This is a genomic window from Chitinophaga costaii, from assembly GCF_900094705.1.
Classification (GTDB): Bacteria; Bacteroidota; Bacteroidia; order Chitinophagales; family Chitinophagaceae; genus Chitinophaga; species Chitinophaga costaii.
Map to the genome: position 1 here is coordinate 1 of NZ_FMAR01000013.1, position 57671 is coordinate 57671.

At 48.6% G+C, this 57671-nt stretch carries 44 protein-coding genes and 1 tRNA gene (1 of these 45 running past the window's edge); 28 read left to right on the top strand and 17 right to left on the bottom strand.

Translation table 11 applies throughout. The annotated features are described in order from the left end of the window. Nucleotides 1-431: 431 nt before the first annotated feature. From GA0116948_RS15955 to GA0116948_RS15975, 5 genes are all read right to left on the bottom strand, one after another. Nucleotides 432-1553: a glycoside hydrolase family 76 protein gene (locus GA0116948_RS15955; protein ID WP_240619248.1), complete on the bottom strand. Its 1122-nt coding sequence runs from the start codon at nucleotides 1551-1553 to the stop codon at nucleotides 432-434. A gap of 79 nt (nucleotides 1554-1632) precedes the next feature. Then, nucleotides 1633-3441 carry a RagB/SusD family nutrient uptake outer membrane protein gene (locus GA0116948_RS15960; protein WP_089714038.1) on the bottom strand — a complete coding sequence of 603 codons (1809 nt, stop codon included), beginning with the start codon at nucleotides 3439-3441 and terminating at the stop codon, nucleotides 1633-1635. A 17-nt stretch (nucleotides 3442-3458) separates the two neighbouring features. After that, nucleotides 3459-6836 (bottom strand): SusC/RagA family TonB-linked outer membrane protein, encoded by a 3378-nt coding sequence (locus GA0116948_RS15965; protein ID WP_240619247.1) that lies wholly within the window; start codon nucleotides 6834-6836, stop codon nucleotides 3459-3461. Between the two features lie 97 nt (nucleotides 6837-6933). Beyond that, nucleotides 6934-7878 (bottom strand): FecR family protein, encoded by a 945-nt coding sequence (locus GA0116948_RS15970; protein WP_089714042.1) that lies wholly within the window; start codon nucleotides 7876-7878, stop codon nucleotides 6934-6936. A 171-nt stretch (nucleotides 7879-8049) separates the two neighbouring features. Further along, nucleotides 8050-8646 carry an RNA polymerase sigma factor gene (locus tag GA0116948_RS15975; RefSeq protein WP_089714044.1) on the bottom strand — a complete coding sequence of 199 codons (597 nt, stop codon included), beginning with the start codon at nucleotides 8644-8646 and terminating at the stop codon, nucleotides 8050-8052. 603 nt (nucleotides 8647-9249) lie between these two features. Here GA0116948_RS15975 and GA0116948_RS21730 point away from each other — a divergent pair. The 3 genes from GA0116948_RS21730 (at nucleotide 9250) to GA0116948_RS15990 (ending at nucleotide 11184) form a co-directional block, all read left to right on the top strand. Continuing rightward, a complete protein-coding gene (locus GA0116948_RS21730) occupies nucleotides 9250-9411 on the top strand; it encodes an aldehyde dehydrogenase family protein (protein ID WP_108675058.1) in 162 nt (53 codons plus the stop codon). A 254-nt stretch (nucleotides 9412-9665) separates the two neighbouring features. Next, nucleotides 9666-10415 carry a glucose 1-dehydrogenase gene (locus GA0116948_RS15985; protein WP_089714045.1) on the top strand — a complete coding sequence of 250 codons (750 nt, stop codon included), beginning with the start codon at nucleotides 9666-9668 and terminating at the stop codon, nucleotides 10413-10415. Between the two features lie 442 nt (nucleotides 10416-10857). Next, entirely contained in the window at nucleotides 10858-11184 is a 327-nt protein-coding gene (locus GA0116948_RS15990; RefSeq protein ID WP_089714047.1) for a hypothetical protein, read from the top strand. Nucleotides 11185-11258: 74 nt separating this feature from the next. Here GA0116948_RS15990 and GA0116948_RS15995 read toward each other — a convergent pair. Together GA0116948_RS15995 and GA0116948_RS16000 are read right to left on the bottom strand one after the other, a co-directional pair. After that, nucleotides 11259-11332, bottom strand: a tRNA-Pro gene (locus tag GA0116948_RS15995). A gap of 150 nt (nucleotides 11333-11482) precedes the next feature. Next, a complete protein-coding gene (locus GA0116948_RS16000) occupies nucleotides 11483-14851 on the bottom strand; it encodes a DEAD/DEAH box helicase (protein WP_089714049.1) in 3369 nt (1122 codons plus the stop codon). Nucleotides 14852-14972: 121 nt separating this feature from the next. On the opposite strand from GA0116948_RS16000, the gene GA0116948_RS16005 reads away from it, so the two are divergent. Beyond that, nucleotides 14973-15584: a hypothetical protein gene (locus GA0116948_RS16005; protein ID WP_089714050.1), complete on the top strand. Its 612-nt coding sequence runs from the start codon at nucleotides 14973-14975 to the stop codon at nucleotides 15582-15584. 102 nt (nucleotides 15585-15686) lie between these two features. On the opposite strand, the gene GA0116948_RS16010 is transcribed toward GA0116948_RS16005, so the two are convergent. From GA0116948_RS16010 to GA0116948_RS16020, 3 genes are all read right to left on the bottom strand, one after another. Then, nucleotides 15687-15896, bottom strand: a complete 210-nt coding sequence (locus tag GA0116948_RS16010) for a heavy-metal-associated domain-containing protein (RefSeq protein ID WP_089714052.1) — start codon at nucleotides 15894-15896, stop codon at nucleotides 15687-15689. A gap of 75 nt (nucleotides 15897-15971) precedes the next feature. Beyond that, nucleotides 15972-18140 (bottom strand): heavy metal translocating P-type ATPase, encoded by a 2169-nt coding sequence (locus GA0116948_RS16015; RefSeq protein WP_249260576.1) that lies wholly within the window; start codon nucleotides 18138-18140, stop codon nucleotides 15972-15974. 152 nt (nucleotides 18141-18292) lie between these two features. Further along, nucleotides 18293-18811 (bottom strand): helix-turn-helix domain-containing protein, encoded by a 519-nt coding sequence (locus GA0116948_RS16020; RefSeq protein WP_249260577.1) that lies wholly within the window; start codon nucleotides 18809-18811, stop codon nucleotides 18293-18295. 535 nt (nucleotides 18812-19346) lie between these two features. Between GA0116948_RS16020 and GA0116948_RS16025 the strand changes: the two genes are divergently transcribed. The 3 genes from GA0116948_RS16025 to GA0116948_RS16035 all read left to right on the top strand — a co-directional run bounded on the left by GA0116948_RS16025 (nucleotide 19347) and on the right by GA0116948_RS16035 (nucleotide 21758). Next, entirely contained in the window at nucleotides 19347-20225 is an 879-nt protein-coding gene (locus tag GA0116948_RS16025) for a phosphatase PAP2 family protein (protein ID WP_240619246.1), read from the top strand. Nucleotides 20226-20290: 65 nt separating this feature from the next. Then, a complete protein-coding gene (locus GA0116948_RS16030; protein WP_089714057.1) occupies nucleotides 20291-20809 on the top strand; it encodes a GNAT family N-acetyltransferase in 519 nt (172 codons plus the stop codon). A gap of 214 nt (nucleotides 20810-21023) precedes the next feature. After that, complete coding sequence (locus GA0116948_RS16035) at nucleotides 21024-21758, top strand: hypothetical protein (protein WP_089714059.1); 735 nt, start codon at nucleotides 21024-21026, stop codon at nucleotides 21756-21758. Nucleotides 21759-21819: 61 nt separating this feature from the next. Here the strand turns inward: GA0116948_RS16035 and GA0116948_RS16040 are convergent, their stop codons facing one another. Next, a complete protein-coding gene (locus GA0116948_RS16040; RefSeq protein ID WP_089714060.1) occupies nucleotides 21820-23094 on the bottom strand; it encodes an MFS transporter in 1275 nt (424 codons plus the stop codon). 163 nt (nucleotides 23095-23257) lie between these two features. Between GA0116948_RS16040 and uxaC the strand changes: the two genes are divergently transcribed. Further along, complete coding sequence (gene uxaC, locus GA0116948_RS16045) at nucleotides 23258-24652, top strand: glucuronate isomerase (RefSeq protein ID WP_089714062.1); 1395 nt, start codon at nucleotides 23258-23260, stop codon at nucleotides 24650-24652. 73 nt (nucleotides 24653-24725) lie between these two features. On the opposite strand, the gene GA0116948_RS16050 is transcribed toward uxaC, so the two are convergent. After that, nucleotides 24726-25403 (bottom strand): bifunctional 4-hydroxy-2-oxoglutarate aldolase/2-dehydro-3-deoxy-phosphogluconate aldolase, encoded by a 678-nt coding sequence (locus tag GA0116948_RS16050; RefSeq protein ID WP_089714063.1) that lies wholly within the window; start codon nucleotides 25401-25403, stop codon nucleotides 24726-24728. Further along, a complete protein-coding gene (locus tag GA0116948_RS16055; RefSeq protein ID WP_089714225.1) occupies nucleotides 25393-26421 on the bottom strand; it encodes a sugar kinase in 1029 nt (342 codons plus the stop codon). The genes GA0116948_RS16050 and GA0116948_RS16055 overlap by 11 nt, the downstream gene beginning before the upstream one ends. A gap of 702 nt (nucleotides 26422-27123) precedes the next feature. On the opposite strand from GA0116948_RS16055, the gene GA0116948_RS16060 reads away from it, so the two are divergent. The 5 genes from GA0116948_RS16060 (at nucleotide 27124) to GA0116948_RS16080 (ending at nucleotide 34791) form a co-directional block, all read left to right on the top strand. Beyond that, complete coding sequence (locus tag GA0116948_RS16060; protein WP_089714065.1) at nucleotides 27124-30222, top strand: SusC/RagA family TonB-linked outer membrane protein; 3099 nt, start codon at nucleotides 27124-27126, stop codon at nucleotides 30220-30222. 25 nt (nucleotides 30223-30247) lie between these two features. After that, nucleotides 30248-31876, top strand: a complete 1629-nt coding sequence (locus GA0116948_RS16065) for a RagB/SusD family nutrient uptake outer membrane protein (RefSeq protein WP_165798520.1) — start codon at nucleotides 30248-30250, stop codon at nucleotides 31874-31876. A gap of 317 nt (nucleotides 31877-32193) precedes the next feature. Further along, entirely contained in the window at nucleotides 32194-33063 is an 870-nt protein-coding gene (locus GA0116948_RS16070; protein WP_089714068.1) for an aldose 1-epimerase family protein, read from the top strand. 104 nt (nucleotides 33064-33167) lie between these two features. Next, complete coding sequence (locus GA0116948_RS16075; protein ID WP_089714069.1) at nucleotides 33168-34250, top strand: AAA family ATPase; 1083 nt, start codon at nucleotides 33168-33170, stop codon at nucleotides 34248-34250. A gap of 289 nt (nucleotides 34251-34539) precedes the next feature. Further along, nucleotides 34540-34791, top strand: coding sequence for a hypothetical protein (locus GA0116948_RS16080; RefSeq protein ID WP_089714071.1), 252 nt, complete (start codon nucleotides 34540-34542; stop codon nucleotides 34789-34791). Nucleotides 34792-34873: 82 nt separating this feature from the next. Here the strand turns inward: GA0116948_RS16080 and GA0116948_RS16085 are convergent, their stop codons facing one another. The 3 genes from GA0116948_RS16085 to GA0116948_RS16095 form a co-directional block, all read right to left on the bottom strand. Continuing rightward, nucleotides 34874-35203: a hypothetical protein gene (locus tag GA0116948_RS16085; RefSeq protein ID WP_089714072.1), complete on the bottom strand. Its 330-nt coding sequence runs from the start codon at nucleotides 35201-35203 to the stop codon at nucleotides 34874-34876. A gap of 40 nt (nucleotides 35204-35243) precedes the next feature. Further along, complete coding sequence (locus GA0116948_RS16090; protein WP_089714074.1) at nucleotides 35244-35882, bottom strand: SatD family protein; 639 nt, start codon at nucleotides 35880-35882, stop codon at nucleotides 35244-35246. A 545-nt stretch (nucleotides 35883-36427) separates the two neighbouring features. Beyond that, entirely contained in the window at nucleotides 36428-37072 is a 645-nt protein-coding gene (locus tag GA0116948_RS16095; protein WP_089714076.1) for a DUF4159 domain-containing protein, read from the bottom strand. 124 nt (nucleotides 37073-37196) lie between these two features. On the opposite strand from GA0116948_RS16095, the gene GA0116948_RS16100 reads away from it, so the two are divergent. From GA0116948_RS16100 to GA0116948_RS16145, 10 genes are all read left to right on the top strand, one after another. After that, nucleotides 37197-38195, top strand: coding sequence for an AAA family ATPase (locus GA0116948_RS16100; RefSeq protein ID WP_089714078.1), 999 nt, complete (start codon nucleotides 37197-37199; stop codon nucleotides 38193-38195). Nucleotides 38196-38206: 11 nt separating this feature from the next. Beyond that, nucleotides 38207-39088: a DUF58 domain-containing protein gene (locus GA0116948_RS16105; RefSeq protein ID WP_205686171.1), complete on the top strand. Its 882-nt coding sequence runs from the start codon at nucleotides 38207-38209 to the stop codon at nucleotides 39086-39088. A 15-nt stretch (nucleotides 39089-39103) separates the two neighbouring features. Further along, nucleotides 39104-40345 carry a BatA domain-containing protein gene (locus tag GA0116948_RS16110; RefSeq protein WP_123891854.1) on the top strand — a complete coding sequence of 414 codons (1242 nt, stop codon included), beginning with the start codon at nucleotides 39104-39106 and terminating at the stop codon, nucleotides 40343-40345. Then, on the top strand, nucleotides 40338-42422 hold the full coding sequence (locus GA0116948_RS16115; protein ID WP_089714084.1) for a DUF4175 family protein: 2085 nt from the start codon (nucleotides 40338-40340) through the stop codon (nucleotides 42420-42422). The genes GA0116948_RS16110 and GA0116948_RS16115 overlap by 8 nt, the downstream gene beginning before the upstream one ends. 38 nt (nucleotides 42423-42460) lie before the next feature. Beyond that, the gene (locus GA0116948_RS16120; protein WP_089714086.1) at nucleotides 42461-44212 is read left to right on the top strand and encodes a hypothetical protein; all 1752 of its coding nucleotides are present in this window, start codon (nucleotides 42461-42463) and stop codon (nucleotides 44210-44212) included. A 99-nt stretch (nucleotides 44213-44311) separates the two neighbouring features. Then, on the top strand, nucleotides 44312-45952 hold the full coding sequence (locus GA0116948_RS16125; protein ID WP_205686170.1) for a TldD/PmbA family protein: 1641 nt from the start codon (nucleotides 44312-44314) through the stop codon (nucleotides 45950-45952). 27 nt (nucleotides 45953-45979) lie between these two features. Further along, complete coding sequence (locus GA0116948_RS16130; protein ID WP_089714087.1) at nucleotides 45980-47314, top strand: TldD/PmbA family protein; 1335 nt, start codon at nucleotides 45980-45982, stop codon at nucleotides 47312-47314. A gap of 203 nt (nucleotides 47315-47517) precedes the next feature. Further along, nucleotides 47518-49155, top strand: a complete 1638-nt coding sequence (locus GA0116948_RS16135) for a TldD/PmbA family protein (RefSeq protein ID WP_205686169.1) — start codon at nucleotides 47518-47520, stop codon at nucleotides 49153-49155. Nucleotides 49156-49205: 50 nt separating this feature from the next. Continuing rightward, nucleotides 49206-50540, top strand: coding sequence for a TldD/PmbA family protein (locus tag GA0116948_RS16140; RefSeq protein WP_089714089.1), 1335 nt, complete (start codon nucleotides 49206-49208; stop codon nucleotides 50538-50540). A gap of 330 nt (nucleotides 50541-50870) precedes the next feature. Beyond that, nucleotides 50871-52238 carry an NAD(P)/FAD-dependent oxidoreductase gene (locus GA0116948_RS16145; protein WP_240619245.1) on the top strand — a complete coding sequence of 456 codons (1368 nt, stop codon included), beginning with the start codon at nucleotides 50871-50873 and terminating at the stop codon, nucleotides 52236-52238. Between the two features lie 58 nt (nucleotides 52239-52296). Here GA0116948_RS16145 and GA0116948_RS16150 read toward each other — a convergent pair whose 3' ends face one another. After that, a complete protein-coding gene (locus tag GA0116948_RS16150) occupies nucleotides 52297-52674 on the bottom strand; it encodes a winged helix-turn-helix transcriptional regulator (protein WP_089714092.1) in 378 nt (125 codons plus the stop codon). A gap of 194 nt (nucleotides 52675-52868) precedes the next feature. On the opposite strand from GA0116948_RS16150, the gene GA0116948_RS16155 reads away from it, so the two are divergent. The 5 genes from GA0116948_RS16155 to GA0116948_RS16175 form a co-directional block, all read left to right on the top strand. Then, entirely contained in the window at nucleotides 52869-53912 is a 1044-nt protein-coding gene (locus tag GA0116948_RS16155; protein WP_089714094.1) for an NAD(P)-dependent alcohol dehydrogenase, read from the top strand. 93 nt (nucleotides 53913-54005) lie between these two features. Next, the gene (locus tag GA0116948_RS16160) at nucleotides 54006-55304 is read left to right on the top strand and encodes a PQQ-dependent sugar dehydrogenase (RefSeq protein ID WP_089714096.1); all 1299 of its coding nucleotides are present in this window, start codon (nucleotides 54006-54008) and stop codon (nucleotides 55302-55304) included. Nucleotides 55305-55307: 3 nt separating this feature from the next. Further along, a complete protein-coding gene (locus GA0116948_RS16165) occupies nucleotides 55308-55799 on the top strand; it encodes a c-type cytochrome (protein ID WP_089714097.1) in 492 nt (163 codons plus the stop codon). A gap of 75 nt (nucleotides 55800-55874) precedes the next feature. Then, a complete protein-coding gene (locus GA0116948_RS16170) occupies nucleotides 55875-56654 on the top strand; it encodes an NIPSNAP family protein (RefSeq protein ID WP_089714099.1) in 780 nt (259 codons plus the stop codon). 23 nt (nucleotides 56655-56677) lie between these two features. Continuing rightward, nucleotides 56678-57671: the 5' portion of a TonB-dependent receptor family protein gene (locus GA0116948_RS16175; RefSeq protein WP_123891853.1), read on the top strand. It continues 1079 nt past the right edge of the window; 994 of the gene's 2073 nt are visible here — the first part of the coding sequence; it begins with the start codon at nucleotides 56678-56680; its stop codon lies off the right edge, out of view.

A 57671-nucleotide genomic window follows, 5' to 3' on the forward strand; every position in this document is an offset into this window, starting at 1 on the left:
ACCCCCTGATTTTGTGACAATCGATTTTTAAGCGGTAACCCTTATTGACAAAGGGATCCCTCTGTTTTTTACCCAATTTTAGTCGGACAATAATGCTAAAATATAAATTATTTTTGACATATAAGTGTTTTTAGGGGTCTATATTCCTGTTGGTTGGAAATAAGTTAATTGGTGCAGGCTTTTGATTCTGGCAAAGCGTTTTGAAGGATAAATGGTAACCCAAAAATATAAACTATTAGTCGCTGATAGTTTTTTTGTTTGCTTCTTTATTACACGACATATGGTTTCCCGAATCCTTATGGCGCATGACTCAGCCTGTAGGTGTATGGATGTCGAAATATCTCCATTCCAACAAGCCGCTGTTCTGGCCATAAAATGCGAAAGGAGCATCCACGACGGATGCTCCTTTTTTATCTGGATGGATGAAAGGGTTATTGTGCGGGTGGGCACACTTGCATAAATTCCACCGCGCTGCTGGCTTCGTACGATTGGATATTGCCGGATGGACACACCACGTTATAGTTGCGATAGGTAAGCCCCCGACTGGGATCACGGTTGCCCCAGGCGGTGTTGATGTTGTTGCGGATCCAAGGCAGGTATTGCGTTTGTCCACCATCGTTCACCAAATTCATGAGGTAGTGTGCGAAAATGGCTTTCAATACGCCCTGCTCGTTCCAGTCGCCCTCTGCAGGCAGTATGCCGGCCGTGTCGCTTACATTATGCCAGGTGTAGTCGGCTGCTTTTTTTGCATCGGTAAGGTAGCCTTGGTCTTGGGACTGCTGGTACAACATGGTGGCTGCGCCAATGAAGGTGCCGTAGTTGTACGTGTAGTTGGTCCAGTCTATGCTACCGTTGATATTGTTATCTGCCACGCGGCCGGTGCTGTTGTTGAACAGGTTGTTACGGCCGTAGTTGAAGATTGTTTTAGCCTTGTCGAGGTAGGCCGGGTCTTTGGTGATATTGTATAAGGTCATTGCGGCAATTACCGTAGGGAAGGTGATGCAGGAATTTTTACCACTATGCTGAAAGTCCCAGAACATGCCACCATCACCGGGATCGAAGGAGCCATCGATAACATGCTGGAAACCTGCCTGCGCGGTCGAGAGGTAAGTTGCATTGCCCGTAAGCTGGTGTGCGCGCGCTAGCGATACAATCCACCACATCATGTCGTCGTAGATGAACCATACGGTTTTATTGTTCCAGTTATATTGATCGTATTTTTTGAGACCACCGGTATAAATATCGTTTACCAGTTGCAGGTAAGCCGGGTCTTTAGTACGCTTATAAGCATCCTGCGCCAGGTCCCAGTACACGGCCTGCGTCCAGATGGCACCAATGTCTTTCTTCTCGGTAGTGGCGTAATAAAGCTTATCGTTCGGACTATAAAAATAAGTGTTGAAGGTATTGTAAGCCTGTGTAGCATCTTTGTCGGTGAAGGCTACTTTCACGGGCGTTACGGGGTTGGTGGGCGATGGTTTCGGATCGTCTTTTTGCTGGCTGCAACCTACGTGTACACTTACCAGCAATGGCAATAAAAAAGCAAGTTTCTGCATAATATTTTTCATCTAGTAATGGTAAATAGGGTTTCCACATGAAAAGCCGGCAGTATGTGGAACTGCCGGCTTCCAGCAGCTACCAGCCCGGATTCTGGACCAGTTGTTTGTCGTTATTGATGTCGTTCGATGGAATTGGGAAGAGATAGTGACGTTTGTTGAACACGCGGTTTTCAAATGCCACCCGGTTCAAAAAGTCCGGCAGGTCGGCGTTGATGTTCAGGCCATATATCGGGCCATTCTCCGTTTGCTCGGCGATCTTCCAGCGACGCACATCGAAGAAGCGATTGTTTTCAAACGCGAGTTCCACACGGCGTTCCTTACGGATAGCCTGGCGCAGCTCGTCCTGCGATTTTGGAAGGGGTAAACTGGCGCTGCCGTATTGCGGTATGCCAGCACGTTCGCGAATACGGTTTAGGTATTTAACGGCATCGGCACTGTTTGGATTGGCTTCGTTCTCACACTCTGCATAGCTCAGGTAAATTTCTGCCAGGCGGATCAGGATCACACCGCGATCGTTGAGGTCCCATTTGCCCAGACCCATGCCTTTGCGTACGATGTAACCGGTAGTGGAGTGGTCGCCACCACCTGCTTTCAGGCCGGAGTTGCCGGAGTAAAACAGTTCGGTGCTGATGGTGCCAAAATCCTTATCCAGCCAGGTGCTGTTGTTGTACGTAATATTTACATAAAATCGCGGCTCGCGGTTTACCCATTGGTTGTAAACGGTTTTTACCACGGCATCTGAAGGGGCCTGAAAGCTGCTGTAGCCTGTGGCCACATAGTTCGATTGCGGATCGTCGATACTGCGACCATTGGCGGTGAAGAAAGCATCCACCATATTTTGTGTAGCTGCGAGACCGCCACTGGCGCGCACATCGCCCGATGGGGCTCCTGCATGGTAGGGGCACAACTCGTACTGGCGGGGACCAATGGAAGACTGGCGGCGTTCGAAAATTACTTCTTTGTTCCAGTCTTTCAGGATTACGTTGCGGCATGAGAGATAAGGATCAATACTGCCATCGCTCTTTTTCTCGGTATATAGTTCATAGGTGCTGCCATCGAATTGCGTGAGGAAATCTCTGTAAGCCTCGGCAGCCACCTGCCAGCGCGATGCGTCTACACCCTGGTTAATGAGCTGCTTGCCATCTTTGTTTTGGAGGGTGGCCAGATCGCTGTTGCCATTGAATAAAGGACTGGCATTGTACATCAGTGCATTAGCACGGAAGGCCAGGGCAATGTCTTTAGTGATGTGCCCCAACGAAGAAGTGTTACCGCTTTGCTGTGTTTTCATATCGGGGAGGTCGGCAGCAGCGGCTTGTAGCTCGCCGGCTACATATTGTACGCATTCATCAAATGAGCTGCGCGGTATCTGGAGCGAGGTATCTACCGGTGTGGGCGTTTCTCCAAGCAGTACCACCGGCCCGTAGAGGCGCATAAGGTAGAAGTAATACATGGCACGCAGCGCGCGAGCTTCGGCTTTGTATTTTTTCTTGCTATCGGTATCCAGGTCAGAGATCTTGTCGGCGTTTTGGATAAATACACTCGCTGCGCGAATGCCTTTGTAAAAATTGGTCCAGTAATCATTTACAAAACCGGAAGTGGCATCCCAGTTACCAATGTTTACGTCGTTCGATTGTACGAAGCCCCAGCAATAATCGGCTTCGTCGCTGCCGCCGGTCCAGAGGCCACGGTTGGTAACGTCGCCGGGGTTGCGCTGGCCGTATTCATCGGGTATGCGTTCGTACACGTTGGCGAGAAACTGTTCTGCATTACGCCAGTTGTGAAAGGTTTGGTCGGTTGTAAGCCGGTCGTCTGGCACTTGGTCCAGGTATTTTTTACAGCTGATAGTGGTTAAAAGTAACAGCCCTATAGCAAATATTTTCTTCATAACGTGTTGCTTAAAAATTAGAATTTGATGTTTACGCCGGCGGCCACGGTACGCACGTTAGGGTAGCTGGCGCCATTGGCCTTACCGCCCTGGGTATTGATTTCCGGGTCCCACAGTTTGAAATCGCTGAACGTTAGCAGGTTAATCCCCTGAAGGTAAATGGAGGCCGCCCGCAAGCGCGTACGCTTCAGGAAAGAAGAAGGTAGGTTATACGCCAGTTGCGCATTTTTCAGGCGCAGGAAGCTGATGTCTTTTACCCACCAGGAACTGGTTTGCGTATTGTTTTTATTCTCCGCTTCACCATATGCCAGGCGGGGATAAAACGCCTGCTGGTTTGGATTATCTACCGTCCAGCGGTTAGTGGCAATGGCGTAGGCATTCGTTAGTCCACCACCACCATTGAAGGGAATGATGGCAGAACCGCCCAGGTACACATCGGCATTTTGTACGCCTTCGAACAAGGTACCAAAGCTGAAGCCTTTATAGTCGATGTTAAAACCGAAACCATAAGTTAGTGAAGGCACATCTCCATGGCCTATCTTTGTTACATCGTAGTTGTTGATCAGCCCATCGCCATTTAGGTCTTTGTACTTGATGTCACCTGCTTTTACTGCCGATTTATCGCCCGGTACTGCGCTTTTTTCGATTTCATCATCGCTCGTGAAAAGGCCGTCAGCGATATAGCCGTAACGCGCATTTACGTTGTTGCCGCGATGGTTCATCCAGGGGTAGTTTTGTGGTGGGGTATCGTCTTCAATCAGTTTGTCCTGGTTCCAGGTAAGGTTGCCCCGTATCGATAGGCCTACTTCACCGAAGCGCGTGTTGTATTCCAATGATGCATCAAGGCCTTTATTGTCTACGATGCCTAAGTTACCATACTGCTGGTTTTGCAATCCCATGAAAGCCACGTTAGATTGTCGTTGCAGGAAAATGCCGGTACGATGTTCCTTGAAGAGGTCTACGTTTAACGTCAGTTGGTCATGGAGTGTTTTTAATTCCATGCCAAGGTCTTGTTTGTTAGAGATCGACCATTTTACATTCGTGGCGTAACGATCTATATATATGCCACCAATGGTGTTTTTGCTATCGCCGAATGTGTAACCTTGGTTAGCGTCGGTATTAAGTTTGGTAATATAAAGGAAACGCTCGCCGGTACTGCCCAAACCACTGTTGCCATTGGAGTAACGGAATTTCAGGAAGTTAATGATTGGCTGTAAGGACTTAAAGAATTTTTCGTTAGACACTACCCAGCCAATACCACCAGCAGGGAAGAAGCCATAACGGTTTTGCGGGGCAAATAATTCAGAACCGTTGTAGCCAAAGTTGAATTCCACAAAATAACGATCGTCATAACCGTAGGTGCCTTTGCCTGCATAACCGAGATAGCGCTCCGGGATGGAGGTGATGAAATCGTTGGCGAGTGCATTGCTACGGTCGCTGGAGTAAAACAAGCCCAGTCCCGACACGGTATGTTTGCCAAAGGTACGGTTGTAGTTCAATGCCGCCTCGGTGTAGAACTGGCGGGTGGTCTGGCGGTCGTTATCATCCCGATTGAAACCCAGGTACTGGTCGCCGCTGAATGTTTTGATGAGGTTCAGCGTACCATCGTCATTATACGGTTTGTTCTGGTCAGGGAAATAAGTGTCTTCGCGGCGTGAACGGGTAATGAAGTTCTGGTTATAGGTGTCGAAAGAGAACATGGCGGTAGCCGAAAGTCCTTTCACTAGTGCATCGAGATCTTGGGTAACGCGTAAGTTGGAAAACAACTGTGTTTTAAACTCGTTGCGGTACCCCCTGCGGGTAAGGTCTGCATACGGGTTGCGGAAGCCACCATTAGAGTTCTGACCAGGTACGAAACCACCGGGATACATAATGGGATAGGCCACCGGCGCGACATCCATAGCACTCTGGAAAATATCGCCGGTGTTGATGCCAGGATAGTTACCATTGGAAAAATATCCCTGCAGGCCTACATCCAGTTTCGTTGTCTTCGTAATCTTCAGGTTCAGGTTACTGGTGAAATTATAACGGTTATAGGCTAGCGAGGAATTATATTTCTGGAGGTCGTCCGTTTTCAGGAAACCGGTTTCGTTGGCATAACTCAGCGACACATAGTACTGCGCATTTTCTACGCCGCCGCTGGCATTCAGGTTGGCCAGTCGGGTATGGCCATGTTTGTTGAACACAGCATTCATCCAGTCTACATCGGGGTAGAGCAGGGGATCGGCTTTGGTTTGCGTTTTGGTAATGTAATCCTGAGAGTATAGCGGGTTGTGGTTGCGGGTGGTAAGGGCCTCGTTGGCGAGGTTCATATACGTAACGCCATCGAGCATTTTAGGCCGTCGTGTAAAGGTGTTTTGGCCTTCTTGGTAGTCGAGGTAGATCTGCGGCTTACCTACTTTGCCGGTTTTCGTTTTCACGATAATCACCCCGTTTGCACCGCGCACGCCATACACGGCGGTGCCGGCGGCATCTTTCAGCACGGTAAACGATTCGATATCTTCTGGCGAAATGGCATTAATGGGTCGTTCCACACCATCCACGAGGATTAGCGGGTGCGAGTTGTTACCAGCGCCAAACGTTGAAATACCCCGTATCCAGATATCGGCACTGCCGCGGCCGGGCTCACCGGAACGCTGCACACCCACGACACCGGAAATACGACCGGCCAGCATCGATGTGATATCAGTGGCAGGCTGTTTCAGTTCGTCCGGACGCACGGAAGATTGTGCGCCCACCAGGCTTATTCTGCGTTGCGTGGCAAAGCCCACTACGGCTACTTCGCTGAGCGACTGGCTGCCGCGCTGCAACTTTACGGTAATGTTGGTTTGGCCGCCGACTGTTACTTCGGCAGTTTCATAACCTATATAACTAAAAGCCAGTACAGCGGCAGGCGAGTTGACGATAATTTTAAATTTACCAGCGGCATCTGTAGATGTCATAGTAGGTACGCCTCTAACGGCTACGGATACACCGGGAATAGCTTCTCCCTTTTCGTCGGTTACAGTTCCGGATACGACGATTTCCTGCTTAGGACCGCTGGTGGCGGTTGCGGGTGGCACAGTTTGTTTGCTGATCACGAGGATATGATTTACCTCGTTGCATTCCAGTGCTGTGTTGCGTAATAAGCGGGTGAGTACGGCTTCGAGTGCTTCATTGTTAAAAGCACATTTTCCTACGGCGTAAGAACGCAGTAATTGTTTGTCATAAGCAAACGGGATGCGCGTGGTTTGTTGCAGCGTTTTTACCGCCATTTCGAGGGTGCCGGGTTTAATGGTAACGGTTACTTTGGTGTCTTTGAGCAACTGTCCCCGGCCCGCATAGGCAGGCAGGATGAGTACAAAGAATACGACAGCAAATGCCAGCCGGACATAGAGGGTAGGTTTTCTTTTCATACGTGGTAAATTGAAATTTTTTGGGCGTGGTAGCCGGTACATGGAATATTAAGATGTTACAGTTTTCGATCAGCTTTTGTGTAAAAGAGGTATTGTTTTATTCGTGTAGCAGCACCTGGTCCCTGATGCCACTGATTTTGAGATGGTGAATGGCTGCCAGTACTTCCGCGGCCTGCGCGGGGTCCATATGGGTATCTAGTTCCGTGGTATAGCGGGTGGCTTTCACCGCAGGCGATGTAGCCGTGATGCGAAGCCCGAAATTCTTTTCCATCAGCACCACCATTTCATCGAAGGAGGCATCGTTGAGTACCAGTTTGCCTTGCTGCCAGCTGAGCGATTCCGCATCCAGCGTGGTAATGCGGCTGGTAGCGTCGATACGGTTGTAATGGAGGGCCAGGCCTTCTTCCAAAACGTTGTTACTGGTTTTGGAATCGATTCTTACTTTGCCGCTGGCTACGCCAATGCTTAACAGGTGCAGTTTCGCATAGGCCGACACATTGAAGGAAGTGCCCATTACGGTGGTTTTCAGCGGACCGCTTTCTACGATGAATGGCTTGCTGGTTTGCCGACGTACGTCGAAAAACACTTCCCCGTCTATCACCTGCACGCGCCGGTTCTCGGCAAAGTCGCTTGCAATGCGAACGTTGGAACCGGCATTGATCGTCAGCCAGGTACTGTCGGGCAATTGCAGTTTGCGTTGTTCACCATTGTGCGTTTGTATTTCGCGGAACACGATACAATTATGGCAGTGCATTTGCTGCCAGTACAACCAGCTACCGCCGCCAATGCCGGTAAACAGCAGCAGGCCTGCCGCAATGCGTACCCACGGCCGCTTTATATAAACGGATTTAGTGGGTGCCAATGTGGGCTGAATGTTGCGCCACATTTCTTGTCCTAGCCGCTGTTCTTCTTCGGGCGGGAGGTGGAGGGGTGTTTCAGCGTCGAAGGCATTATACCATTGTTCTACGGCATTGTTTGCTGCGCTGCCGGATTGGCCCAGCAGGTATTGTTGCAGTAATTGCCGGATTTTTTTTATTTCCAAAACGTGGTTTTTAAATTGAGTGGCGCTACCAATTGGCAGGCAAAATGTACCCTGCTTATAGACTTATATAAGAAGTGGACAATTGGTACTAGTCGTGTTTGAGTTTTTTTTATAAATTTTTCTAACTGTAGGCATGGGGCGGAAGACTGGTATTATGGCAAGTATGAATGATCAGAAGTGGATATGGCAAAACAAATAGAACAATATAAGCCCCCACTCACCAGGCGTCTGTGGCGATAAAGCCGTACGCAGGCGCTTGAGTGCTTCGGTGAGTTGGTTTTTAACGGTTTGCTCAGACACGGCCAGTTGCAGGGCGATGTCTTTAATAGCAATATCATCTTCGCGGCTCATGCGGAATACCTGCTGCATACGAGATGGCAATTGGCTTACGGCATATTCAATGCGGGCTTCCAGTTCCTTGGTTTCGGCAAACTGGCTGGCAGCTGGTGTTTCGAGCAGGTCGAAGAAAGCGGCCTTTTTTATTTCGCTGGCGTGAAAGGCAAAGTGGCTGATGACCCTGTACTTGATAGCAGTATATAAATAACGCGCCAGGTCGCCGTCTGCCGGTACGGTGATTTCGCGGCGGCGGCGCCATAACGTGATCATAACATCCTGCACCAGATCCTTAGCCTCCTCGGTATCCACCCGCTGGCAGGCCTTGGTATAAAGAGCTTTCCAGTAACGCTCGTACAGCAGTTGAAAAGCGGCCTTATCGTCCGCCTGCACAGCCTTCAATAATTCGGCGTCACTGAGCAGATTTTCGTACATGTGGTATTAGAAAATGGAGTGATTCTTCTTTGCAGGGGCGAAAAATACTAAAACCCGGAGAATTTGAAGTTTTTTTTTGTAGGGGCGAGGGCAGGTCTTAAGGGTCTTTCTCAGGGGAAAAGCTCGTTTTTGCTAGTAGGTTTGTGACTGATCCGAAAGGCGTATTAAATAGAGGAGAGCAGGTAATAAAAAATTAGCCTAATTGATAATAAGCATTGTCTGTGCTGTTTGCTGCCCCTATATTTCCACTCAACAGGGAAGGAACCCCTGCCTAGATTCGATCCCTGAAGACAGGTTATTCCTAAATGTTCAATTATTACTGGTGTTCATAAAGCCGGCCATATCTCGTTTGCTTTAAAACTCAGCATACGGAGCCATAAAAGATATGGAATATACCATCTCCCCCGATGTAAGTTAGCAGTTGATAGAAACTGTTGAGTAGTTAACGCTTTATACCGGTTTGCCTGCGCACAACATCTCTATGTTATTACTTTTTTACACTTTATTATAAAAAAAGCTTTACCTATTTATTTAAATCATTGTTTGATTTGTGTCGTTTTTCATTTGAATTGTCTTGGTGTATGATAACTTCTAAAAAAACATTTGAAGCACCAACTTGGTCAGGAATTAACCCACACGACTAGATGCGTACAAATTACTCCTTGGGATGCGCCTTTTAATATGGTTATTTGGAAAATTGCGCCGGCATTGGCCTGCGGCAATACGGAAGTTTTAAAACCTGCTGAGAACACTTCGCTTCAGTAATTAAAATTGCGGTTTGCAAGCAATCAAGCTTTATGGGTATGGGACGTAAAGCGATAAAACTTTCTGGGATCTGATGTTTGAGAAGAATGTTAAATTTAACTGGATGGTAGATGGAATGATTTTTGCTTAAAATCCTGCTATAATTATTGCCAAATCAAGAAATAAAGTAAATGCCCATACTGTGCATTTTTTTGAACAGGCAATATGCCCAAAAATAAATGTTCTTTATTAAATAAATATAAAAACGAAATTTTATGTCAAATTTTGAAAAAAAAGTTGCACTGGTTACGGGTGCTGCATCCGGTATAGGAAAAGCAGCCGCAATTGAATTTGCCCGAAGAGGTGCAAAAGTAATTGTATGTGATATCGCCGACGGAACAAGTACAATTGATGAAATTAAAGCTATAGGTGGAGAGGCTACTTTTGTAAAAACGGATGTTACCAATCCTAGTGATGTAGAAAATGCTGTAAATATTGCTGTAAAAAAATACGGAAGTTTAGATTGTGCATTTAATAATGCCGGTATGGAACTTACAGGTAAAGACGTGCATGAATTATCAGATGAGGAATTTAATAAGGTAATTAATGTGAATTTAATAGGTGTATGGCATTGTATAAAATACGAAGCTATTCAAATGCTCAAGCAAGGAAAGGGTGCAATAGTAAATACTTCTTCCACAGCAGGACTTGTTGCCCTTGCTCAGCTATCTTCTTATGCTTCATCAAAACATGGAGTTATAGGACTAACAAAAGCCGCTGCTGTTGATTATGCACGTAAAGGTATTCGTGTAAATGCGGTTTGTCCGGGTGCTATTAAAACTCCCATGCTTCAAAAATCGCTTGAAAGTGAAGAGACGAGACATAGTATTGAAAATGCACAAGTAATGGGCCGCTTGGGTGAACCGGAAGAACTTGCTAAAGCAGCAGTATTCCTTTGTTCGGATGATGCCTCCTACATTACGGGGGTAGCATTACCTGTTGACGGTGGCTGGACTGCCGTTTAAAAACAGGATGGAGTTAATAAAAAGCTATATCATTTTTTTTAAAATAATTGAAAATGATTCATTATTGTCCGACTAAAATCATGTAAGAAACAGCGGGATCCCTTTGTCAATAAGGGTTGCCGTTTAAAAATTGATTGTCACAAAATCAGGGGGAGTACACCTTTAGCATTAAGTTGAAAAAGTCAAATAATGCATTGTGTGTCTTTCGCCCTGCCTTACAGGTATTTTTTATAAATTCCGGCACAATTTCAAAAACTGTGTAAAATAAAAAAATCGAGGTTCCGCCTCGATTTTTTTATTTTACACATACACAGCAAAATGTGACCAGAAAACATTATTTCAGACGATTTTCTGAAACAATCAAAACAGGTAAGGAAATGAATAATTTCCTTGCCCAGCTACAGAAAGGCGGCTTTGAAAAAATGCCGGCCTCAAATCTCCAATGGGTTATGAATCGGTGATTAAAAACGGAGAGCGTAAAATAGTCATCCATAAAATTGGTGAGCATTTAAGCAATGCCTTCCATTGGAAATTGGAAGGGAGAAAGAACGAGGAGATATCAGAACGGCTCAGGGCATTAAAGGTCATCATCTACAAACAAAAACTAAGTATGATATTTTCTAACCCGTATTATTGCGATGTTCCCTTACACAAAAATATTAAGACCATTTACGACGAACGGGCAAAGAATATTACCGATGAGAAAAATGATCTGGAAGTAAACTTAAAGGAGATACAAAAGCACCTGGATAAATTAGGAGAGAAATAGTACATACCAGACGTGCGTTTCAGGCGAAAATGAAAAAGGGGAAGGTGGCACATTTGCTACCTTCCCCTTTCAAGTCGGGATGACAGGATTCGAACCTGCGACCTCGTCGTCCCGAACGACGCGCGCTACCGGGCTGCGCTACATCCCGAGGGAGAAAAACAGGGCTGCAATATAGAGATTTTTAACAATTGCAAACATAAAAATTTCGTTTTGAAGGAGCTTAATGTGCTGTAACATAATACCAGTGCAATTTTATACAATGCAATTGCCTGCCGGTAAAAGTGGCGAAACAAAAGTCTTAGCTTACAAGCGACAACAAGTCGGCTTTGCTCAGGGTATTAAATATATCACTATCGGATTTAATCAGGGTATTGGCCAGTGAACGCTTACTTTCCTGCAAACGCAATAATTTTTCTTCAATGGTGCCGGGGCAGATTAGCCGTACGGCTACTACATTTTTTTGCTGGCCGATGCGGTACACCCGGTCAATGGCCTGGTTTTCCACGGCTGGATTCCACCATGGGTCCACGATATACACATAATCTGCTGCAGTAAGGTTCAGGCCCAGGCCTCCTGCTTTAAGGCTCACCAGGAACACGCGCACGGCTGTATTTTCCTGAAATTCCTGTACGGCCCGTTCCCGATGTCGGGTGCTGCCGGTTAATTTTTCAAAGGGAATACCACGTTTTTCCAGGGCGGCGCGTATGAGTTCCAGCATGCCTACAAACTGTGAGAACACCAGTATTTTGTGGTTCGCCGATTTATGCTCGATTTGTTTCATCAGCATTTCTATCTTGGCAGCCCCGTCGCCAAATAGTTTTTCTTCCTTTAATAAAATTGGTGAATTACAGATCAGCCGCAGTTTGGTGAGGTTACTCAAGACATGCAGCGTGTTTTGCGCGAGGTCTTCTGTTTTTACCCCTTCCAGGTAATCCCGGAATAGCTGTTCGTACTGCTGGTATACCTTCCATTGCTCATCGCCCATGGGGCAGTGCAGTACCATTTCCGTTTTCTGCGGTAGTTCTGCGGCTACCTGCTCCTTTGTTCTGCGCAGGATGAAGGGTTGTATTTTTCGTTGCAGGATAGCGGCATGTTCGCTGTCTTTAAACTTGTCTATCGGAAACGCATATACGTCTTTAAAGAATTGCTTACTACCTAGTAGACCAGGGCAGGCAAAAGACAATTGCCCATAGAGGTCAAAGGTATTGTTCTCCACTGGCGTACCGGTAATCACTATGCGGTTGCGGGCCTGCAACAATCTTACGGCTTTGTACCGTTGGGAGGTAGGATTTTTTATGAGCTGTGATTCATCCAGGAAAATGTAGTTGAAAACATATTTCCGCAAATAGGTGATGTCCGACAGCAAGGTACCATAAGTGGTAATGACCACCTCATAAGGGCTGAAATCCTGTTCCTTCCGCACCCTTGCTGTACCGTACAGGGTGAGTACTTTGATAGACGGCGCAAATTTATGAAGTTCGGCTTCCCAGTTAAACACCAGGGAAGTAGGCACCACCAGCAAGTTGGTTTGCTGGGATACCTTTTCGCGCTGCGAAAGTATGAAGGCAATTATTTGAAGGGATTTACCCAATCCCATATCGTCCGCCAGGCAGCCGCCGAAATTCAGATCGTCGAGAAAATTCAGCCAGTTCAGGCCCTGCCGCTGGTATTCGCGCAGGGTACCCTGTAAGGCGGCTGGTATGGGTACTTCGGTAATACGGGCGGGGTCGCTGAGGTATTGTCTATACTTATCCAGTTCCGACTGCACATTTTCGTCCAGGTTGGCGGCGTCATATAGATCGGATATGGCGGAGAAATTGACTTTAGGAGTCAGCAGGTGTTCGTCGATGACGGTGCCGGCGTCGAAATACCGGGCAAAGCGGGCTATCCATTCTTCGGGTAAGATGCCCTGTGTGCCATCGTCCAGTTGCACAAAACGGCTTTTGTTACGCACCGCCTTGAGCAGCTGTGGCAGCGAAGCTTTTTTGCGGGCAAAGCTAACGTTGATGTCTGTATTAAACCAGTTGATACCACTGGTTACTGTGATAGCTATTGCGGCTTTATTGGGATTGAGTTTAATATTTTTTAACTGGTTAAATCCAAGTACGGTAATACCGGCATCTTTCCAGTTTTCGAAGGCTTGCAAAAACCAGTCGTTTTCCAGGAATTCCAGCCTGGTTACATAAAAGTAAGACAGATCATTTTCCAGTTGTTCGGCAAAATCGTTGTGCTGTAGCAGGAGCAGCGCAGTGAAATCTGTTTCTGCCGCAGCATTGCGGTACACGATGGTAGCCTGCCCGTTTTCATCTGGCATGTATAAAGTGCGTTTGGTGCGGATGGGTACTTCCACTGGTCCGTACTTCATTACGGGAGTTATCATGATGTAGTTATCCAGGTCCGAGAGGAAGAGGATGCGCTCCGGCATGGGCATAGGGGGAGGCGGTGCTGCTGTAATAGCGGCTGTTTCGGGGTATAGCACGGTTACAAAGTCTTCCAATTTCGACAATACTTCCTGCTGAAACAGTACAAACTTTGAAGCATGGATGGTAAGCTGGTATTGGTGCTTTTTAAAAAAGTCGATCACCTTCAGGAAAGGGTAGTGTCCTACCAGGTGAAGTGTATTTTCTAATTGTATGAAATAATCGAAACGCAGTTTGGTATTGCGTAACGGATAAACCAGGCCATCGATCAGCACCTGGGCGCTGATGTGGTAAAAGGGTTCCTGCCATTTTACTTCAATACGCAATTCTTTCAAGAATGTGCCGAATGTAACGGGTTCCAGTGCATTGGCCACTACGTTTTCGGATATACGCGCATTATGCGCATAAAACCTTAACCCCAGCGGGTTGCGGACTACGGCCTTTAAGCCTTCGAGGTCGGCGGCGCTGCTTTGAACCGAAATATTGTTTTGAAATTTAGCGATGCCCGTGTAGAATTTCAATTCCTCCGCTTGCTGCGTTTCCCAGGCCAGGGGCAGTGCGGCTTGTAGCTGCAAAGGATTTTTCAACTTGCCGGTCCCGGTGGTGGCTGCACTGTAGAGTTCTGTACAGATTTGTTTATAATATTTATGCTGGCGTAATACAACGAAGGTTTGTTTGCCCGGAGAGGCTTGTAATGTGGGTGGTAGCAAGGTGCCAGGATCTGGCAGCAGTAAAGCCTTCAAATCGTGCGTGATTTCTGGTGTCACTGCAAAAAGCCCGGCATTATGGGGTGTTACCTGCAGCTTTTGTTTTTCATATTGTACGTCAAAATGTTGGTCCAGTAAGGGTTCGTCCTGCATGCCATATGGGGCGGCATAAGGCCGCAATAGGCGCTGGCGCACCACGGGATCAAAAAATAGCCGCAGCTCGTCCCGGTATGCCAGGGTGTATAGGGCGTGGGCCTGGTGCGCGCAAAGTGCGTTGGGCAGGGCAGCAGGGCAGGGGCAATACAGGGCCAACTTGCCGCCACTTTCCTGCAATCTAATTTCCGGGTAAGTAACAATGTCAGACATTGTTTTAAAAACGGCTGCTCCCATTTTGATGCTTTCCGCCACCAGATCGCTGTGCGCCCATTCCTCCGGTGAAATGCCGGCCTGTACATGTTGGGCTATGAAGGCCATGTCCAGCAAAGCCGGATCGAATGGCGCGAAAATAAAGGCGGTTGACTCATCAAATAAATCGTTCATAGCATAAACGAAAGTAGGGAATTTCCAAAAGGTCTTATTTTAAAAAACTTTCAATATATTATAAAATTTTAATTTATATTTACTGCAACCTTATAAACCCATTTTTAAATTAATACCCCATATGACAATCTCCAAAGCTTTATGTTTTTGCCTTTTAGCAATAGGTTTCAGTACCCTCGCTGCTTGTAAAAAGGAAGAAAGTGCTTCCGGTACAGATGCCAGCGCCGCGCGCTTGGAAGGCACCTGGAAGTTTGCCTACATGACTGGCTCTACCCGCGCCACCATCACTGAAACCATCGATGGCCAAACGCAGACCTCTATTACGCTGGCCGATTTCGTTACCTCCAACAATGCAGGTACTATTACTATGGAGCAGGGAAAATTTACGAGCAACAATGTGGGCTATGATATGCTCTACAACATACTTTCTATATCATTGGATCCTGAACCAGATACTTTATCGGTACCTTATAATTATACGGTGCCACCCAGCAGCAATAGTGGTACCTATAAGGTTATAGGCGACTCGTTGTATACCGACGCTGCGCTGGTAGCGGTTTCTACTACCGGACTGGGAAGCACCGTTCCCACAACTACAGGCGGAAAATTTTCCTGGAGTGGCGATACATTGGTACTTACTAGCACCATAGCTATACAAAATTCCACTACGGAAAGCGGCATCACAGTGTCGACAAATGAAAGTGCAAAAGTGATTACCAAGCTGGTAAAATAAAGGTTTGGTTTCTTAAAAACGAAGCCCTGGCACTACAAACGTCCAGGGCTTTTTGTTTGGTTCTTTGCACCACAGATCAAGGAAGTGTACAGCTTGCATATTTTATTCTTGTATGCTGGCTTTAAATCCTATTGCTTGCAGCGCTGCTATAATGGCTTGGGCGGAAGTACTGGTGTTTACTGTTAATATTTTCTGTGGGTTGGCGGTATCTACCTGCCAATTATGCACCCCGGCTACCTGGTTCAGTGCCGGTGTAGCCTTAGCCACGCAACCGCTGCAATTAATGTTCGTTTTAAATTGTATCGTGCTCATATGATTACTTTTTACAAAGGTCTGTTTTACTGGAGCTGGCCAGTTACCGTATTTTCGGAAATATTTGCATAATTTTTAACGGAGGGTTTTCCATTGCAGCCGCAGGCTATTGGCCACCACACTCACAGAACTTAGCGCCATGGCGGCACCAGCTATCATGGGATTGAGCAGGAAACCATTTACCGGGAATAAAATGCCGGCAGCCAGGGGAATGCCGATAAGGTTATAAATAAACGCCCATCCCAGGTTTTGACGTATAGTCATTACCGTTAGTTTTGATAAGCGGATAGCCTTGGGTATTTGTTCCAGATCAGACGATACAAGGGTGATGCGGGCCACATCCATGGCAATTTCGCTGCCGTGGCCCATGGCAATGCTTACGTCTGCCTGTGCCAGCGCCTGGGCATCGTTAATGCCATCTCCGGCCATGGCTACGATATGGCCTTGGGCCTGTAGTTCGGCTACAAATGCGGCTTTGCGGCCAGGTAGCACGCCGGCTTCATAATGTTGGATGCCGGCTTGTTGCGCAATGGCGGCAGCCGTGGCGGGCTGATCGCCGGTAAGCATATATACAGTAATAGCTGCATCCTGCAGGGCACGTACGGCACGTACGGAGCTGGATTTTAACTGGTCTTCCAGGGCAATCACCGCCAGCGTTTGTGAGGCATTGGCAAAGTATACGACCGTTTTTGCTTCCATTTGCCAATTTTGGGCTATGGTGGCCAGTGCGGGATCTATCACGATATGATGCATTTCCAGCAAGCGAAGATTACCTACGAAGTAATCCGCCCCTGCAGAGGTGGCTTTTACCCCCGCGCCGGGAATATTTTCTATGTTGCTCACCCCAACGGGTAGCTGTGCAGGAAAGCAGGCTGCCACGGCGGCTGCCAGCGGGTGGGTGGATTGCTGTTCTATCGCGGCCAGCACCTGTTTGTAAGCATCATCCGGCTGATACCATTGTACCCCCGTTACCTTCGGCTTGCCTTCGGTGAGCGTGCCGGTTTTATCCAACACTACCGTATCTACTTGCTGGGCCAATTCCAGGCTTTCTGCGTCTTTAATAAGTATGCCCTGTTCTGCACCTTTTCCTACTCCCATCATGATGGCAGTAGGCGTGGCCAGTCCCAGGGCGCAGGGGCAGGCAATAATCAAAACGGTAACCAGCCCCACTAAGCCATGGGCCATGCTTTGGGGGCCCCCTGCTACTGTCCATACCAGGAGGGTAAGTAGGGCAATGCCTATTACCACCGGTACAAAAATACCTGCTATCTTATCCACGCGATTTTGCACCGGCGCTTTACTGCCTTGTGCTGCCTGTACCATTTCAATAATGTGCGCGAGCACCGTATCGGCGCCGGTTTTTTCTGCCATAAAATGAAAATTGCCTTGCTGATTAATGGTGCCGGCATACACCAGGTCCCCACGGTTTTTTTCCACGGGCAACGGCTCGCCACTGATCATACTTTCCACTACGAAACTATGTCCCTCTGTTACGCGTCCATCTACAGCAATGCGCTCCCCGGCCCTTGCCAGCAGTACGTTTCCGGGTTGCACATCGTTCACGGGTATTTCTAATAAAGTACCATTACCCTGGAGCATCAATACCGTTTTAGGTTGTAAGCCCATTAACTTTTTAATGGCGCTGGCAGTGCCGCTTTTTGCTTTTTCTTCCAGCCACCTGCCCAGCAGGATAAATGCAATTACTACAGCGGCAGCTTCAAAGTATACGGGTGCATGAATACCCTGTGCATGCCAGTACCCGGGCCATAAAGTGTTATACACGCTGAAAATGTAAGCCACGCTGGTACTCATGGCCACCAATGTATCCATATTGGCTTTCCGGTGACGGAGCTGCTTCCAGGCGTTTGCGTAAAAAGACTGGCCAAAGTAAAAGAGGAAAGGAGTAGCCATTGCCCACATGATATAGTTGGCATATGGTATATGCATAAAGAACATGCCGATGATCACCAAGGGAATAGCCAGCAGCAAGGCTGCCATGGTTTTGCGTTTTAAGGCATTCAAGTGTTCCTGTTGGTGCTCTTCAAAAGCCTGATCCGCATTGTCCTGGATGAGCAGGTCGTAACCAATATTTTGTAGCGCCTTTTTAAACAGAATGGGATTGGTTTGGGATGGATCATATGCTACCCGGGCGCTGGCATTGGCATAGTTTACAGTGGCGCTGATAACACCGGGTAAATATTGTAAGGTGCTTTCTGTACTCACTGCGCAGGCTGCACAATTCATATTCAGTACAGGGAAATTTTTTATGATGGCAGGCGTCGTATTGGTCATAATCTATTCACTTAATAGATTACAAAGATCCTGCAATGGGGTGGGGTAAGTGTTACACAATTATGGGTTTGGTTTATATAATTTCTGGCGAGGCTTTGTTTTGCCTACACTTTATCGAGCGGCTTCCTGGGCATATGCTGGCTTTTGAAGGCGGTGGGTGTCATACCAGTAACGTCTTTGAACTGCCGGCTCAGGTGAGCTATGCTGCTGTAGCCGGTTTTGAACGCGATGGTGGATATACTGGCCTCATCATATACGAGTAATTCTTTTACGCGTTCTACCTTCTGTCGAATGAAATATTTTTCGATGGTTACACCCTCTACCTGGGAAAATAGGGTGCTTAGTGTGTTGTAGTCATGATGCAGCTCGGCGGCAATGTAATCGGAGATATTTACCGTGCGGGTATCTTCCTGCTGGTGTACCAGCTTGCGGATGGCGTTTTTAACCTGTTCTATAAGCCGGCTTTTACGGTCGTCAATCAGTTCAAAGCCCAGTTGTTCCAGGGAGCGGGTCACGGGTTTCAGCTCGTCGCGGGAGAGGTTTTCCCGGATATCAGCTTCCCCTAGCTGTAGGGCCTCAATATGGAGAGCATGCGCTTCCAGCGTGGATCTCACTGCCATCATACAACGATCGCAAACCATATTCTTAATATAAAGCTTCATGACATCAAAGGTAAGTATTCATAAGGAATACCTGTATTGTTGATGGGCCGTTGCTATTTTCTTTAAGATGGGTTATAAATAGTCACTATTAAATATTTAGCTTATCCCGTAAACCCATAACTTTTACAAAAGGAAGTTTATGTAATATTCTACCAGGCGGTTAGGTAGGAAATACATTGTTCACCGTTGGTTACTGGGCTGCTCCTATGCACCCTTATATTGCTGCGCCAAAATACATGCAGGATTATTTTTTGACACCTCATGCCGGATATTTGTTGTCGTCATTGCCGTGTTGGGAGTACTTCTTTAACCATTTTTGGGAGATGATCCCATCCTTTTCTTGGAATAAATTCATGTATTCCATGTTTAATCTATCCCGGTAAAAAGCCTATACGAATAAATTCTGTAGAAATTCTAAATTAGCAGGGAATATCGGCTTTGAACTGGTGGCAATAGGCACATTAATGAATGGAAAGTTTGTACAAATAGAAACACATTGAAGTATATTGTATGTATTGTCTGGCTGCTTTCCAGCGCCAGTTATGGTTTTGCTCAGTCGGATACCTGCGCCCCCCAGGCGATTGATACGCTAACGCACGAAAAAACAACACCCTTCCAGGTTGCAGCGGTTGCAGATACCACCGGTAGCGTTACGGCTGCCGATACTACTAATTTATACTGCATTAATGAAGTATACCTGCGCAGCATCTGGCAGGACCTGAAATATACCGTGGCCAGGCCCGCGCATTGGCAGCAAAAGAACTGGCTACAATTTGGCGCAGTGGCCGCTGGCGCCGGTCTGCTGATCGGAGCAGATCATTCCGTAAAGCAGTTTTTTATACACAACCAAACCACTGCGGTAACTAGCATCACCAACCAGATAGAGCCCTGGGGCAATGCCTACTCACCCTACCTGGTGGGCGCCGCCTATATGGCCGGCATGATCTTGCATGATCGCAAGTTGGAAAGCGGTAGCCTCATGGCAGCCAAGTCTTTGCTTATTTCTACCGCCATTTACACCGCCATTAAAAGTGTGGTGCGTCGTGGCCGGCCTACTTATTTTAATGACAACCTTAATTTTAAGCCCCCTTTTACTAGGGATAAATATCACACCTCTTTCCCTTCCGGGCATAGCAATACTGTAATAACAGTAGCCACCGCCATCGTGGAGCTATATGGCAAAGACCATCCCTGGGTTCCCTGGGTGGCTTATAGTGTGGCGGGACTTACAGGTGTAACCCGTATGTATCAAAACCGGCACTGGAGCAGTGATGTACTGGTAGGTATGGCCCTGGGCCATTTTGTGACACAAAGCGTATTTCGCCACCAGCGCGCAAAGGAACACAAACTAGTCATGAAAAAGATGTTATACTAAACAGTAAACAAAAGCTGTTGCCCGCCAGATACACAGGTTTTCTGTCATTTTTTTAACTTTAACCTATGGCGAAAGCGTTGCACCTTGTTACACTCACACTCAGCGTACCCGTGATAGATCAGCTAGCGGCCCTCTTAATAGATACAGTGGCCCATGGCGGTTCCGTGAGTTTTATGCATCCTCTTTCCCTGGAGGATGCCAGGGCCTTTTGGCATGATTCCCTGGCTGCTGCTCACCGGGGCGAACGTGTGGTGCTGGGTGCTTACGACGGCGATATCTTAACAGGCACCCTGACCCTGTTGCTGGAATGCCCGCCCAATCAGCCTCACCGGGCGGAGCTGGCCAAAATGATGACAGCCTTAAACTACCGAGGGCAGGGCATCGCAAAGGCGCTTGTGGAAGCTGCGGAACGCATAGCGAAAGAAAAGGGTAAAACCCTCCTAAACCTTGACACCGCAGCAGAAGACGGCGCTGCCGGCCTGTATGAAAAACTCGGTTATATCCGGGTAGGCAAGATCCCTGGTTATGCCCTGAAACCATTGGGCGGACTCACCGGTACTATTATTTACTACAAGTACATTTAAAGGAAAAATAACTACCCCATCTCCATGCCGGCTTGCTTGCATATGCACTTCTAAGGCAGTAGCGGGGCTGCCAGTGATTGCCGGTACGCTGCCAGTACTATCCAGGAACACCTGCCAATTTTCTGAATATGTTTAGGGTAATAGTTGGCTGCTTTTTAAGAAACAGCACTGCAATGCAATAGCACCTGATTTTAAATTTGCTTATGTTTGAGCTATGCGTTTGGATCTGAAAGCACAATACCTGCGTTATACCCGTGACGAACTGTTACAGATCGCTCATCATCCTGATAACTATACGCCGGAAGAAGTAAGCACTGCATTCGAAGTGTTGGACGAAAAATATGCCGGCTGGAACAATCCTGAAAAGCCTGTACAAAATGGCGAAAATGTTCCATTGTCAGACCTTTTGCAAGACCTGGAAGAAGAGGAAGGTATCTACGATCCCTGGGCGGTGCGTGTGTTTTGGGGGGCGTTGTTGCTCATGTTTGTAGGGATGGCATTTTACTTGCTGGCAGCCGTACGATTTATCTTTTTTCACCAAGATGGAAATACAGTCGCCTTCCGGTTGGGGTTTTCTATTAGTAGCTATGCTTTGCCATTGGCGGGCATAGGGGTGCTGGCTTACTTTTGGTACCGGCGTAGCCGGCTGGCCTGGATGTGTTTTTATTTGTACATCCTGTTCGGCATTGTGAGCGCGGTGAACCACTTATGGATACTTGCCCACCTAGGCAATACTGTAATCCGGAGCCGTATGGGTATTTTAGGTTTAGGGTGGAATATGACGCTGATCATCATATACGCGGTGATGGCCTGGATGGTAGCGCGCGATAATTTTATCGGCTATTTTGGCGTGAGTATTAAAACGCGCCGTTATACCATGATCGTTGGTTTATTGCAGGTAGTATTTGGCCTGGCAAATACCGTACTTTCGCATATGCCCTCTTTCTGATCCACGCTTACTGCTGGTAATCTGATAGGCCTGTTCCGGTAAATATAAAATGCAACAGGCATCAGTCAAATTTTACCGTTTCCATTTTAGGTGCGCAGCAATGCACCAATACCCAGGCCAGCAGATACATGCTGGCGCAAATGATAAATAAAATCCTATAGCCCGCGCCAATATCGCCCAGTATTTTATAATGATTGAGCAGTAACCCAACTACTATTGGGAAGAGGATACCACCCACAGAGCCTGCCATGCCGCCTATGCCGGAAACAGAACTTACCGCCTGCTTAGGAAACATATCCGATGCCAGGGTATACACGTTGGCACTCCAGGCCTGGTGAGCGGCAGCGGCCAGGCTGATGATGCCCACCACTTGCCACAGGGAATGGTTATTGTTGACCAATACCACCGGCACCACACAGCAGGCGAAAATAAACAACGACAACTTCCGCGCAACAAACACCCGGGTACCCTTGCGGATCAGGTAAGACGATAAATATCCGCCCCCTATACTACCCACCATCGCCGCACTGTAAATGATGATCAAAGGCTTGCCCAGCGCATTGTCTGGCAGGTTAAAAATGGTGCTAAAATAGGAGGGAAGCCAAAACAGGAAAAACCACCAGATGGGGTCTGTCAACAACTTGCCAAAGATTACAGCCCAGGTTTGCCGGTGACGGAAAAGCGTTAGCCAGGGACTTTGCTGGCCTTTTATTTCGGGTTCCGTATCACTGTGGATGTGGGCGTATTCGGCTGCGGACAATTTGGATTGCGCAGCAGGCGTTTGGTAAAATCTCCACCAGCCAAGCAGCCATATAAAACCCAATATGCCCGTCCAAAAGAAAGCAGACTGCCATCCGTACCGCACAGCCAGATAGGGTACCACTGCAGGAGCTACGATAGCGCCAATGTTTGACCCGGAATTAAAAATACCGGTGGCCAATGCCCTTTCTTTTTTGGGGAACCACTCTGCCACGGTTTTAATGGCAGTGGGGAAATTGCCAGATTCTCCGATGCCCAATAGTGCCCTCGCTACCCCAAAACCTATCGTGTTTTGCACCAGTGCATGCAGCATGGCCGCAGCGCTCCACACGCTTACCGATAAAGCATACCCTTTGCGGGTGCCGATGGTATCGACCAATTTGCCGGCAAAAAAAATTCCAATGGCATAGGTAATGGAAAATGCCAGCACAATGCGACTGTAAGTGATTTCCGTCCAGTTAAATTCCTTGGAAAGCATAGGTTTCAGCAAGGCTACCACCTGCCGGTCCAGATAATTTATAGTAGTAGCGAAAAAGAGCAGGGCGCACACACCCCAACGATAATAGCCTGGTTTCATTCCGTGGAAAATTTAAAAATTTGACTACTTTTAAGACCGGTTTTTCGGGTCGACCGGACCTGCGATGCAGCATATTGCTTAAAGATAAGTAACCGCCCGCAGCAATCCATGCCCTGTTTTATATTTATACACCTACGGGTCCATGCTTTCCTAATGCACAGTTATGAAAAAATTTCTCGATGAAGATTTTTTGTTGCGCGGTGCCACCGCCCAAAAGCTCTATCATGAATATGCCGCCCTCATGCCGGTAATCGATTATCACAACCACCTGCCACCCGACCAGATTGCAACCAATAAGCAATTTGAAAACATAAGCCAGGCCTGGTTATATGGCGATCATTACAAGTGGCGCGCTATGCGCATTCATGGAATACCGGAGGCTTATTGTACTGGCGGCAAGGCCGATTGGGAAAAATTTGAACAATGGGCCGCTACGGTACCTTATACCATGCGCAATCCCCTGTACCACTGGACACACCTGGAACTGCGTCGCTATTTCGATATAGAAGAACTGCTTAGCCCTGCTACGGCCGCCAGCATATACCGTATATGTTCTGAAAAGCTGCAAACCCCCGACTACTCCGTACAAAACCTGCTGCGCAGGATGCAGGTAAAGACCCTGTGTACCACCGACGATCCGGCAGATACGCTGGAATACCATGCGCAATTGCAAGGGCTGGATATTAAAGTGCTGCCTGCATTCCGACCAGATAAGTCACTGGCCGTGGAAGACCCCGTAAGTTACAATGTTTACCTGGAACAGCTGGGAGCAGCCGCCAATATAGACATCCGGCAGTACAGCGACCTGCTCGCCGCCCTGAAGAACCGGCATGATTTCTTTGCAACGATGGGCGGTACTGTGGCCGATCACGGGCTGGATAAATTATATGTGGAAACATTCACCGAAAAAGAGATCGCAAACATTTTTTCCAAAGTGAGGGCTGGCCATCCGCTGGCTGCCGCAGAAGTAATGCAGTTTAAGTCGGCCCTGATGCTGCAACTGGCGGAATGGAATGCAGAGAAAGGATGGGTACAGCAATTTCACCTCGGTGCGCTGCGTAATACCAATTCCCGCATGTTGAAATTGCTGGGTCCCGATACCGGCTGGGATGCTATCGGCGATTATCCCCAAGGCATTGCCCTGGGCCGTTTCCTGGACCTGCTGGAAAACAAACGTGCACTGGCAAAGACCATTATTTACAATCTGAACCCGGCAGATAATATTATGTTTTCCACCATCGCTGCCAGCTTCAATGATGGCAGCACACCCGGCAAGGTGCAGTATGGGGCTGCCTGGTGGTTCCTGGATCAGCAACACGGCATTACCGACCAATTAAATGCTTTGTCGAATACAGGTTTGCTAAGCCGCTTCATCGGAATGCTCACCGACTCCCGCAGCTTTTTGTCTTACCCCCGCCACGAATATTTTCGCCGTATCCTATGCGATATGCTAGGGACGGAAATAGACAATGGAGAACTTCCCCGCGATATGGACTGGATCGGTAAAATGGTGCAGGACATCAGCTACAACAATGCTGCGGCTTATTTTGGTTTTTAAACATACAGACAATAAACACAAACACCGGTCATCATGTAGTGACCGGTGTTTTTATTTTTAGTATGTTGGCAGTCTAATGGGCTGCCACAGCAGCTTTAACTTCCTGTATGGTTTTTAATACAACCATAGTATTTTGTGCCAGTGTTTCGTAATCGCCGTTTTCCAGCACGTGGGCAGTGATTAGTTTGGAGCCAAGGCCTACCGCCGATACGCCGGCTTTGAACCAGGTGGTGAGGTTTTCTTTATTCCGTTCTACTCCCCCGGTAGGAATAAATCGCTGCCCGGGAAATAGTTCCCGCACGGAGCTAATGAAAGCCGGGCCTACAATGTTTGCCGGGAATATCTTGATCAGCGGTGCGCCCAGTTGCTGGGCCACTACGATCTCGGTGGGTGTCATCGCACCGGGTATCCAGATTTTACCCGCTGTTTTGGCCACTGCTGCCACCCCAGGAAGCACCACCGGGCTTACCAGAAAGTCGGCACCCGCATCCAAAAATGCCTCGGCTTCTTCCGGTGATTTAATGGTACCGGTACCCAGGAACAAACCGGGAAATTGTTGGTGGCTTTGTGCTTTCAAGTACCGGAAATTTTCCAGGGCCTTCTCGCCCCGGTTTGTAAATTCCACCACCCGTACACCGGCGTGGTATAATGCTTTTAATACCTGCAAACACACTTCAACATCGGGCCAGTAATAGAGAGGCAACAGGCTTTGATCGAGTATCTGCTGCAGGGGCGTGGAATTATGACTCATTTGATAAAAGGATTTGATGAATAGTTGCTACGTTACTGGTGGTAGCGTCGCTTTCGATAAAAAGTTTATTAAAGGCCGCTGCTGCGGCAAATTCCAACGTTTGTTTCCAGGGATGTCCTTGAGTATGCCCGTATAACAGGCCGGCCATGAAGCAATCTCCGCTACCTACTTTGTCTATAATAGCAGCGGCAGTATGTGTACGTGACACTTCGGTGATGTTGCTGGTGTTGAGTGTAGCATAATATGAAATGCCACCACCCGGCTGGTCAAAACGGAACGTATTGGCTACGGCCTTCACCGTAGGGTAAGCTTCCATCAGCGCGGTAGCAGAACGGGCGGCCTGCGCTATATATTGGTCTTGTGTATTGCCTTCATTCGCCAGGATATCCACGGGAATGCCCAGCATCTTTTCGGTGGCCCATACATTACCCATCACTAAAGTACAATGTTTTACCAGCGATGGCATTATTTGCTGCGGCGTCATCCCGTATTGCCATAGGCGCGCACGGTAATTCAGGTCTACAGACATTGGGATACCCAGTTCGCCGGCAGCAATTACCGCGGCCTCGCATACCGCGGCCAGGGAGGCACTCAGGGCGGGTGTAATGGCGCTGAAATGAAACCAGGCAACGTCTTCAAATATATTTTCCCAATTAATGTCTGCCGGCTGTAGTTGTGCAAAAGCAGAATGTGCGCGGTCGTAAATTACACTGGCATGTTGCAAGTCTTTGCCCTTCGGTAAATAATACAGCCCCAGCCTGCCATCCCGCAGGATAACTGCTGAAGTATCGATGCCTTGGTCCTGTAAATATTTCAATAAGTCTACAGACATTTCATTGTCTGGCAGGGCCGAAAAGTAGGCAGGCTGTAAGCCCCAGCGGGCAAGGGCCGTGGCTACATTGGCTTCCGCACCACCCACAAAAAATGGAAGCTGGTGCAGTTGCAACCAGTCGCCACTCAGGTCAGGGCTTATGCGCAATAATAATTCTCCAAAGCAAAGTATCTTTTTCTTAGACATGACGGTTTCCGTAAGGCAATAATTTACGTGGCTTAAAGATAAAGGTTGAATTTTATTAAAAGCAGTATTTCGTTTGTTGTTGGGCATCAAAAATTACTACAACGATGGCATACCACCTGTTTACAAGTGCTTTATAGGAAACAAAAGCATATTCATATTGGATTTAATTTAATATGTAAAATATGTTTACATAAGTATACCATTCTTTTATTTTTTATTTTTATTTTTTTATTTTAATATTGAAATATGATTGCTATCTTGTAGTACATTATCAAGCATTACATTATTAGTTGTAGCATGTATTCCCAAAACCAAAGTCAACGCCGCTAGATTTGTCATTTTTAGAAGTAATAACAAAATTTATTAGCAACCAAAATCGGATCTAAGTTATCTTTTACATAAAATTATAGTAATTGTGTAGTAGTGTTTAAACAGCATATGCATGAGCGCGTTTATTAGCGACATAGCATGAATTTTTTTACAACCAAGGTCTAAATCAATTTCCACAGGTTACGACGATTTCCGTTGCGTTCGTATGCCGTTTTATCAACAACATCAACACTTATGTATCACTGGCGTGTTAGGCTGGTTGATGCATGTCTTTTTGCAGTATCAATTAATTTTCTGGAAGCAGAAAGCGGGCTACGTTGTGCCTTGTGCTACCTCTTTTTTTTATATGCATCAACCAAAATCTGAATCATTATGCGAAAAATTCTACTGCTGCTTTCTTGCATGCTGTTAGTATTTGCGCCTGCACTTTATGCGCAGGTACACCCCGTGAACGGGAAGATCCTTGACGAAAATGGCAGCCCAGTTCCATTTGCCTCTGTAAAGATCAAAGGCACCAACTCAGGTACATTTGCAGATGCAAAAGGCATCTTTACCATTCCTTTGAAAGAAGGTGCCGTATTGGTGGTTTCTGGTATCGGCTACATTCCACTACAAGTTACAGTGAACAGCAATGAGCTGGCCATCACCCTGAAAACGGATGTGCAATCGTTGAATGAAGTGGTAGTAACGGGTTTGGGTGAAGCAACCTCCCGCAAAAGAGTGCCCCTGGATATCGGTACACTGAATGCGAAGAATATTGCCAAAACCGCTACCGTGTCCATAGAACAAGGTTTGCAGGGCCAGATTGCCGGTGCACAGATCACGCAGAATAACGGCCAGCCTGGTTCGGGCTATAATATTATCCTGCGGGGTATCAATAACCTGATCAGCAGCGATCCGATGGTTTTGGTAGATGGGGTAGAGAATAAAGACCTCTCCAGTATAGACCCCTCTATTGTAGACCATATTGAAGTGGCCAAAGGTGCAGCCGCTGGCATGTTGTATGGCGCACAAGGGGCCAACGGTGTTATCCAGATCTTCACCAAAAAAGGCTCTCGCAACCAGCGGCCTAACATCACCTTTGCCACCAAAATGAGCTCCGATAAAATATTGCGCGGTGACCGCTCTCTGGTGGCATCCAAGCATCACTGGAAAACAGATGAGCAAGGTAATATCCTAAATTCGGAAGGTGATATACTAAAGGCAGACGCCAATGGTTATTGGGAAGATCCCGTGGAAGATCTGGATGTAGATGCCAGTAACGATAAGCCCTACCTGCTGCCTACGTACGATCACCTGAAACAAGGCTATCGGGATGCGCTTACCTTTACCAATTCCCTCAGCATTACAGGTGGTGGTAATAATTTCGATTATGCCTTCACCGGGTCCCGTCTGGATCAGCAAGACGTATTTAGTAATAAGTTTAACCGCACCAGTTTGGGGGTAAACCTTGGCATTGAACTGGCCAAAGGCCTTACCATCCGTAGCAGCACCCAGGCTATCCTTGGTTTTGATGACCTGCTGGGAGGCAATCGCTTTAACCTGGTAAACTCTTATCCATTTATCGATTTTCTTCACAAGGATACCACGGGTATGATTGTGCGGAAAGCGAAAAATGAAAATCAGCTCAACTCTCTTTCAGAAAGACAGTGGCACGACCGTAATAATAAAAGCACCAAAATTTACCAGAACTTTAATGTGAATTACAAGTTCCCCAAATTTGTAGAGCTGGACTTTAAATACGGTTACAACGTCCGTAATGCCGATAACTACAGTTTTTATCATAACCAGGAATCGGCTGTGACCACAGAATTGTACTGGGGGCCTTCTATAGATGGGGCCATTACTGATTATTATACACGCAATACTTACCAAAATGCGTTGACCTCCTTGTTTTTTAGAACGGATTTTAAACAGGACTTTCACCTGAACGTTCCTATCCGCACCACCACACAGGCCGTTTACGACTGGCGGGCGGAAGATAACCGTTTCTTTTATGCGCAGGGCGTAGGGTTGCCTACTTTCCCGCCTTATAACCTCACAGTGGCCAATACTAAAACGGTGAGTGATAATAACTCTTCCGGGTATAATTACAGCACCCGCACTTTTGGCTTCCTGGTAAATCAGTCAATTGATTTCGCTGAATGGATCGGTATTTCAGGCGGCTTCCGCTCTGATTATTCTTCTGAATTTGGCGCTGGTTCCAAAGCCACCACTTTCCCCCGCGGTACCATTTATATCCGCCCGTCTGAGTTCATGAAATTGTCCTGGCTGAGCGACTGGAAACTGCGTGGCGCATTCGCCACCGCTGGTACCCCACCGGATGTGTATACCCGCCAGGTAACCCTGGATGCAGGTACACTGGGTGTGGGCGGCGTATCACTTTCTATCCCTTCTACAGCACACAACAATGATCTGAAAATACAGGTGTCTAAAGAATTGGAAGTGGGTACAGATATTTCTGTGTTGCCTACTACCGGCGATTGGCTGAGCCGGATAACCCTTGGCGCTACTTACTGGAAACGTAAATCTACCGATGCTATTCAGGTAGCCGATGTGGCCCAATCTACCGGAGCCTCCGGCCTGATCTCCAACCTCACTACTTTAAGTTCTCATGGGGTAGACCTTAGCCTGGATATCACCACCGCCAATAAAAAGAACTTCATTTGGAACACCGCCGTACGCTGGGGTTTTACCAAAACCATGGTAGACAAGGTATCCAATCACCAAACGGTGGTTTCCGGCGAGTTTGGCCTGAAAGAAGGCGAAGAGTTGGGCATCTTCTATGGCCAGTCGCCATTGCATAGCCTGGACCAACTGAAGGTTGATGGTAAAACACCTTATATTGACCCGGCAGACCGTTCCAACTATACGCTGGTGAATGGCAATGTGGTGGATACACGCACCAATGCCGCTAAGCTTACCGCTGCTGACGATCTCAAAAAGATTGGACAGGCCTATCCTGATTTCACCGCTTCCCTGATCAATACTTTCACCATCTTCCAGGCATTTACGGTATCCTTTCAGTTCGACTGGACCCATGGTAACAATACTTATAACCTTACCCGCCAGTGGATGTACCGCGATAAGATCTCCAGAGATTACGATGATGTGATCAACGTTAATGGTAAGTCTGGCGCTTACGCTGCTTATTATTCCAGCATGTACAACACCTTGCAGCCACAGTCGTGGTACGTAGAAGATGGTTCCTTCATCCGCCTGCGCGATGTATCGCTTACCTACGATGCCACCCGTTTAATCCATGCCAGGTGGTTGAAACGCCTGTCCGTAACCCTGGGTGGTCGCAACCTCCTGACGTTTACCAAGTACCATGGACTGGATCCTGAAACTACCACCAGCGTAGACTCTCAAGGTTCTTCACTGGATGGGGTAGGCGCGTTCAAAGGCGTTGATTATTTCACGGTGCCTAACCTGAAATCTTACCAGGTAGGGATTAATGTTGGTTTCTAAACAATGCGTTTAAATGGAAAAAAGTATGAAAAAGTTATTTATATATCTAACAATCTGCGCCACCGCCGGGTTATCGGCTTGTAACAAAGATACCTTGCAGCAGGTAGACCCGAATAGCCCCACGCCCTCCTCCCTCAATACAGAGTCGGGTATTAAGGATTTTGCACTGGGCGTATTCCAGAAATGGATAGCGGACGTACCGGGTGCAAGTGGTTCTAATATTATGTTCCTCGGTACCAATAACCACTCTATCCTGGGCGACGAAGTATTCTCCCCGTATGGAAACTATGGTATGCGTTATACCGGTCAGACCTACAGCATTACCCTGCCCGATGGTACCAAGGTGATAAATCCTATTGGCAATACCCAGCAGGAACAATTGAAATCTACCAATACCCGCCTGTCTGGTTCCACTAACTCTTTTCTTTATGAGTGGATGGCCTGTTATTTCACCAATGCGCAGGCCAACCTGCTGCTTACCAGCCTGGATAATACCGAGTTAAAACTTAGCGGGGATGCTGCTACCAAGAAGGCGGTGTTAAGCGCCTGGGCTTACTGGTGGAAAGGATTCTCCTATTCCCGCATAGGCTCTATGTACATTGCGGGCGTTATTACCAATGAGCCAGGCAATGGGTTAACCAATGGCAACTTCGTAGACCATGACGCAATCATTACTGAAGCCAATGCCAACTTCGATAAAGCCATCGACATTCTGAACGGACTGACCGAAAATGCAGACTACGACGCATTGATGACGGCCATTATACCCACGTTCAATGATAACACAGATATTACCACACCGGCTATGTGGATACGAATGATCAATACTTATAAGGCCCGGAACTTCCTGGCTAATCATAAAGTAGCCACCATGACCGCCGCCGATTGGGCCACCGTGAAAACCCTGGCCAGCGCTGGCTCACTGTCTTCCGACGTGGTGTTTCAGTTTGGTATGGACCCCGATGCTACCAATGATTTGTCGGGCAACTTTTTCCATCCGTTTGCTTTCATGGGCGAGGGGGCTGCATTTACCTTTGTCAGCGAAAGGCTCATCCAGGATTTTAAAACCGGAGACCAGCGGTTCACCAAAAACTTTGAACTGCTGCCAGCTGCACAGGTGAATGTACGTAGCCGTGGCCTGCAATTTGGCACCCGCTGGAACGCAATTGCGATAGAAGATGGAGGCCGTTATGCCACCAACAATAGTGTGGGCATCATGCCGCTTAGTGTATCGTATGAAGAAGCGGCGCTGATGGTTGCGGAAGCAGACATACATACCGATGCCATCGAGGCTGGATTGGCCTTGATAGACGAGGTGCGCGACTTTCAGGGCGCTGGCCTGGCGCATGTGGCCGGCACAGGGTTAAACTTGGCGCAGGCCACCGAAGAGCTGCGCCGGGAAAGGAGAATAGGCCTGTTCCAAAGGGGCGTGGCCTTCTACGACGCTCGCCGCTGGGGTGTTACGGCCCCTGCTGCACAAGGCGGCGGCCGTGCAGGCGCCATTGTGATGGTACCGGGCCAATACATTGGCTCCAATGCTGCTCAGGCATTGCCCTGCTTTATGGATTATAATTACATGGACTACTGGGATGTGCCGCAAAATGAGCTGGACTTTAATGCCGCCGCTACAGGTTCTGCTCCCATTAAAAATTAATAAACATAGTATACACACAAAGGCCCGGCTTTACTTAAAGCCGGGCTTTTGTGTTTTCACGGGTAGGTAGATCCATAAAATTTATTTTAAGGGAAATTCGTTGCCTCCACATTGTGCCATACCTATGCTGGCTGGGTTCAGGAAAGCAGGGTCAACTAGCGTGCCTAAATGTTAGGCATGTGAAAAAATATATTTGAATGCGCTGCTGTAACGACCCACGACATAGTACTATTTTGACTTTCAAAATTGCCGTTTAAAAAGCAGAAATAAATCGTTTGTATTAACTTGCAGTTCATCTACTTCTTAAATGCAAGACCATGCTACAAATATCCAATGATCGCCTTCAGGTAAGTATTGCTGAAAAAGGTGCCGAACTGCAACATATCGTGCGCACCGATCTGCAACAGGAATATCTTTGGAATGCCGATCCGGCATTCTGGGCCAAGAAAAGTCCGGTATTATTTCCTATTGTGGGAGGATTGAAAAATAATAACTATACGTTTAAGGAAAAAACCTATTCGCTCGGCCGTCATGGCTTTGCGCGCGACCTTGTTTTTACCGTGACCGCACAAGCCGCTACCAGCATTACCCTAGAACTGGGAGATACTGCGGATAGCCGTTCCCGTTATCCATTTCCGTTTTTGTTTGCAATTACCTACACCTTGTCTGGTACCACTTTACAGGTAAAATATCACGTGAAGAATCCCGGCGCGGAGCCGCTTTATTTTTCCGTGGGCGGCCATCCTGCATTTAAGGTGCCCCTGGTTCCCGGCACTACTTATGAAGATTACCGGCTGGAATTTAACCATGTAGAAAATGCAGGCCGCTGGCCGTTGTCTGCCGAAGGATTGGTGCAGGAAGCCCCGGCCCCCCTGTTAGAAAATACCAATACCCTGCCACTGAAAAAGGAATTGTTTGCTGAAGATGCCTTGGTATTTAAACATTTGCAGTCTGATGTAGTGACGCTCAAAAGCAATGCGACCCCACGTGGGCTGCGGTTTCATTTTGCAGGTTTTCCCTACCTGGGTATATGGGCGGCCCCCAATGCAGATTTCGTATGCATTGAACCCTGGTGCGGCATAGCAGATAGCGTGAACGCCAGTGGAGACCTTACCAGGAAGGAAGGCATTATAACGCTGGAGGCGAACGGGGTATTTGAACGGCAATGGGAGGTAACACTATTATAAGAAAAAATTTAGTGTTAACTAAACGTTAGCAAAATCGCGGAGGGAAAGGCGGACCTTAGGGGGGAGAACGGAAATTACTCAATTGTTACCCAAACCCTAAGTCCATGTTACTAAAATTTACCACGGGCAATTACTGCTGTTTTAGAGAAAAACAATCTTTATCCCTACACGCAGATGGTCGCCATGCTGCCGGAGACGTACGCGTGGTGCAGGCTGCCGGCTGCAATGCTTTGCAAGTGGTGGGCATTCTAGGCGATACTGCCACCGGCAAAAGCCATTTAGGGAAAGCCCTGCAATTTATGACCCGGGCAGTGCTGGAAGGCTGGCAGGAAGCAGCTTTACATTGCAGTCCTTTTGCGGCCGGCGGTAGCGGGGCGGCGGGTCCTTCCTTTTTTGAAATACTGCTACTGGGTGAGGATGTTCGTTACCGTTACGGTTTTGAACTTAAAGACCGCCAGGTGCAGGCAGAATGGCTCTACGAGCGCAAAGGGCGGCGGGAGTTGCGTTTGTTTTCCCGGCAGGGCCAGGCTTTGCTGGTGCATGCCACTTTTGTGGATGCCCGGCGGCTTATTGGCATTACCCCTTCCAATATTTTACTGCTTACTATTGCGGCCAGGCTACATTTTCCACTAGTAGCGCCACTAATAAATTGGTATCGCCGCTGCCAGGTGGTAGATGCCGCAGGCGGTTGGCCCTTTGCTCCCGGCTGGGAAGAGCAACTGGCCATCCCCGTACCGGTAATGAGCCTGCGAAGATTGTATGATGAACTAGGCATCGGCTACATTGCTGCCACCATGCAATCCGTCATCCGTACGCAGGCGCTGCTGCGCCGGCATGGTACGCCTCCGGATACCGGGGTGCCAACAGAAAACACCCTCCATAACACCCTTACCGCCGGCACACGCAGCCTGCTGGCTATTACACCGGCCATCCTGAAAGTGATTAATGAAGGGGGAGCCCTTTTCCTCGATGACCTGGACGCCCATTTATCTCTTTCAATACTGCAAGGGCTGGTGGCCCTGTTCCAGCACCCTGAATTAAATCCCCGCCATGCGCAGCTTATATTTACCACGCATTTGCCAGCATGGATTCACCAGGGCAAATGGTTAAATGGGCAGCGGTATATATTGGAGAAACCTCAGGCAGCGGCCAGCTTACAGCATTGGAGCATGCCCGCCAGGAAATAATGTGGCGCAAAAATAATGAGCTTAAAGGAGTGGTACTAGTCCGTGAGCGTTGGCGGGCTATAGGCTGCGGCGCTACATTGGAATTATAGGAACGTTTTCTAAAAGTGACAGGCTGATTTTTTTATATGGGCTTATATTGTTAATTTCACTATTAGCAACATTGTTTAAAAAATCAGCTACTCACTTTCCCACAACACGTTACAAACGTTTTCAATTCCTTAACACATAGACGCGTTATTCATTGCTATGCATGCAATGAAGCGATTTCCAATCCTTAAAAACCTGGGTTATGATGCGTATTATTTTGTGTTCAGTTTTTAATGTACTCTGTTATGCAGACTATGCGAGCAGAGAACATGCACGGTCTGCTTTTTCCAAAACGACCCACCTGCTCAAGGGGAGCCATGTCAAAGAAAAATATGAATTGCGGCTCCTGGAGCGCATTAATGGCTCTTTTGTAATAAAAGATTTCTTCTATATCAAAGGTGCTTTGCCTGGTGCAGAGGTGCTAGACATCCTGAGTGAAGAGGCGGTAGGGTAAAATTAATGGGGTGCCATAGCATATTTGCATTGTTAGGGTATGTTAGGTTGCGCTGGTATGCAACCGTGCAGCAACCGTACGGTCAATGCGATAGCTTGTAAAACAATGGAATGGCATCAAAATTTTTATAAACGTACACGTACAGGATCGCTACCGTTACAGATGCCAGGTTGCCCATCAGGTAATAGTCGTTAAACTTATTGTGTTCATCGTCTGCTTCCTTGTGTTTCAGACGGGTGGCCAATTTTAGTGCGCTGAAAAAAGTCAGCGCACTGGTAAGGTCATGTACCAGCGCAATCGTTAAGAAAAGCCGTTCTGCCACGCCTTTGAAAATGGATTTAAAGTTTAACCCCACTTTTTTGTAGAAAATTTGTGCAATCATGGCAAATACGAATGCAACCAAGATTTCCATGAGGATAAGTCCAACAAATAGTATCCAACATTTAGCCATATTAATTTCCTCCCAGATAATTGATAACTGCTTTGAGTGCGTTGTATGCTTTGATCTGTAAGCTTTTTTCCCTTTTCCACATCAGGGAAGGGGTTTTATGCAATGCCGCCGCCACTTTTTTGTAGTCGATGTAGCGCAGGAAACCATCTACCAGGGCGTAATCTTTTTCCGGATTCCAATTGTCTACAATACTTTGCAGGGCAAAAAAACTATTGTTAAGTGCTCCGGAAAGCGCCTGGTCCTGTAAATTAATTTCAAAACGGTGATGATCGCGCTTTAACTGATTAAGGGTTTCCCTGGCAGCTGTAAGGCCCGGGCCAAGCATTTCATAGGCAATGCTTGGATTAATAGGCGTATCTATTTCACCTTGCATCAGCACATAGCGTAATTTAAATGTTTTTCCCAATGCAATGATCATTTCTTCCATTTCGAGCATAATTTTCAGGGAAGCGGGCAGGTCATGAATAATGCCCTGAAACTCATCCCCCAGTGTAATGGTGATGGGGGATAACAATGTTTTTTTTTGTTTTTTGTTGATCTTAGTTACCAACGCCTTAAAATCAGCCATCAGCAAGCGTTGATCGCTTTGCCTGCTTCCAATAATGTCGGCCATTAAGATAAAATAGAGGTGCTTGCTCATATTTCAAAAATAATGAAATTTTTATGATTATTTCAGTATTTATGAAAAATATAAGAAAATTTCACTTTTGATGAAATAAAAGCCTGTTAGCTGTAGCCTGGCAGCAGACTGGAATGGCAACATATTTCATATATCATTACGAGGCCAACATGAGCTTTACGAAAAAGCACCTAACCATTTTGTCTTATGAACTTCAGCCTCTACCCCGCATCCTTTTTTGCCGGGGCTTTTCTGGCTAATGCGACATCCCATCATGTACAGGGAATTTCCGGGAACAAGTTTCCTACTCCTTTCTCAAAACCACGGGGAATAGGCCTTTCATTGGTTCCGGTAAATTTTATTTATTCGTTGTTTATCCTCTTTGTTGGTTATTTAATGCTGATGAGGAGTGGAATAATACATACGATGCTGCCAAATTACTCACCCTCTTCGCCGGCATAGCTGTGAGCGGTATTCGCTCAGTTCCCGTTTTCAGCAGAAGCATAAAGAATAGCCATGCGATTAGCGATTAAAAAGGGCGAATAGGATTGCCATAGTACTTCTCACTAAAAAAGCAAAGCATACATAATAATATTTATTCCAAATTTAGTATTGTCTTCTGCAAGAAAACGTTTGTTACGAAAATCATAGTCCCACTCGCATCCATAATCTTTATTGCTATACAGTACGCCAATGCGGCCATGAATAGTAATGGCTTTGAGGTAGTCGTGTACGAGGTCGTCGCCCCAGCCATTTAGCTCGAAAGAGGTATTGGGTGGGCCTTTTTCGAAGGTAAAAAAACTGCGGTATAGTGGATGGTCTTTGGGGATTTTTTGCAGCGCGTCCTGGCCAAACAGGGATTGCATCTGTGCTTCAAAAGACCGGGCAAACAAACCATCAATATCGTGATTGCAATCGTCTACAAAAACAAAGCCTCCGTTTTGCACATATTGTTTGAAATGAGCAGCTTCCACGGTGTCGAACTGTACCAGTTTATGACCGCTGAGGTAGCAAAAGGGCGTATTAAAAATATCATTGCTACTGAGGTCTATTACCTTTTCCTGCAAGTTCACCGGTACTGTGGTGTACTCTATCAGTGAATTCAGCAGGTTAGATGGCATGCGCTGATCAGTATCCCAATCGCCGGAGCGGTAGCGCAACCGTGTGAAGGTAAATTTATTGCCTTGAATATCTCTTATCGCTGCACTCATGCTTAGCTTTTGCCCGTTTGTATAAATTTTGTGGCCTGCAATTAAATATAACTTTATTTTACAAGGGTGCTTATGCCGGCGTTTGCCCGATAAAAATCGTTTTTTCTAACCAAAATCACTTGTTTTGAGTCAGCCAAGCCTTGCAATCGACAAATTACTAAATAAATTACCGGAGTTAAAGTCAGAAATCCAAAAAGTGATAGTCGGTCAAAACACCATTATTGAAGAGATCGTGGTGAGCTTGCTGGCAGGTGGTCATTGCCTGCTGGAAGGCGTGCCGGGACTGGCCAAAACACTGATGGTGCGCACGCTGGCAGATGCTTTGGACCTGCCTTTCCGCCGCATACAATTTACACCAGACCTCATGCCCACCGATATTGTAGGAACGGAAGTGCTGGAGGAGGATCATGTTACGGGCAAGCGTTTCTTCAAATTCAACAAGGGACCGTTGTTTGCCAGCATCGTACTGGCAGATGAAATAAACCGTACGCCTCCCAAAACGCAGGCCGCACTGCTGGAGGCCATGCAGGAATTTTCGGTGACTTATGGCGGCCAAACCTACCCGCTGGACCGGCCTTTCTTTATCCTGGCCACCCAAAACCCGATAGAACAAGCAGGTACATATCCTTTGCCGGAAGCGCAGCTAGACCGCTTCCTGCTTTACATTAAAATAGGTTATCCCACTGCAGAGGAGGAAGTAAAGATACTGAGCAGCACTACCGGCACAACTAAAGTAAAAGTAGCACCCGTGCTCAATGCTGCAGAGATCATACAACTGCAAAGCCTTGTACGGGAGGTAAGCATCAGTGAAGCATTGATACAATATGTGTCCCTGCTGGTGCGTGCCACCCGTCCGGATATAACGCCACTGGCCTACATAAAGGAGTGGGTGCGTTGGGGCGCTGGCCCTCGCGCCGGGCAGGCGCTGATACTCACGGCCAAGGCCCGTGCCTTATCATTAGGCCGCTATGCCGTTACGGCAGAAGATCTGCAGGCCATGGCTTACCCGGTGCTACGCCACCGGCTGCTGATGAATTTCAGGGCGGAGGCAGAAAATATTACACCAGATATGGCTACTGCAGCACTCATTCAAGGAGTGGAAAAACCAAAAGGTAAATTGTAAACATTCGCTTTATGCAACCGGCTCCTGCTACACTAATGGCTATCAAAGACCTGTCGCTGTTTGCCAAAACAGTGATAGATGGTTTTATGACCGGCATTAATAAAAGCGCCAGCAAAGGTACGGGGCTTGAATTTAGCCAGTATCGCAGCTACCAGCCCGGCGACGACCTGCGCTGGTTAGACTGGAAGATGTATGGCCGCTCCGACCGGTATTACATCCGCGAATCGGAGGTAGAAACGAGCATTTCCGTGCGATTCATAGTGGATGCCAGCCAATCCATGGAACATAATGATAACGGATATACGAAAATGGATTATGCCCGTCATCTGTGCGCCGCGTTGGGGTATCTTGCACATAAACAGGGGGACGCCATTGGCCTGTATGGCCTTACAGAAAAGGGTGTACATGTACTGGCAACCCGGCGCGATGCGCAACACTTACAACGCTTTTATTATCAACTGGAAAATTTGCAACCGGGGGGCCAGTTTACCGCACCGGGATACTACAAAAATATCTTTGCCACTACCTCTCACAAAGAGCTGGTGATCATCGTCACCGATTTTTATGAACGGGAAGGAGAGATCGGGCAGTTGCTGAAAGAACTGTCGGCCTACCGGCACGAGATCATTTTGTTTCAGGTAATGGGACGTAATGAGCTGGAACTGGACTATGGCCAATACAGCAGTTTGCAAGACCTGGAAACGGGAGAAACTGTTAATATCCATGCTGGCCAGGTGCGCGGGCTTTACCTGGAGCGGTTAAAAACCTGGTTAGCGGCCATTCGCCAGCAGATGCTGGAACAGGGCATTTCCTACCGCCTCCTGCGTATGGATGCACCCATGGACCAGGCTCTCCGTGATTTTTTGAATCAGCGTCAGAAGATGAGTATTTAAACAACGATCTGCATTTTGCTTCAATTTTTACAACCCATATGGTTACTTGGCATGGCAGGCATCAGCGTGCCGGTGCTTATTCATTTGTGGAACCACCGGCAGAATAAGGTATTGCAGATAGGTAGTGTGGCATTGTTGCGGGAAACCCCCCGGAGTAGTGCGCGGAGCCTGCATGTAAACGATTGGTGGCTATTGCTGTTGCGCTGCTTGCTGCTCATATTGCTGGCTTTACTGCTGGCAGGTCCGGTGTGGAAAGCTTCGCCCGGGGCAACTGCAAAGCAGGGGTGGGTGCTGGTATCCAGGCCTTCGGCCAATGCGTACAGGAAGGAAATCGATTCCTTGGTGAAGGCTGGTTTTGCATTACATTACTTTGAGAAAGACTTCCCCTTGGTGCGCGTAAAAGACCTGCAAGCCTCCGATACCGGCCAGCAGAACTATTGGGCTACGGTGGCATTGCTGCAACAAGTGATATTACCTGGGCAACCGGTATACATTTTTACAGACCGTTTGCAACGTCATTTCAGTGGACAACGGCCCCGGGTGCAAATGGAGCTGCACTGGCGTACGCGTGTACCCGATACCGTTAGTATGCCGCCACCGCCACCAGATACTTCTATACAGCGTTTCACCATTTATGATGGCTCACACGCAGCAGACGCATCCTATGTGCAGGCTGCGCTACTGGCCATCCGCCAGTTCAGCGGAAAGAATATGGAGGTGCGCAGGGTAAGTACTGCCGCTGCGCTGCCAGCACAGCAAGAATGGTTGTTCTGGCTGTCGGAATCGCCTTTGCCCAATGTGAAGGCCTCCCATGTTTTGCAATACGTGCCGGGCGCTGCCCAGCGCGAACAATCTTGGTTACAGCCTGGCAATACGGAGATCGCTATTTACCAACGTGTGCAGGCATCGGAACAGGAAGCCCTCTGGCGGGATGGGTATGGCTATCCGCTACTTACCCGGAACGGTACTCACTATTACGCCTATACGCACTTTAATACCTCCTGGAACGATTTGCCCTGGAGCCCGCAATTACCGGCCTTGCTCCTGCAACTGATATACCCCGGCCATTACAGCGATCAACGTGCCCTGCCGGAACAGGCCGTACAACCTGTACAGGTGGCCGGCATTGCATCAACCATTCATCCGCCGGTAAATGACCTGCGTACTACCGGCTGGCTGCTGCTCCTTATTTTATTTGTACTGGAAAGAATAACCGCCGGTTTATTGACTAAACAAAAGGAAGAAACAATTGGATAAAGGCTTATATATTATTCAACAATTACTACGCCGCTGGCAGTGGCAGGGCTTTTTGATCAATGCCCTGCGCGGACTGTCGGTGAGCGGTATTGTTACTTCGCTGCTACACATTACCTGGCATTGGAGTATGTGGTGGATGCTGCCTTTGTGGGTACTCAGTACGGCGATCTTCCATTATGTTTTTTCCTACCGGAAGCTCCGGGATAAAGACGTGGCGGTATGGATAGACCAGCAACATCCGCAGATGGAAGACAGTACAACGCTGTTATTGGAAAAGCATTTGCAAGGGTTGCCTGGCCTGCAAGCCGAGAAAGTGAATGCGATATTGCCAGGGCTTAAGGTGTTGCCACCTTTTACAAGAACATGGCGTATGGCTGTTCTTACGGCCGCCGGAAGCCTTTCCCTGGCTGCTTTTGCAACGTATGTGTCTGCACGCCTGGCACAGCAAAATATGGCTGGAGCAATGGTAGAAGATACCCTCCCGGAAACCAGGCTGCCTGAAATCGAAGGCGTAGTGGTACATATCACCCCACCCACTTATACGCACCTGGAAAAACGTACGCAGGAAAATTTCCAGTTAAAAGTAGTGGCCGGCAGCAACGTGCGCTGGCAAATTACCACCACCCGGCCAGTACCTGCGCTGGCACTACGTTTTAATGATTCGCTGACTGTAAATTTAACATCGACAGACAGCACACACTGGCAATTGGGCATTACCATACAGCAGCCGGGTTATTATCAGGCGCAGCTCAATGGGCAATGGTCTGCCTTATATAAGCTGGAAGTTATTAAAGATCAGCCCCCGCAAATACAAGTTCAATCTCCCAAAGCCTATACCCTCATCGATTATGGCAGGCCGCCGCAAGTGCAGTTATTGGCCAGCATCAGCGACGATTACGGGTTGTTGAGCGATACGCTGTTTATCACCATTGCCAGCGGGGAAGGAGAAGCAGTGAAATTCCGGGAACAAAAAATGCCACTGCCCATATCCGCCGGCACGCGCAGTGCCACCGTGGCTAAACTGTTAGACCTGCGGGCATTGCAGATGCAGCCCGGAGATGAACTGTATTTTTACCTCAGCGCACAGGACGCGCTGCACCAGCAAGGCCGTTCAGACCGCAACATGGTGGTGTGGGAAGATACGGCCCAACTTATGAAGCTGGATGGCATGGCCAATGGGGTAGACCTGAAACCGGCCTTCTTCCGCAGTGAGCGCCAGATTATCATGGAAACCGAGCAACTGCTGCGGGATAAAGACACCATTCGCCTGCAACAATTTCAGGATAAAAGCAGCGATCTGGGTAGCGATCAGAAATTGCTGCGCTTGCGTTACGGCCAGTTCCTGGGCGAAGAAGCTGAAGACGGTGCCGAAGCCAGGGAAGCCCTGGCGCAATTGGACAATCCCGCCGATTTTAGCAACGCTGCCAAGATACTTGACGCCGTAACAGACAAACATGATAATGCCGAAGATGCTGGTTTCTTCGATCCAACAACAAAGGCCCAACTCAAGGCCACCCTCACCGAAATGTGGAATGCCGAATTGCGCCTGCGCACCTATAAACCTGCCGAGGCATTGCCTTACGCTTACAAAGCCCTGCGTATGCTTAAAGACCTGCAACAGCAATCCCGTGCCTACGTGGCTAAAACAGGGGTGAAGCTTACCCCGCTAAAACCAGAAAAGCGACTTACCGGCGTGCTCACCGGCATTGCTGATCCACTAACGGAAAGGAATATACGTAATATTGGATCCGATACATTATTGCGCCTTTCGCTGGGCATACTGGAATTGTGGCAAAGCGGCACCACGCCAGATATCCGCCAGCAGCAGGTATTACAGCGGGCCGGGTTACAATTGGCCACCCACGCCGCCTCCGATCCGGCTACTTACCTGCCGCCAGTAGCAGCCCTGCGGCGCATGTTGGAACAAGGCCCTGCGGGCAGCGATTTTCAAACCACAGAGCGCGCCCTGCAACAATTGCTGCCGCCGCCGGCCTGGCAACCTTACAGGAGGGAGCAGGAGGAGGACATGCATTTATCGCAGCATTATTTCGAACAATTGCAGGCCTTGAAAAAATAATACGCGGCGTTCATTGCGGCTTTTGAAAATGGAAATTTATGAATTGGGATAGGATCGTTTTTATCATAGCAGGTTTGCTGACCATCTGGCTGGTGGCTGCCGAAATACAGCGCAGCAATAAGGCGCGCCTGCCCTGGCGGTTGCTGGCTACGGTAGTGGCCATTGGCGCACTCCTGGCCATGGCGCTGCCTTTGCGGCTACCGCCCGTCCATGCCCCCACACAGGAAAAGGTGATCGTGCTTACGGATGGATTTGATACCGATACAGTGAAGGCCTTGTACAACCCACATACATCCGTATATGCTGCCGATAGCCTGGCCTGGGTAAAAGGCCGGCGCTGGAATGCGCAGTGGATGCCATATCCCGAAAACTGGGTGCAGGCAGGAAAAACGATACAGGTAGTGGGCAGTGGCCTGGCTCCTTATCAGTTATCTTCAGGAAGTTTCGTTTTTCATCCTTCTCCCACACCGGCAGGCGTTATCCATATCAGTTGGAAACAACGCCTGGCTACTGGAGAAGCGTTGCAAGTACAGGGGCAATACTCCCGCAGCCAACATAAAGCGGTAAAGCTGTTGCTTTATGGGTTACATGCGCCACTCGATTCGCAGTTAATACCCGCTGCGGCTGCCGCAGACAACGTCCCCTTTACCCTAACTGCCCGCCCCAAACACAGCGGGGGGGCTGTATACCGTATCATAGCCATGCAGGGGAGCGATACCCTGTCCAATGATCCCCTGCCTGTTTTTGTAACACCCGCAGATACCCTCAACGTACTGCTGCTGGCTGCCATGCCCGATGCGGAGAACCGTTTTCTCAAAGACTGGTTGGGCAGTCATGGCAGCAAAGTAGCCATGCGTACGGTGATTAGTAAGGCCCGGTATGACCAGGGCTTTATGAACCGGCATAAAGATGCGCTACCCCTCACTGCGGCCAGCTTGGCCCATTACGACCTGGTAGTAGCCGATGCCGCCGCCCTGCAAGCCCTGCCCGGCCCCGACCTCGCCGCCATAGCGGCACAGGTGGAACAAGGTATGGGCCTGCTTGTGAAAGCAGATAGCGGTCAAAATACCCATGCTTTCTACACACAGGGTATCGGCTTGCAAACCGCAACAGCGGCTCAGGAGCAGGTAATTGTATGGAAGGACGGCCAGCAGCTGATGGCCCCCCTGCATACGGGGCAGGCTGTGTATATCCGGCCTGGCGACGGCGTGCAGCCACTGCATACCGACGATAAAGGGCATGTGATGAGTGCCATACACCTGTATGGTAGGGGCAGGATAGTAACCTCCACGCTTACGGATACGTATACCTGGCAGCTTGCCGCACAAGCCGATAATTATGCACAGGTGTGGAGCCAGTTGCTGCAAAAGACTGCCAGGGAAAAACCGGCATCGGATGCTGTGTATGGGGAAACGGCATTCCCGCTGCCCCATACCCCCGTTTCACTTTTCCGGGAAAGCAATCATCCTCCGCAGGATACTACGCTGGCATTTGCCCCCAATAGCGCTATGCCCTTCCGCTGGCAAGCCACAGCCTGGCCCCGTAGCGCCGGCTGGCAGGCCATTGAAAGCGGCTCGCCCTGGTATGTGTACACGGAAAAAGACTGGCAGTCGCTTCGCAGCGCAGCCCGCTTGCAGATTACGGAGGCTTACACCCGCCAACCTATAAGAGAACTAACGGAAACGAATATACGAAGTAATCAGGATCAAGGCCTCCCCATGCCCCCGCTTTATTTTTTCCTCGCTTTCCTGGCGGCAGCGGGATTTTTGTGGCTGGAGCGGAAATTGTGATAAGCGGTTTTCATTCTCGTGAGTTTTTAACTAGCTTGTGCTTACGCCATTGCTATCAGTCAACAAAAACCATTATCTAAATCTCAAAAGGGTTACATCTTGAAAAGAAAAGACTTTCTACAATGGTCCGCCATGGGCCTGGGTGCATTTATGTTGCCCAACATCCCGGCTTTCGGACGGTCTATTGACCCGCTGGAAGCACTGCATGAGGGCATAGATGTAAAGCTTAAAAAAGAGCTGTCGGATGTGGCACTCAATGCGGCTAAAGCTAAGGGTGCTACCTATGCCGATGTACGCATTGGCCGTTACCTGAACCAATTTGTACTGACCCGCGAAACCCGTGTACAGAATGTGGCCAATACAGAATCCTATGGAGTAGGCATCCGTGTTATTGCCAATGGTAGCTGGGGTTTTGCCGCTACCAACAAGGTGACGAAAGAAGACATTGCCCGCACCGCCGAGCGCGCCGTGGCCGTTGCTAAAGCCAATAGCCGCGTACCCGCCGACCCGGTGCAACTGGCTCCGCAAAAGGGCTATGGCGAAGTAACCTGGAAAACCCCCATCGAACAAAGTGCCTTTGCCGTGCCGGTAAGAGATAAGGTAGATCTGCTCCTGAAGGTGAATAGCATTGCCCTGCAGGGCGGCGCAAATTTTGTGAACTCAGGCATCTTCGCCTCCAATGAACAAAAATATTTCGCCTCAACGGATGGTTCCTACATAGACCAGGATATTCACCGCATTTATCCCCAGTTTAATGTGACGAAAATCGATAAGGCTTCCGGCAAATTCGAGACCCGCGCCTCCTTTAGTTCTCCCATGGGTATGGGCTATGAATACCTCACGCCCACACCGGAAAGCAAAGTAAGCGGCCTCGTAACCCGATATAAAGACCGCTATGACATATTGGAAGATGTGAAAAATGCCACCGCAGACGTTACCCAGAAAATGACTGCCAAGAGTGTGGAACCGGGTAAGTACGACCTGCTGCTGGACCCTTCCCATCTCTGGCTCACCATTCATGAATCGGTGGCCCACCCTACGGAACTAGACCGTGTACTGGGCTATGAAGCCAACTATGCCGGCACCAGTTTCCTTACGCTGGATAAATGGCGCTCCGGCAACTTCCAGTTTGGCAGCAAGCTGGTAAACATTGTGGCCGATAAGGCCCAGCCGCATTCGCTCGGCGCCGTAGGCTACGACGATGAAGGGGTGGCTCCCAAGAAATGGGAACTTATCAAAGATGGCGTGCTGGTAAACTACCAGGCTATCCGCGACCAGGCCCATATCATTGGACTTAAGGAATCGCAGGGCTGCTGTTATGCACAAAGCTGGAGCGACGTGCAGTTTCAGCGCATGCCCAACGTATCATTGCAACCGGGTAAGGATACGTTGAGTGTAGACGATATGATAAAAAATATCAAGAAAGGCATATACATCATGGGCAATGGATCTTTCTCCATTGACCAGCAGCGGTACAACTTCCAGTTTGGTGGACAAACGTTTTACGAGATCAGTGAAGGCAAGGTAGTGGGTATGCTTAAAGATGTGGCTTACCAGGCTAATACCCGCGAGTTCTGGAATTCCTGCACGGCTATTGCAGATAAGCGCGATTACAGGTTGGGTGGGGCTTTTAACGATGGTAAAGGCCAGCCTTCCCAATCCAATGCAGTATCGCACGGAAGTTCTACCGCCCGCTTTGATGGTGTGAATGTGATCAATACCGCGCGTAAAATCGGGTAAATGTTTTAACCACTTAACAATTCCTCCATGGCAATATTGAGTAAAGAAGAAGCACAGGTGTTATTAAAAAAGGTGATAGCCTTTTCCAAAGCCGACGAATGTGAAGCCAGCCTCTCCGGCAGTGAAGGCGGCAACATCCGGTATGCGCGCAATGCCATCTCCACTGCGGGCGATGTAAGTACGCTGAACTTGTCGGTAAGCGCTACTTATGGGAAAAAAACCGGCTCCGCGAGCATCAATGAATTTGACGACGCCTCCCTGGAAAAAGTAGTACGCCGCGCCGAAGAACTGGCGCAACTGGCACCGGAAAATCCCGAGCACATGCCACTGCTGGGCCCACAGGAATATAAAGAGGCCATCACCTTTCAACAGTCTACCGCAGATATGACGCCCGAAAGCCGCGCCGATGCCGTGGCACAGAGCATCAGTGTGTCTAAAGACGCCAAATTACAAGCGGCGGGTTACATAGAAAACAGCACGGGTTTTAATGCCATTGCCAATTCAAAGGGACTGTTCGCCTATAATAAAGACAGCGACGTTATTTTCTCCATCACTACACGGAATGAAGAAGGCACCGGCTCCGGTTATGCTGCCCGGGGTTATAACGATGTGAAAAAACTGGATACCCTGAGCGCTACGAAAATAGCGGCTTCCAAGGCCAATGGTTCCGTTGGCGCCCGGGCTATTGAACCAGGAAAATACACCGTGATCCTGGAACCAGTGGCGGCTACTTATATGCTGGAAAACATGTTCCGTGGTTTCGACGCCCGCAGTGCCGACGAAGGCCGCAGCTTCATGAGCAAGCCCGGTGGCGGTAATCGCCTTGGAGAGCAGCTGATGGATGAAAAAGTGAATATTTACTCAGATCCTTTTAATACAGAGCTGCCTTCTTCTACCTGGAGCCGCGACGGTTTGCCCCTGGACCGCATCAACTGGATTGAGAATGGAAAGGTGAAAAACCTGGCCTATAGCCGCTTTTGGGCAGATAAAAAAGGCGTGGCGCCAGTACCCTTCGGGTCTAATATCATCATGCAGGGTGGCGATCAGACTACGGAACAACTGATTAAAAGTACAGAGAAAGGCATCCTGGTTTCACGGCTCTGGTATATTCGCCTTGTAGATGCACAAACCTTGCTGCTTACCGGCCTTACCCGCGACGGAACCTTTTATATTGAGAATGGGGAGATCAAATTCCCGATAAAGAACATGCGTTTCAATGAAAGCCCGGTGATCATGCTTAATAATGTAGAGGCATTGGGTAAGGTAGAAAGAAGTATCAGTGTAGAATCGTACCGCAGTTACCTTATTCCGCCGATAAAGATCCGCGACTTTACTTTTACTTCGCTGTCTGATGCGGTATAATTATTACAAGTGGTTGCCTGCTATCTGCACGGCAACCACCTGTTTTTTGTAGCTAAATTATCTTGAAAAAATAATCCCCATATTTCCGTATTACTCCCAGGTTTTTGTAGTAAATTAAACAAGCATCAATAGCGGTTGAGGCGCTTACTTTTCTGCTTCAACATCCACCAAAATATTTACCTGGTACTTAAAATCTATTCAACTTGAAAAGAAGAGACTTCCTGCAATGGACCAGCATGGGCCTGGGTGCTACTATGCTTTCCGGCATTCCCCTCGTGGGCAAATCCGTGCCCCTGGATGCGCCCTGGTACACCGTGGATACGGCCATTAAAAAACAACTCGCCGACATTGCGTTGAACGCCGCCCGCGCCAAAGGGGCCACCTATACAGATGTGCGCATAGGGCGATACCTGAATCAGTATGTCATTACCCGCGAAGACAAGGTGCAAAATATTGTAAACACCGAATCTTATGGCATGGGCATCCGCGTGATTGCTAATGGCAGTTGGGGATTTGCGGCGACAGACAAGCTGGATAAAGACAGCATTGCCAATGCCGCCACACTGGCCGTGGCTATTGCCCGCGAGAACGCACGTTTGCTGACTGAACCCGTACAATTAGCCCCGCAAAAGGGGTATGGTGAAGTATCCTGGAAAACACCTATTGAAAAGAATGCTTTTGAAGTTCCCATCAAGGAAAAGGTAGACCTGCTGCTGCACGTTAATGATGCTGCCATTAAGGCCGGTGCCGATTATATGAACAGTTACCTTTTCCTGGTAAACGAACAGAAATATTTTGCCTCTTCTGACGGTTCTTATATTGATCAGGACATTCATCGCATCTGGCCATATTTCAGCCTTACGAAAACGGATAAAAAAACAGGGAAATTTGAATCCCGAGATGCCCTGAGCGCTCCTGTGGGTATGGGATGGGAGTATATGATACCCCGGGAGGAAGATAAAATAAAAGGCATTTCCACCCTGTATAAAAAACGGTATGATATGGTGGAAGACGCCACCCAAGGCGCCAAGCAGATCGTGGAAAAAATGGCCGCAAAATCTGTAGAACCCGGTAAGTACGACTTGATCCTGGATCCCTCTCACCTCTGGCTCACCATCCACGAATCGGTAGGGCATCCCACAGAACTGGACCGTGTGCTGGGCTATGAAGCTAATTTTGCCGGCACCAGCTTCCTGACACTGGATAAGTGGGAGTCTAAAAAATTCAACTTCGGCAGCAAGCTGGTAAACATCAAGGCCGATAAAACACAGGTAGGTTCCCTGGGCGCTGTGGGATATGATGATGAAGGTGTGGGCACCCAGGAATGGGATCTCATTAAAGACGGGGTGCTGGTAAACTACCAGGTCATTCGCGACCAGGCCCATATTATTGGTCTTCCCCAATCGCAGGGCTGCTGTTATGCAGATGGCTGGAACGATGTACAGTTTCAGCGCATGGCCAACGTATCGCTGCAACCTGGCAAGCAAACCCTCAGCCCTGCGGATATGATTAAAAACGTGGAAAAGGGTATTTACATTATTGGCAGCAGTTCTTTCTCCATAGATCAGCAGCGTTATAACTTCCAGTTCAGTGGGCAATTGTATTACGAGATTAAGCAAGGCAAGATTGTAGGTATGCTCAATGATGTAGCCTACCAGGCCAATACCCAGGAGTTCTGGAACAGTTGCTCCGCCATTGCAGACAAAAGCGACTACCGCCTGGGAGGCTCCTTCTTCGATGGCAAGGGCCAGCCTATACAGTCCAGCGCCGTTTCGCATGGGTCTTCCACCGCCCGTTTCGATAAAGTGAATGTGATTAACACGGCCCGCAAGCTGGGTTAACATGCTTTCACCGATTAACCTTCAACGATTCACCCTTAACTTTTTGCATAATGCCAATACTTAGTAAAGAACAGGCAGAAACCTTGCTGAAAAAGGTGCTCCATTATTCAACGGCCGATGAATGCCAGGTAAGCCTTTACGGATCGGACGCCGGCAATATCCGTTATGCGCGCAATGCCGCTTCCACTAGCGGGGGCGTAAGTCTTACCCAACTGGCCGTTAGTTCCACTTTTGGCAAAAGAAACGGTATTGCCACTATCAATGAATATGACGATGCCTCCCTGGAAAAAGTGGTGCGCCGCGCCGAGGAATTGGCTAAGCTAGCGCCCGAAAATCCCGAATACATTAGCATACTCGGACCGCAGGAATATGCGGATAGTGTAACTTTTGTTCCCGCTACGGCGGCAGTAGACCCTAAGTATCGCGCCGATGCAGTGCAGCAAAGCCTGCAGATTTCAAAAGACAACAAACTTACCACCGCCGGCTTCCTGGAAAACAGTACTGGCTTTAATGCGCTGATGAACAGCAAAGGCTTATTTGCTTACAATGCTGCCACCAATATCAATTTCAATGTAACCATGCGCACGGCAGACGGACAAGGTTCTGGTTATGCTACCAAGGGTTATAATGATGCCAGCAAGCTGGATGTGGCGGCAGTATCCAGGTATGCAGCTTCCAAGGCCACCAGTGCGGCAAATGCCAAAGCTATAGAACCCGGAAAATACACCGTGATCCTGGAACCCGCAGCCGGTATTGTACTGCTGGAAAACCTGTACTTCGGACTGGACGCCCGCCAGGCCGACGAAGGCCGCAGCTTCCTGAGCAAAACCGGTGGCAAAACCAGGCTGGGAGAGAAGCTGGTAGACGAGCGGGTAAACATCTATTCAGATCCCCACTATCCCGAACTGCCCACAGCTACCTGGAGCGATGATGGCCGCCCACTGGAAAAAACGACCTGGATAGAAAATGGAGTAGTGAAAAACCTGGCCTACAGTCGTTACTGGGCCGAAAAGCAAAAGGTGAAAGCCGTGCCGCAGGGCAATGGCTTTATCATGGATGGCGGAACGGCCAGCCTGGAAGAGCTGATCAAGGACACAGAAAAGGGCATACTGGTTACCCGGCTATGGTACATTCGCCCCGTAGACCCGCAAACCTTACTCTACACCGGCCTTACCCGCGACGGAACTTTTTACATAGAGAATGGCGAGATCAAATACCCGGTGAAGAACCTGCGCTTTAACGAAAGTCCGGTGATCATGCTCAATAACCTGGAGGCACTGGGTAAACCGGAGCGTACGGTGAGTGGTGAGACTAATATGCATGCCATAGTGCCGCCCCTAAAGCTGAGAGAATTTACCTTTACTTCTTTATCCGACGCGATATGAAAAAAGAAAAAACCGGTCCGTAAAGACCGGTTTTTTAATGGGATGCCGGTGGCAATTGCCTTCAACAACCAACATCTATGGCTGACGGGGTGGATTGGATTATTTTTCCTTTTCCTTGTACAATTTGAACAACGAAGAGAGCGCCGTTGTTATGTTTTTAGCCACGGTCGCTGCGGTAAACTCCCGCAGGGCTTGCTTTCAGGAAGCAGCTTTGCCCGGCATACCTGACTCTTTGTATGCTGGTGGGGGGTAACAAAACCACGAAAGGGTGTATCTTTATGGTATAATTTGTGAACGAACGACAGGACTCAAAGCTTTAAAGCCAAGAATATGACACCAATGGAACACCTGGATACCAACGGCCCACTGCCGCGTGTAGTGATTGTCGGGGGCGGTTTTGCCGGACTGGAAGTAGCCAAGAACCTGCGAAAAGCCCCGGTAGAAGTGCTGCTGCTGGATAAGCACAATTATCATACGTTTCAACCCTTACTTTACCAGGTTGCCTCTGGCGGCATTGAGGCCGAGTCTATAGCATTTCCCATTCGCCGCATTTTTTCCGATCAAAAGAATTTTGTTTTCCGCATGGCGGAGGTGCAACGCATAGAAGCGGAGCAAAACATCCTCCATACAGAGGTGGGGCCCATTCGCTATGATTACCTGGTGATAGCCACTGGCGCCGATACCAATTTCTTTGGCAACGAGGAAATTAAACACTACTCTATGCCCATGAAGAGTATTCCAGAGGCCCTGAATTTGCGCAGCCTTATTCTTCAAAACCTGGAATTGGCATTGGTGGAGAAAGATCCTGAAAAGAAAAAAGCCCTCATGACCTTCGTGGTGGTGGGCGGTGGTCCTACCGGCGTTGAGCTGTCTGGATCACTTGGTGAATTGCGCAATAAAGTGCTGGTAAAGGAATATCCTGAACTAGACCCCAATGAAATGCGGGTGTTCCTGGTAGAAGGCAAGCCCCGTGTACTCGGCACCTTTAGCGAACAGGCATCGGCCAAGGCGGCCCGTTTCCTGCGCAAAATGGGTGTAGACGTAAGTAATGGTGTACATGTAAAGAGTTACGACGGTTACGAACTGCTGATAGACGATGGCCGTTGCATCCGCACCCGCAATGTGTTGTGGTCTGCCGGTGTAATGGGTGCCCTGCCGCCCGGCATTACCAACGGTGCGGTAGTACGTGGCAACCGCTTGCAAACGGATGCTTATTTCCGGGTGAAAGGTTTCAATAATGTATTTGCCATCGGCGATGTGTCGGTGGTGGTAACAGAGGCTACGCCAGAGGGATATCCCGGCGTAGCGCAAGTGGCCATACAGGAGGGGGGGCAGCTTGCCAAAAATATTGCCCGGCTCTTGAAAAACGAACCCCTTAAACCTTTTAAATATTTCGACAAAGGCTCGTTGGCCACCATTGGCCGCAATAAAGCGGTGGCAGACCTGGGCTTCATTCGCTTCCAGGGTTTTTTCGCCTGGCTAGTATGGATGTTTGTTCACTTAATGTCGTTGGTGGGTGCTCGCAACCGACTGATTGTATTTATTAACTGGGCCGGCAGTTACTTCACCTTCAATAGTATTACCCGCCTTATCATTCGTCGTTTCGACCGTGGAGATATAGAACAGCCGGCACCCAAACCGGCAGCGGCTACGCCTGCACCCAGTGCAGATGCTACGGCGGCCACACGAAATGCCTGATGCAAAAAAAAAGCCACAAACTCCCGTCTGTGGCTATTTCCAGAGAATATTATTTCATTTATTCCACTCCAATTATACATTCGTCCCGTTCAAAGATCTCGCTTGAAAAGGTGCAGAGGTTGTCCAGCATGCTGGATAATTCGTTGCCTTTCTCCGTCAGGGCGTAGGTTACCTTGGCCGGTACGCCTGCATGCTGGTGTTTGGAGATCAGGCCATTTTTTTCCAATAGTTTCAAACGGTCGGACAGAATGTGATCGGTAATATGTTCCAGCGACTCCTTAATGCTGGAGAAGCGGTCGTTCCCGCCTTCGATCGTGAACAATACGTCGGTGATCCAGCGCTTGCTCAGCAGATATATCAATTCATTGAGAGCACAGCGGCCTTCCAGGAATTCCTGGTTCAGGTAGTTTGATGAATTAGTCTTGCGTGTGGCCATCGCTTTCTATTTTGTGAGTTACTATTTAATCGATGAGTTATTGGCTACGTTGGTCAGATGGTGTTGCTTTGTACAACGGAACCCGTAATGGATAGATAGAAGAGAAGGAATTGGATCGAGCAACAAGATATTGACCAATTCACTGCAATTTACCTATTAAAGCGCAAAATAACTAAAACCAAACCGAACAATTTATGATTGCAGCTAAAGGCTATGCAGCCGCACAGCCGTCAGCGCCCTTAGCGCCGTTCAATTTTGAACGCCGCGAAGTAGGCCCGCACGATGTAAAAATTGAAATCCTTTATTCCGGGGTTTGCCACTCCGATCTCCACCAAGTTCGTTCAGAATGGGGGCAGGGCATTTTTCCCATGGTACCCGGCCACGAGATCGTGGGCCGCATCGTGGAAGTGGGAAATCATGTTAAAAAATTTAAAGTAGGCGACCTGGGCGGCATTGGCTGTTTCGTAGATTCCTGCCGTACCTGCCACAGTTGCCAGGAAGGCCTTGAACAGTATTGCGAAGTGGGCAGCGCTTCCACGTACAATGGTACAGAAATGGATCGTAAAACGCTTACTTATGGCGGCTACTCCAACGTGATCGTGACCGACGAAAACTATACCCTGAAAGTATCGCCAAACCTGCCCCTGCACCGTGTAGCACCACTGCTGTGCGCAGGTATCACTACCTATTCCCCCCTGCGCCACTGGAAGGTGGGCAAAGGCCAAAAGGTAGCCGTGGTAGGCCTGGGCGGCCTGGGTCACATGGCGGTGAAGTTTGCCGTAGCCATGGGCGCAGAAGTAACCGTACTCAGTACGTCGGCCAACAAGGAAAAGGACGCCAAAGAATTGGGCGCGCACAATTTCGTAGTGACCAAAGACCCGGAAGCCATGAAGGCAGTGTATAACACCCTGGATTTTATCCTGGACTGCGTATCGGCCGAACACGACCTGAATAACTTTTTGTCGCTGCTGAAACGGGATGGTAAATTGGTGCTGGTAGGCGCTCCGCCGGAAGCCTCTCCCTTGCGTGCTTTCAGTCTTATACCTGGCCGCAAAACACTGGCCGGCTCTATGATTGGAGGCATTGCAGAAACCCAGGAAATGCTGGACTACTGTGCCGAACATAACATTGTTTCCGATGTGGAAATGATTGCCATGAAGGACATCAACGAAGCTTACGAGCGCATGCTCAAAGGCGACGTGAAATACCGCTTCGTTATTGATATTGCTACGCTGTAATGCGTTAGTAAGTGTTAAAGTCGGGGCATGCCCCGACTTTTTTGTTATCTTAGGTTGCACATTTGTTTTCCACTAAAATTATAAACGCTCATCATGAAGAGTACTTTTCTCCGCCTGTTGATCGGCATGGCGCCCGTAGTAAGTGCCTGTTCACTCGTTGCCGCACCGCTGCACGAGGGCGATAAACCCGCTAAAAATATTGTTGCTCCCGCCGAACCCAATGCAGGACTAAAACTGCCCGCCGGATTTACGGCTTCTGCTATCATTGAAGGTCTTTCCCGGCCCCGCCACCTTGCCGTGAATAAAAATGGCGACGTGTTTGTGAAACTGGAAAAGCTCAGGGATGGTAAAGGTATTGTGCAACTGCACCTGGGAGCTGATGGCAAAGCCACCATCACCCGGGCTTTTGGCAACTTTCCCGGCACGGGCATTTACATTAAGAAAGGTTTTCTCTATGCCTCCTCCGATGAAGAGGTATTCCGCTTTAAACTCGACAATAACGATAATGTGGCCGATGAAACGCCCGAAAAACTTGTTACCGGCCTGATAAGCCGCAATGAGCATGAGGCCAAGGCTATCCTGGTAGATAACGCTGACCGCTTGTTTGTAAACATCGGTGCCTTTTCCAACTCTTGTCAGGAAGAAGATCGCAAAAAAGGTTCCATGGGCCAGAAGGGATGTCCGGTATTGGATTCCGCTGCAGGTATCTGGCAGTTTAAAACCGACCAGGCCAACCAGCATTACGGAGATGGCATCCGGTATGCCACCGGCCTGCGGAATGTAGTAGGCATGGATTTTAACTACACCGATAACGAACTGTTTGTTATGCAGCACGGCCGCGACCAATTGCATGACTTATTCCCCGATCTCTACACCGAACAACAGTCTGCTGTGCTGCCGGCAGAATGTATGTATATGGTTAAAAAAGGCGATAATGCCGGCTGGCCATATATTTACTACGATGAGTTGCAAAAGAAAAAAATATTGGCCCCGGAATATGGTGGCGACGGTAAAAAAACAGCCGGCGAAAACGCCATTGATCCAGCCATTGCTTTCCCTGGTCACCTTGCTCCGAACGGCCTGTTGTTTTACACCGGCACCCAGTTTCCGGCCAAGTACCGCAATGGCGCCTTCATAGCTTTTCATGGTTCCTGGAACCGCGCGCCGGAGCCACAGGAAGGCTACTACGTAGTATTTGTGCCATTTAAAGACGGCAAGCCTACCGGCCAGTGGGAAGTGTTTGCCAACGGCTTTGCCGGGGTAGACAAGATCACGTCTCCCGGTCAGGCCAAACATCGTCCTTGCGGGCTGGCACAAGGTCCCGACGGCTCTTTGTTCGTATCGGACGATGCTAAAGGCACTATTTATAAAATCACTTACAAGGGTAAATAGCATATGAAGTATTTTCTGGCTATGGGTGTGTTGCTGCTAGTGGGCATGCAAACCGCCCTTGCACAAACCAAGCCTCCGGCTAAAGCCCCCATCAAATCGGCTACCGTCACCAAACCCATTCCCGGGAAAGCCACGGCAGCCGGGGGATTGGTGGCTTCCATCAGCCGGGGTAAAGCCGTGTACACCCAGTACTGTCTTACCTGTCACCAGGTAGATGGGGGAGGAGTACCCCGTATGAACCCACCACTCATTGGAACCGATTATGTAAAGGGCGATAATGTGCGACTCATCAAAGTAGTGCTACAAGGCTTCAGCGAAAAAGTAGAAATAGAAGGGGATACTTATTCCAATACCATGGCACCGCATAACTTCCTCACGGATCAGCAGGTGGCCGATGTGCTTACTTACATCCGTAACAGTTTTGGTAACAAGGTAAAAGGCATACAACCCGCCCAGGTGCAGCAGGTAAGAGCCTCGCTGCCTGCAGCAAAATAATTTTTTTACACAACCATCTGTTCCACGGGCCTACCTTTTCCGGGGCAGGCCCGTGTATTTTTTAATAATCATTCCATGATGAAACGTACTATCGTTGCAATGTTATTGACCGTGATGGCTATGGCCGCTACGGCACAAGTGGTGCATAACGACCGCTACTACTATGTTATCCGCATCTACCATTATACCACCGAAGCCCAGGGTGCGCGGCTGGACAGCTTCCTGCAAACAGCCTACCTGCCTGCCCTGCACAACTTTGGCATTCTTAAAGCCGGGGTGTTTAAACCGGTGGCAAACGATTCCCTGGGCCTGCGTACCTATGTATTCATCCCTTTAAAAAACCTGGCCCAGTTCGAAAAACTGCTGGTGGCCCTGGAGGCGGATGAGCGTTTTCAGGTGGCTGGCAAACCTTTTATAGACGCGGCTTTCAACGATGTGCCATTTAAGCGGTATGAAACCATTTTACTACAATCCTTTACCGGCGCGCCAGTGCCTACGGAGTCATTGCTGAATGGACCGAAGGAAGCGCGTGTATATGAATTGCGCAGCTATGAAAGCCCTACAGATGGGCTGGCGGCCAATAAAATACGGATGTTTAACAAGGGGGATGAAATGGGTATTTTCAATCGCCTGCACTTCAATGCTGTGTTCTATGGAGCGGTAATGGCCGGCGCACATATGCCTAACCTGATGTACATGACCTCTTTCGAAAACATGGCCGACCGGGACGCGCACTGGAAATCATTCAGCAGCGACGCTTACTGGAAAACACTTTCCGGCGATCCCCGTTACGAGCATAATGTTTCGCACATGGATATTGTATTCCTTCATCCGGCGGCTTATTCTGAATACTAGTGCTGCTGCACGAACCATACGTTATGTGTTTTAAAATATGGTTGCTTTGTTGTGGGTGGCCCCTTACCTCCATGGCCCAGCGCGATACTGCCATTCATTTATCGGAGGTGCAGGTAACTGGTTTTGCGGCAGATAAAAAACTCATGAACCAGTCGTCCTCCATCACTTACATAGGGCAGGGCATGCTGGATCGGTATGCCAATACCAGCCCGGTAAGTGCGGTAAACAGTATGCCGGGGGTACGAATGGAAGAACGCTCGCCTGGCAGCTACCGGCTCAATGTGCGTGGCAGCACGCTGCGCTCTCCGTTTGGCGTGCGTAATATAAAAGTGTATTACAATGGTATTCCTTATACCGACCCGGGAGGAAATACTTACCTCAATCAATTGGCCTTCGACAATATAACCGATATCACCATCATCAAAGGCCCGGGAGGCAGCTTATATGGGGCAGGCAGTGGCGGCGTTATGTTGCTCAAAAGCGCTTTATTTTCAGATAGCATGCACACCGCTTCCATTGGGTTTACTGGCGGCAGTAATGGCTTGCGCAGTTTCCAGGCGGCACTGAACTGGGGCGAAGACGGTCGCCGCAATACCCTGCGCTACAGCGATCTGCAAAGCGATGGCTATCGCGATCACAGCGCCATGCACCGGCAGGTAGTGAGTTATGAAACGGTGGTGAAAAATACGGACAAACAACAGCTTTCGGTATATACCCATTACGCCAATCTATTTTACGAAACACCCGGCGCGCTTACGCTGGCAGAATACCAGGCCAATCCCCGCGCGGCCAGGCCTGCGGCGGGGTCTAATCCTTCTGCTGTGGCGGCCAAGGCAGCTATTCACCAACAAACCTTCTTCGCTGGCTTGCGTAATACCTATACCATCAACGCGCATTGGGATAACACGACTGCTGTATACGGAGCTTTTACCAATTTCTCTAACCCGGCCATTCGCAATGTAGAAGACCGCTTAGAGCCACACTTCGGTGGTCGCAGTGTTTTACGGTGGTATAACG

What these genes read in the sequence shown, in the direction of transcription:
- GA0116948_RS15960 (WP_089714038.1), bottom strand. Translation starts at nt 3,441, where the DNA reads ATGAAGAAAATATTTGCTATAGGGCTGTTACTTTTAACCACTATCAGC.
- GA0116948_RS16095 (WP_089714076.1), bottom strand. Translation starts at nt 37,072, where the DNA reads ATGAGTGCAGCGATAAGAGATATTCAAGGCAATAAATTTACCTTCACA.
- GA0116948_RS16055 (WP_089714225.1), bottom strand. Translation starts at nt 26,421, where the DNA reads ATGTCTAAGAAAAAGATACTTTGCTTTGGAGAATTATTATTGCGCATA.
- GA0116948_RS16030 (WP_089714057.1), top strand. Translation starts at nt 20,291, where the DNA reads ATGGCGAAAGCGTTGCACCTTGTTACACTCACACTCAGCGTACCCGTG.
- GA0116948_RS16145 (WP_240619245.1), top strand. Translation starts at nt 50,871, where the DNA reads ATGACACCAATGGAACACCTGGATACCAACGGCCCACTGCCGCGTGTA.
- uxaC (WP_089714062.1), top strand. Translation starts at nt 23,258, where the DNA reads ATGAAAAAATTTCTCGATGAAGATTTTTTGTTGCGCGGTGCCACCGCC.
- GA0116948_RS15990 (WP_089714047.1), top strand. Translation starts at nt 10,858, where the DNA reads ATGGGTTATGAATCGGTGATTAAAAACGGAGAGCGTAAAATAGTCATC.
- GA0116948_RS16090 (WP_089714074.1), bottom strand. Translation starts at nt 35,882, where the DNA reads ATGAGCAAGCACCTCTATTTTATCTTAATGGCCGACATTATTGGAAGC.
- GA0116948_RS16130 (WP_089714087.1), top strand. Translation starts at nt 45,980, where the DNA reads ATGGCAATATTGAGTAAAGAAGAAGCACAGGTGTTATTAAAAAAGGTG.
- GA0116948_RS15965 (WP_240619247.1), bottom strand. Translation starts at nt 6,836, where the DNA reads ATGAAAAGAAAACCTACCCTCTATGTCCGGCTGGCATTTGCTGTCGTA.
- GA0116948_RS15975 (WP_089714044.1), bottom strand. Translation starts at nt 8,646, where the DNA reads ATGTACGAAAATCTGCTCAGTGACGCCGAATTATTGAAGGCTGTGCAG.
- GA0116948_RS16020 (WP_249260577.1), bottom strand. Translation starts at nt 18,811, where the DNA reads ATGATGGCAGTGAGATCCACGCTGGAAGCGCATGCTCTCCATATTGAG.
- GA0116948_RS16155 (WP_089714094.1), top strand. Translation starts at nt 52,869, where the DNA reads ATGATTGCAGCTAAAGGCTATGCAGCCGCACAGCCGTCAGCGCCCTTA.
- GA0116948_RS16080 (WP_089714071.1), top strand. Translation starts at nt 34,540, where the DNA reads ATGATGCGTATTATTTTGTGTTCAGTTTTTAATGTACTCTGTTATGCA.
- GA0116948_RS16120 (WP_089714086.1), top strand. Translation starts at nt 42,461, where the DNA reads ATGAATTGGGATAGGATCGTTTTTATCATAGCAGGTTTGCTGACCATC.
- GA0116948_RS16165 (WP_089714097.1), top strand. Translation starts at nt 55,308, where the DNA reads ATGAAGTATTTTCTGGCTATGGGTGTGTTGCTGCTAGTGGGCATGCAA.
- GA0116948_RS16000 (WP_089714049.1), bottom strand. Translation starts at nt 14,851, where the DNA reads ATGAACGATTTATTTGATGAGTCAACCGCCTTTATTTTCGCGCCATTC.
- GA0116948_RS16085 (WP_089714072.1), bottom strand. Translation starts at nt 35,203, where the DNA reads ATGGAAATCTTGGTTGCATTCGTATTTGCCATGATTGCACAAATTTTC.
- GA0116948_RS16070 (WP_089714068.1), top strand. Translation starts at nt 32,194, where the DNA reads ATGCTACAAATATCCAATGATCGCCTTCAGGTAAGTATTGCTGAAAAA.
- GA0116948_RS15955 (WP_240619248.1), bottom strand. Translation starts at nt 1,553, where the DNA reads ATGCAGAAACTTGCTTTTTTATTGCCATTGCTGGTAAGTGTACACGTA.
- GA0116948_RS16050 (WP_089714063.1), bottom strand. Translation starts at nt 25,403, where the DNA reads ATGAGTCATAATTCCACGCCCCTGCAGCAGATACTCGATCAAAGCCTG.
- GA0116948_RS16065 (WP_165798520.1), top strand. Translation starts at nt 30,248, where the DNA reads ATGAAAAAGTTATTTATATATCTAACAATCTGCGCCACCGCCGGGTTA.
- GA0116948_RS16015 (WP_249260576.1), bottom strand. Translation starts at nt 18,140, where the DNA reads ATGAATTGTGCAGCCTGCGCAGTGAGTACAGAAAGCACCTTACAATAT.
- GA0116948_RS16075 (WP_089714069.1), top strand. Translation starts at nt 33,168, where the DNA reads ATGTTACTAAAATTTACCACGGGCAATTACTGCTGTTTTAGAGAAAAA.
- GA0116948_RS16160 (WP_089714096.1), top strand. Translation starts at nt 54,006, where the DNA reads ATGAAGAGTACTTTTCTCCGCCTGTTGATCGGCATGGCGCCCGTAGTA.
- GA0116948_RS16035 (WP_089714059.1), top strand. Translation starts at nt 21,024, where the DNA reads ATGCGTTTGGATCTGAAAGCACAATACCTGCGTTATACCCGTGACGAA.
- GA0116948_RS16040 (WP_089714060.1), bottom strand. Translation starts at nt 23,094, where the DNA reads ATGAAACCAGGCTATTATCGTTGGGGTGTGTGCGCCCTGCTCTTTTTC.
- GA0116948_RS16105 (WP_205686171.1), top strand. Translation starts at nt 38,207, where the DNA reads ATGCAACCGGCTCCTGCTACACTAATGGCTATCAAAGACCTGTCGCTG.
- GA0116948_RS16150 (WP_089714092.1), bottom strand. Translation starts at nt 52,674, where the DNA reads ATGGCCACACGCAAGACTAATTCATCAAACTACCTGAACCAGGAATTC.
- GA0116948_RS15985 (WP_089714045.1), top strand. Translation starts at nt 9,666, where the DNA reads ATGTCAAATTTTGAAAAAAAAGTTGCACTGGTTACGGGTGCTGCATCC.
- GA0116948_RS16140 (WP_089714089.1), top strand. Translation starts at nt 49,206, where the DNA reads ATGCCAATACTTAGTAAAGAACAGGCAGAAACCTTGCTGAAAAAGGTG.
- GA0116948_RS16060 (WP_089714065.1), top strand. Translation starts at nt 27,124, where the DNA reads ATGCGAAAAATTCTACTGCTGCTTTCTTGCATGCTGTTAGTATTTGCG.
- GA0116948_RS16010 (WP_089714052.1), bottom strand. Translation starts at nt 15,896, where the DNA reads ATGAGCACGATACAATTTAAAACGAACATTAATTGCAGCGGTTGCGTG.
- GA0116948_RS16170 (WP_089714099.1), top strand. Translation starts at nt 55,875, where the DNA reads ATGATGAAACGTACTATCGTTGCAATGTTATTGACCGTGATGGCTATG.
- GA0116948_RS16005 (WP_089714050.1), top strand. Translation starts at nt 14,973, where the DNA reads ATGACAATCTCCAAAGCTTTATGTTTTTGCCTTTTAGCAATAGGTTTC.